This is a genomic window from Magnetospira sp. QH-2, assembly GCF_000968135.1.
Classification (GTDB): Bacteria; Pseudomonadota; Alphaproteobacteria; order Rhodospirillales; family Magnetospiraceae; genus Magnetospira.
Window position 1 is genome coordinate 3,579,502 of sequence record NZ_FO538765.1, and the last position, 56,253, is coordinate 3,635,754.

The 56,253-nt window shown below is 61.0% G+C and carries 56 protein-coding genes and 1 tRNA gene (2 of these 57 cut by a window edge); 30 read left to right on the forward strand and 27 right to left on the reverse strand.

The genetic code is table 11. From position 1 onward, the window contains the following. Both aprB and MGMAQ_RS16755 read right to left on the reverse strand, forming a co-directional pair. On the reverse strand, positions 1–295 hold the 5' portion of the coding sequence (aprB, locus tag MGMAQ_RS16750) for an adenylyl-sulfate reductase subunit beta (protein ID WP_046022452.1). It extends 188 nt beyond the left edge of the window; only the first 295 of its 483 coding nucleotides appear in the window; its start codon is at positions 293–295; its stop codon lies off the left edge, out of view. 43 nt (positions 296–338) lie between these two features. Beyond that, on the reverse strand, positions 339–1,178 hold the full coding sequence (locus tag MGMAQ_RS16755; RefSeq protein WP_046022453.1) for a hypothetical protein: 840 nt from the start codon (positions 1,176–1,178) through the stop codon (positions 339–341). Positions 1,179–1,776: 598 nt separating this feature from the next. On the opposite strand from MGMAQ_RS16755, the gene MGMAQ_RS21220 reads away from it, so the two are divergent. After that, positions 1,777–1,935, forward strand: coding sequence for a hypothetical protein (locus MGMAQ_RS21220; protein ID WP_173427181.1), 159 nt, complete (start codon positions 1,777–1,779; stop codon positions 1,933–1,935). Between the two features lie 393 nt (positions 1,936–2,328). Here MGMAQ_RS21220 and MGMAQ_RS21240 read toward each other — a convergent pair whose 3' ends face one another. The 6 genes from MGMAQ_RS21240 to MGMAQ_RS16790 form a co-directional block, all read right to left on the reverse strand. Next, entirely contained in the window at positions 2,329–3,087 is a 759-nt protein-coding gene (locus MGMAQ_RS21240) for a hypothetical protein (protein WP_052716494.1), read from the reverse strand. Positions 3,088–3,172: 85 nt separating this feature from the next. Continuing rightward, a tRNA-Gln gene (locus tag MGMAQ_RS16770) sits at positions 3,173–3,248 on the reverse strand. 50 nt (positions 3,249–3,298) lie between these two features. Further along, positions 3,299–4,729, reverse strand: coding sequence for a glycosyltransferase family 39 protein (locus tag MGMAQ_RS16775; protein ID WP_046022454.1), 1,431 nt, complete (start codon positions 4,727–4,729; stop codon positions 3,299–3,301). Then, positions 4,726–5,616, reverse strand: coding sequence for a 4-(cytidine 5'-diphospho)-2-C-methyl-D-erythritol kinase (locus MGMAQ_RS16780; RefSeq protein WP_046022455.1), 891 nt, complete (start codon positions 5,614–5,616; stop codon positions 4,726–4,728). Before MGMAQ_RS16780 ends, MGMAQ_RS16775 begins: the two co-directional genes overlap by 4 nt. A 12-nt stretch (positions 5,617–5,628) precedes the next feature. Beyond that, positions 5,629–7,311 carry a tetratricopeptide repeat protein gene (locus MGMAQ_RS16785; RefSeq protein ID WP_158498885.1) on the reverse strand — a complete coding sequence of 561 codons (1,683 nt, stop codon included), beginning with the start codon at positions 7,309–7,311 and terminating at the stop codon, positions 5,629–5,631. A 123-nt stretch (positions 7,312–7,434) separates the two neighbouring features. Continuing rightward, on the reverse strand, positions 7,435–9,072 hold the full coding sequence (locus tag MGMAQ_RS16790; protein WP_046022456.1) for an electron transfer flavoprotein-ubiquinone oxidoreductase: 1,638 nt from the start codon (positions 9,070–9,072) through the stop codon (positions 7,435–7,437). A gap of 178 nt (positions 9,073–9,250) precedes the next feature. Here MGMAQ_RS16790 and MGMAQ_RS16795 point away from each other — a divergent pair, with 178 nt between their 5' ends. The 4 genes from MGMAQ_RS16795 (at position 9,251) to MGMAQ_RS16810 (ending at position 13,127) form a co-directional block, all read left to right on the forward strand. After that, positions 9,251–10,015, forward strand: a complete 765-nt coding sequence (locus tag MGMAQ_RS16795; protein ID WP_252508649.1) for a uracil-DNA glycosylase family protein — start codon at positions 9,251–9,253, stop codon at positions 10,013–10,015. A 119-nt stretch (positions 10,016–10,134) separates the two neighbouring features. After that, positions 10,135–11,949, forward strand: a complete 1,815-nt coding sequence (locus tag MGMAQ_RS16800; RefSeq protein ID WP_158498886.1) for a lytic transglycosylase domain-containing protein — start codon at positions 10,135–10,137, stop codon at positions 11,947–11,949. Further along, positions 11,930–12,463 carry a molybdenum cofactor biosynthesis protein B gene (gene moaB / locus MGMAQ_RS16805; RefSeq protein WP_046022458.1) on the forward strand — a complete coding sequence of 178 codons (534 nt, stop codon included), beginning with the start codon at positions 11,930–11,932 and terminating at the stop codon, positions 12,461–12,463. The genes MGMAQ_RS16800 and moaB overlap by 20 nt, the downstream gene beginning before the upstream one ends. A gap of 4 nt (positions 12,464–12,467) precedes the next feature. Next, positions 12,468–13,127, forward strand: a complete 660-nt coding sequence (locus tag MGMAQ_RS16810) for a DUF2927 domain-containing protein (protein ID WP_046022459.1) — start codon at positions 12,468–12,470, stop codon at positions 13,125–13,127. On the opposite strand, the gene MGMAQ_RS16815 is transcribed toward MGMAQ_RS16810, so the two are convergent. Further along, complete coding sequence (locus MGMAQ_RS16815; RefSeq protein WP_046022460.1) at positions 13,088–13,702, reverse strand: TIGR04282 family arsenosugar biosynthesis glycosyltransferase; 615 nt, start codon at positions 13,700–13,702, stop codon at positions 13,088–13,090. The two genes, MGMAQ_RS16810 and MGMAQ_RS16815, sit on opposite strands and share 40 nt — an antisense overlap. After that, positions 13,695–14,366: a TIGR04283 family arsenosugar biosynthesis glycosyltransferase gene (locus MGMAQ_RS16820; protein WP_046022461.1), complete on the reverse strand. Its 672-nt coding sequence runs from the start codon at positions 14,364–14,366 to the stop codon at positions 13,695–13,697. The genes MGMAQ_RS16815 and MGMAQ_RS16820 overlap by 8 nt, the downstream gene beginning before the upstream one ends. 82 nt (positions 14,367–14,448) lie before the next feature. On the opposite strand from MGMAQ_RS16820, the gene MGMAQ_RS16825 reads away from it, so the two are divergent. Further along, a complete protein-coding gene (locus MGMAQ_RS16825) occupies positions 14,449–15,537 on the forward strand; it encodes a PA0069 family radical SAM protein (RefSeq protein ID WP_046022462.1) in 1,089 nt (362 codons plus the stop codon). On the opposite strand, the gene MGMAQ_RS16830 is transcribed toward MGMAQ_RS16825, so the two are convergent. After that, on the reverse strand, positions 15,529–16,638 hold the full coding sequence (locus MGMAQ_RS16830) for a M48 family metallopeptidase (protein ID WP_046022463.1): 1,110 nt from the start codon (positions 16,636–16,638) through the stop codon (positions 15,529–15,531). The two genes, MGMAQ_RS16825 and MGMAQ_RS16830, sit on opposite strands and share 9 nt — an antisense overlap. A 2-nt stretch (positions 16,639–16,640) precedes the next feature. Further along, positions 16,641–17,861 carry a YjgN family protein gene (locus MGMAQ_RS19900; protein WP_052716497.1) on the reverse strand — a complete coding sequence of 407 codons (1,221 nt, stop codon included), beginning with the start codon at positions 17,859–17,861 and terminating at the stop codon, positions 16,641–16,643. Between the two features lie 120 nt (positions 17,862–17,981). Between MGMAQ_RS19900 and MGMAQ_RS16840 the strand changes: the two genes are divergently transcribed. Both MGMAQ_RS16840 and MGMAQ_RS16845 read left to right on the forward strand, forming a co-directional pair. After that, positions 17,982–18,599 carry a ribonuclease HII gene (locus MGMAQ_RS16840; protein WP_198409133.1) on the forward strand — a complete coding sequence of 206 codons (618 nt, stop codon included), beginning with the start codon at positions 17,982–17,984 and terminating at the stop codon, positions 18,597–18,599. A 130-nt stretch (positions 18,600–18,729) separates the two neighbouring features. Continuing rightward, complete coding sequence (locus tag MGMAQ_RS16845; RefSeq protein WP_046023466.1) at positions 18,730–19,776, forward strand: site-specific DNA-methyltransferase; 1,047 nt, start codon at positions 18,730–18,732, stop codon at positions 19,774–19,776. Positions 19,777–19,791: 15 nt separating this feature from the next. Here the strand turns inward: MGMAQ_RS16845 and MGMAQ_RS16850 are convergent, their stop codons facing one another. The 6 genes from MGMAQ_RS16850 to MGMAQ_RS16875 form a co-directional block, all read right to left on the reverse strand. Next, entirely contained in the window at positions 19,792–20,367 is a 576-nt protein-coding gene (locus tag MGMAQ_RS16850) for a hypothetical protein (protein ID WP_148561003.1), read from the reverse strand. Between the two features lie 64 nt (positions 20,368–20,431). Further along, a complete protein-coding gene (locus tag MGMAQ_RS16855) occupies positions 20,432–22,117 on the reverse strand; it encodes a cadherin-like domain-containing protein (protein ID WP_046022465.1) in 1,686 nt (561 codons plus the stop codon). A gap of 9 nt (positions 22,118–22,126) precedes the next feature. Then, positions 22,127–23,125, reverse strand: coding sequence for a cadherin-like domain-containing protein (locus MGMAQ_RS16860; RefSeq protein WP_046022466.1), 999 nt, complete (start codon positions 23,123–23,125; stop codon positions 22,127–22,129). Positions 23,126–23,298: 173 nt separating this feature from the next. Next, complete coding sequence (locus MGMAQ_RS16865) at positions 23,299–24,183, reverse strand: Hsp33 family molecular chaperone HslO (protein ID WP_046022467.1); 885 nt, start codon at positions 24,181–24,183, stop codon at positions 23,299–23,301. Next, positions 24,180–25,088: an ornithine carbamoyltransferase gene (gene argF / locus MGMAQ_RS16870; protein WP_046022468.1), complete on the reverse strand. Its 909-nt coding sequence runs from the start codon at positions 25,086–25,088 to the stop codon at positions 24,180–24,182. The genes MGMAQ_RS16865 and argF overlap by 4 nt, the downstream gene beginning before the upstream one ends. After that, positions 25,085–26,275 (reverse strand): aspartate aminotransferase family protein, encoded by a 1,191-nt coding sequence (locus tag MGMAQ_RS16875; RefSeq protein WP_046022469.1) that lies wholly within the window; start codon positions 26,273–26,275, stop codon positions 25,085–25,087. Before MGMAQ_RS16875 ends, argF begins: the two co-directional genes overlap by 4 nt. 207 nt (positions 26,276–26,482) lie before the next feature. Between MGMAQ_RS16875 and MGMAQ_RS19905 the strand changes: the two genes are divergently transcribed. Together MGMAQ_RS19905 and MGMAQ_RS16885 are read left to right on the forward strand one after the other, a co-directional pair. Continuing rightward, positions 26,483–28,552: a PAS domain S-box protein gene (locus MGMAQ_RS19905; protein ID WP_052716499.1), complete on the forward strand. Its 2,070-nt coding sequence runs from the start codon at positions 26,483–26,485 to the stop codon at positions 28,550–28,552. Positions 28,553–28,586: 34 nt separating this feature from the next. Beyond that, positions 28,587–28,925, forward strand: a complete 339-nt coding sequence (locus MGMAQ_RS16885) for a hypothetical protein (protein WP_148561004.1) — start codon at positions 28,587–28,589, stop codon at positions 28,923–28,925. A gap of 253 nt (positions 28,926–29,178) precedes the next feature. Here the strand turns inward: MGMAQ_RS16885 and MGMAQ_RS16890 are convergent, their stop codons facing one another. The 3 genes from MGMAQ_RS16890 to MGMAQ_RS16900 form a co-directional block, all read right to left on the reverse strand. Then, entirely contained in the window at positions 29,179–30,210 is a 1,032-nt protein-coding gene (locus MGMAQ_RS16890) for an IS110 family transposase (RefSeq protein WP_046020119.1), read from the reverse strand. 321 nt (positions 30,211–30,531) lie between these two features. After that, the gene (locus MGMAQ_RS16895; RefSeq protein ID WP_052716500.1) at positions 30,532–31,521 is read right to left on the reverse strand and encodes an alpha/beta hydrolase; all 990 of its coding nucleotides are present in this window, start codon (positions 31,519–31,521) and stop codon (positions 30,532–30,534) included. Between the two features lies 1 nt (position 31,522). Continuing rightward, positions 31,523–32,461, reverse strand: coding sequence for an ABC transporter ATP-binding protein (locus MGMAQ_RS16900; protein ID WP_148561005.1), 939 nt, complete (start codon positions 32,459–32,461; stop codon positions 31,523–31,525). 86 nt (positions 32,462–32,547) lie between these two features. On the opposite strand from MGMAQ_RS16900, the gene MGMAQ_RS16905 reads away from it, so the two are divergent. From MGMAQ_RS16905 to MGMAQ_RS19910, 6 genes are all read left to right on the forward strand, one after another. Next, positions 32,548–32,742 (forward strand): zinc-finger domain-containing protein, encoded by a 195-nt coding sequence (locus tag MGMAQ_RS16905; RefSeq protein WP_046022472.1) that lies wholly within the window; start codon positions 32,548–32,550, stop codon positions 32,740–32,742. A gap of 8 nt (positions 32,743–32,750) precedes the next feature. After that, positions 32,751–35,516 (forward strand): DNA polymerase I, encoded by a 2,766-nt coding sequence (gene polA / locus MGMAQ_RS16910; RefSeq protein ID WP_046022473.1) that lies wholly within the window; start codon positions 32,751–32,753, stop codon positions 35,514–35,516. A 19-nt stretch (positions 35,517–35,535) separates the two neighbouring features. Next, positions 35,536–36,000, forward strand: coding sequence for a bacteriohemerythrin (locus tag MGMAQ_RS16915; RefSeq protein ID WP_046022474.1), 465 nt, complete (start codon positions 35,536–35,538; stop codon positions 35,998–36,000). After that, positions 36,001–36,603, forward strand: coding sequence for a cob(I)yrinic acid a,c-diamide adenosyltransferase (gene cobO, locus MGMAQ_RS16920; RefSeq protein WP_046022475.1), 603 nt, complete (start codon positions 36,001–36,003; stop codon positions 36,601–36,603). A 14-nt stretch (positions 36,604–36,617) separates the two neighbouring features. Then, a complete protein-coding gene (locus MGMAQ_RS16925; protein ID WP_046023470.1) occupies positions 36,618–38,072 on the forward strand; it encodes a cobyric acid synthase in 1,455 nt (484 codons plus the stop codon). A gap of 69 nt (positions 38,073–38,141) precedes the next feature. Continuing rightward, positions 38,142–38,837 (forward strand): FecR domain-containing protein, encoded by a 696-nt coding sequence (locus MGMAQ_RS19910; protein ID WP_052716501.1) that lies wholly within the window; start codon positions 38,142–38,144, stop codon positions 38,835–38,837. 48 nt (positions 38,838–38,885) lie between these two features. Here MGMAQ_RS19910 and MGMAQ_RS16935 read toward each other — a convergent pair whose 3' ends face one another. Further along, complete coding sequence (locus tag MGMAQ_RS16935; protein WP_046022476.1) at positions 38,886–39,440, reverse strand: DUF4405 domain-containing protein; 555 nt, start codon at positions 39,438–39,440, stop codon at positions 38,886–38,888. Positions 39,441–39,556: 116 nt separating this feature from the next. Then, positions 39,557–40,063: an invasion associated locus B family protein gene (locus tag MGMAQ_RS16940; RefSeq protein ID WP_046022477.1), complete on the reverse strand. Its 507-nt coding sequence runs from the start codon at positions 40,061–40,063 to the stop codon at positions 39,557–39,559. 334 nt (positions 40,064–40,397) lie between these two features. On the opposite strand from MGMAQ_RS16940, the gene ccmA reads away from it, so the two are divergent. The 13 genes from ccmA (at position 40,398) to MGMAQ_RS21475 (ending at position 51,192) form a co-directional block, all read left to right on the forward strand. Continuing rightward, a complete protein-coding gene (gene ccmA, locus MGMAQ_RS16945; protein ID WP_046022478.1) occupies positions 40,398–41,087 on the forward strand; it encodes a heme ABC exporter ATP-binding protein CcmA in 690 nt (229 codons plus the stop codon). Then, positions 41,084–41,749, forward strand: coding sequence for a heme exporter protein CcmB (gene ccmB / locus MGMAQ_RS16950; protein ID WP_046022479.1), 666 nt, complete (start codon positions 41,084–41,086; stop codon positions 41,747–41,749). The genes ccmA and ccmB overlap by 4 nt, the downstream gene beginning before the upstream one ends. 98 nt (positions 41,750–41,847) lie before the next feature. Then, positions 41,848–42,567 (forward strand): heme ABC transporter permease, encoded by a 720-nt coding sequence (locus tag MGMAQ_RS16955; protein WP_046022480.1) that lies wholly within the window; start codon positions 41,848–41,850, stop codon positions 42,565–42,567. 18 nt (positions 42,568–42,585) lie between these two features. After that, positions 42,586–42,783 (forward strand): heme exporter protein CcmD, encoded by a 198-nt coding sequence (gene ccmD / locus MGMAQ_RS16960; protein ID WP_046022481.1) that lies wholly within the window; start codon positions 42,586–42,588, stop codon positions 42,781–42,783. Beyond that, complete coding sequence (gene ccmE, locus MGMAQ_RS16965; RefSeq protein ID WP_046022482.1) at positions 42,773–43,255, forward strand: cytochrome c maturation protein CcmE; 483 nt, start codon at positions 42,773–42,775, stop codon at positions 43,253–43,255. The genes ccmD and ccmE overlap by 11 nt, the downstream gene beginning before the upstream one ends. Before the next feature lie 40 nt (positions 43,256–43,295). Next, positions 43,296–45,248 (forward strand): heme lyase CcmF/NrfE family subunit, encoded by a 1,953-nt coding sequence (locus MGMAQ_RS16970; protein ID WP_046022483.1) that lies wholly within the window; start codon positions 43,296–43,298, stop codon positions 45,246–45,248. Positions 45,249–45,264: 16 nt separating this feature from the next. Beyond that, positions 45,265–45,801, forward strand: a complete 537-nt coding sequence (locus tag MGMAQ_RS16975; RefSeq protein WP_046022484.1) for a DsbE family thiol:disulfide interchange protein — start codon at positions 45,265–45,267, stop codon at positions 45,799–45,801. After that, positions 45,798–46,286, forward strand: coding sequence for a cytochrome c-type biogenesis protein (locus tag MGMAQ_RS16980; protein ID WP_046022485.1), 489 nt, complete (start codon positions 45,798–45,800; stop codon positions 46,284–46,286). Before MGMAQ_RS16975 ends, MGMAQ_RS16980 begins: the two co-directional genes overlap by 4 nt. Beyond that, a complete protein-coding gene (ccmI, locus tag MGMAQ_RS16985; protein WP_046022486.1) occupies positions 46,283–47,527 on the forward strand; it encodes a c-type cytochrome biogenesis protein CcmI in 1,245 nt (414 codons plus the stop codon). The genes MGMAQ_RS16980 and ccmI overlap by 4 nt, the downstream gene beginning before the upstream one ends. Before the next feature lie 83 nt (positions 47,528–47,610). Further along, on the forward strand, positions 47,611–48,753 hold the full coding sequence (locus tag MGMAQ_RS16990) for a DegT/DnrJ/EryC1/StrS family aminotransferase (protein WP_046022487.1): 1,143 nt from the start codon (positions 47,611–47,613) through the stop codon (positions 48,751–48,753). Beyond that, entirely contained in the window at positions 48,750–49,382 is a 633-nt protein-coding gene (locus tag MGMAQ_RS16995; RefSeq protein WP_046022488.1) for an acetyltransferase, read from the forward strand. The genes MGMAQ_RS16990 and MGMAQ_RS16995 overlap by 4 nt, the downstream gene beginning before the upstream one ends. Next, entirely contained in the window at positions 49,382–50,437 is a 1,056-nt protein-coding gene (locus MGMAQ_RS17000; protein ID WP_046022489.1) for a nucleotidyltransferase family protein, read from the forward strand. The genes MGMAQ_RS16995 and MGMAQ_RS17000 overlap by 1 nt, the downstream gene beginning before the upstream one ends. A 503-nt stretch (positions 50,438–50,940) precedes the next feature. Next, complete coding sequence (locus tag MGMAQ_RS21475) at positions 50,941–51,192, forward strand: transposase (protein WP_256379970.1); 252 nt, start codon at positions 50,941–50,943, stop codon at positions 51,190–51,192. Between the two features lie 215 nt (positions 51,193–51,407). Here MGMAQ_RS21475 and MGMAQ_RS20505 read toward each other — a convergent pair. After that, a protein-coding gene (locus tag MGMAQ_RS20505) for an IS5 family transposase (protein ID WP_148560766.1) occupies positions 51,408–52,168 on the reverse strand; the annotation gives its coding sequence in 2 pieces (ribosomal slippage) (positions 51,408–51,845 and positions 51,848–52,168; 759 coding nt in all). Between the two features lie 161 nt (positions 52,169–52,329). Here MGMAQ_RS20505 and MGMAQ_RS17025 point away from each other — a divergent pair. Further along, positions 52,330–53,361: an IS110 family transposase gene (locus MGMAQ_RS17025; protein WP_046020119.1), complete on the forward strand. Its 1,032-nt coding sequence runs from the start codon at positions 52,330–52,332 to the stop codon at positions 53,359–53,361. 394 nt (positions 53,362–53,755) lie between these two features. Here the strand turns inward: MGMAQ_RS17025 and MGMAQ_RS17030 are convergent, their stop codons facing one another. The 3 genes in view from MGMAQ_RS17030 to MGMAQ_RS17040 are tightly spaced (at most 8 nt apart) and all read right to left on the reverse strand, a layout consistent with a single transcriptional unit that may run on beyond the window. Further along, positions 53,756–54,610: a polysaccharide deacetylase family protein gene (locus MGMAQ_RS17030; protein WP_046022491.1), complete on the reverse strand. Its 855-nt coding sequence runs from the start codon at positions 54,608–54,610 to the stop codon at positions 53,756–53,758. Continuing rightward, positions 54,607–55,635: a GNAT family N-acetyltransferase gene (locus tag MGMAQ_RS17035; protein WP_046022492.1), complete on the reverse strand. Its 1,029-nt coding sequence runs from the start codon at positions 55,633–55,635 to the stop codon at positions 54,607–54,609. The genes MGMAQ_RS17030 and MGMAQ_RS17035 overlap by 4 nt, the downstream gene beginning before the upstream one ends. A gap of 8 nt (positions 55,636–55,643) precedes the next feature. Then, positions 55,644–56,253: the 3' end of a heme biosynthesis protein HemY gene (locus MGMAQ_RS17040; protein ID WP_052716503.1), read on the reverse strand. 740 nt of this gene lie beyond the right edge of the window; 610 of the gene's 1,350 nt are visible here — the last part of the coding sequence; its start codon lies beyond the right edge, outside the window; it ends in the stop codon at positions 55,644–55,646.

Consider the following 56,253-nt stretch of genomic DNA (forward strand, 5'->3'; position numbering starts at 1 on the left):
GCAGGTTGAGGTCTTTCTTGCCGTTGCGGAATTTGATCCGCCAGGCAATGACACCTTTTTCCTCGTCCCGCACAGCGCGAACGCTGTGACCGAGCGGCGCAAAGTCCGCATAGCCGCGCACGTCGATGGCGTTTTGCGGGCAAGCCTTCACACAGGAATAGCATTCCCAGCACATGTTCGGCTCGATGTTATAGGCACGACGATAGGTCTTATCGATGTGCATGATGTCGGACGGGCAGATATCAACGCAGTGACCGCAGCCGTCGCATCGTGTCATATAGACAAAGGTAGGCATAATTCGTTTCCTTCCCTGTTAGAAAGAATCTTTCAGGTTTGATCTAGTAGTGCTTAGGCTGCTCGCGCTTGATGCCGAGACCCATGTACGACGGCTTGGCGCCCATGTATTCCGGGATATCGGGAAAACGCTTCTGCAAGGCAGGATCGCTCAGATCACCCAGCTCGGGCAGGTTCTCCATGGAACCATCGGCCTTGATGACACGCTTGTTGAAAGCAGCCGCGGGCTTGAAGAACATATGAGCGAACTTCGACCACAACACGCCAGCAAACAAAACCGTCGCGGAGATGACAAACAGACCCAGGAACAGGGTGTTCCAAGGGGCAGAGCCCATGGTCAGGGACCAGACCAGACCGAAGGTGGTGGTGCCCAACAGCGACAGAATGAACATGTCGGCCTTGGCGATACGGTACCAGGGGTTGCCTTCCGCGGAGACATCAACGCGGATGAAGAACCAGAACCAGTAGCCGCCGAACATCACCATGGCGCAGCCGAGATGCCAAAGCATGGAGACGATGGCCGGAGCCTCGGGAGTCGGAAACGCGAACACCAAGGCAACGGTCGTCAAGACGAACAGGATGAAGCCGTACATGGTGAACAGGTGCGAGATCCGACGCTTCGGATTGCAGAATTCGCCAGAGGTCGCCACATCGACAACCGCCGTATTAATGGCGATACCGATTTTGTCCCCGCCGCTCAGCTCACGGGTACGTGAGGCTTCGGCGGCCTTGGCTTTGGCGAAAAAGTACTTGGCGCTTTTTTTGTGGATCATGTCAAAAATGGTGCCGCCAACGACCAGAATGAACATCAAAATGACATACCCCTGGATAACGTCGAGCGGGACGATCGTCGCAAGATCAGCGAATGGATTACTGGCGAACATCGATTCCTCCGTGCCGCAGTCGTTAGTTATTGATACACCTGTTGCCAGGTCACGATCTATTAGCAGAACATTATATAAAGGAAACTTGTTTTTACAATCACATTGATTCAGTGGGACAAAATTAGATTCAGATAGTCATCTAATGAAATATATTCAATATGTTATACAATAAAATACAATAATTTTAATATGCATCATCGCTGATCTGCGGTGGGATGCCCATTTTGGCCGAACGCGCTTCAGGCTGCTTCGGGGTATCGCGACCCTTCGAATCTCGACCCATAGGGCGCATCAGGTTTGCCCGGGTTCAGCATCCCCTCTCTTGCCATTCCCGCATCAGTTTTTAACCGGAAATCCAATGCCCTTCCGACACCGCTCATGGGGAGCGGCGCCATGGCCGCACAGCGGATTCGCCGGAGATCACGATCTCCATTGTTGGGTCCCTCAGATAGGGATTGAAAAAAAGCGGCTTCCCACCGGCGGGACCATCGTATATATTTGGTTCTTGAAATATGAGGAAAACCTTATGTCGGGTGAGGCGTTGAGCGGTTTCGCGCGTCTATCTCGGCCTGTAACCAAGCAACGAATGGGTTGAATTATGGGAAACGTTAACGCCAAAGATCCAGTTCCTGATGGGCACACCAAGTACTACACCACCAAGCAGCAACCGGTGAACGAGAAGGGTTTCGTTGGCTACAAGACCGAATGGGTCGAGTGGCAGAAGGAAGTCCCTTATGAGACTCCGAAAAAGCCGTAAGCTTTTTGGACGGGCGTACCGCGCCCGATAAGGAACGAAAGAGGGGAGGCGCGGGACGCCTCCCTTTCTTTTTGTTCAACAGTCTGCTGAAAAAGTCCTATTTCGAGCCTGTGGCGACACATGCTTCGACAAACTCAGCATGAGGGCCTTTGAATTTTAACATGTGAGCCTCACCCTGAGCTTGTCGAAGGGCGAGGCGGGCCGATCCTTTTGCCTAAGGGGACGACCCTTGACCGTAGCCCCGCTACGCTCTGCGCGCCACGCCTGCCCCTAAGGCAAAACGATTCGGTCACAATGGGTCATATGAAACGCGAAAGCCTTTAAGGCGATCGTTGCCGCGAATCGCGAAGGAAAGCGGGCGATTCGGCTCGATTCGCGCCATGGATTGGCCACTCAGGAGGGATCGGCCAGGCTTTTCAGGAAATCGACCCGTTTCCCGGCATCGGTAACCATGTTTTCCTCGACGGGCATGCCTCCGAGGTACCATTCGTGCTCGCCATCATCATATTCGATGGCGGGACCGTCGATCCGGTGCAGCAGACCGTCCACCCACCATTGCTGCATGACGAGGGGATCGATGACTGCCGGGCCGTCCGCGCGATGGCGTACGCCTCTTACCCACCATTGTTGCACGCCGTCGGACCGGACGACCGCCGGGCCATCTTCCCGGTGGGCGACTCCCTGTTGATACCATTCCTGGGTGCCGTCCGATTCGATGATGGCGGGCCCGTCCTCCCGGTGCAGTTGGCCATTTCGCCACCACTCCTTGGTGCCGTCCCAATGTTCGACCGCAGGGCCACCTTCGCGGTGCTGTTCCCCTTGGAAAAACCAGACTCGGGTCCCATCGGGCCGTTCGACGGCGGGGCCGTCTTCCCGGTGCAACTTGCCCAAGAGGTACCACTCGATCGTCCCGTCGTCCTTTTCGGTTTTTTCGGGTGTTTGGGTCAGTTGTCCGTCCCGCCACCACTCCTTGGTGCCATCCGCATGTTCCACGGCAGGACCGTCTTCGCGGTGCTGTTTTCCATGCAGAAACCAGACCCGGGTTCCATCAGGCTTTTCGACAGCGGGGCCGTCCTCACGATGCAGCATCCCATCAAGGAGCCACTCGACCGTTCCGTCCGCTTTTTCGATTCTTTCTGGTGTATTCGGCATCAATGACATCCATTCCACAAAGCATTGCCACAGCACAACAAGGCTTATTCACGTTCAACAAGAACAATGGATAAAGGTAAAAAAATGGCTGGGGCGCCAGGATTCGAACCTGGGAGTACTGATACCAAAAACCAGCGCCTTAACCGCTTGGCCACGCCCCACCAGTAGGATGGCCGCAACATAGTGCCTCATTTCGTCGGGGGCAAGAGCCTCAGTGGTCTTTTGACAGGTCTTTGCGCAGGTACAACAGATGCGCCTTCAGTCCCTCGACCTTGGTGTAGTGTTCCTTGAGATAAGCCTTCACGGCCTTGCCCATGTAAAAGCGGCGGTAGCTGACCTGTTCCGGACGATAGGTCCGGATCCATTCCGCCACTTGTTCCGGGGTCAGCAGACCACCGCGCACCCGCTTGAGGGAATAGACCGCCAAGGGCGGAATCACCGGCAATTGGGCATAGTAGCCATCTATGGGCCGGTCGGTGACCAGCCAGCGGGTCTCCCCGGTGCGGGCTTTCAACGCCTGAACCGCCAACTGCTCTCTTTCCGTCGGGGACCGGTGAAACAGAGCCGCTGTCTTGGTTGTCTGCTGCACGGCCAGCCAGCCTCCGCCGACGACGAGCAAGACTCCCAGGCCAATCGCCGCGCCGCGCCAAAGCATCGATGGAAGCCGAAATCCCTCCACCAGTCGCCCCGCGGCGCATCCGGCCAGCCAGGCCAGGGGAATCTGGATCAGCAGCAGTTGGTGAATCCATAGGGGCGTATGGCGGTACAGCGCCACCGAGGCTCCCACCGCCCCAATCACCGGAATCCAGCGGCTCGCCTTGTGCCAGGGCCAGGCCAACAGCACACCCAGCCCCCCCATGACAAGATACTGCGGCTGATCGAGCAACAAGGACCAAAGACGGTCGGCGCCCCGGTCATAGGGGAAACCCTTGTCCAGGCCTGCCTGTAGGTGAGGCGTGATAAGTTGGTCGATAAATTCGGGCCCCGCCAGCAATGCCAGGCCACCGAAGGTTCCAGCCAAGGCCAACCCAAAGGTGCCTCCGACCGTTCGCCATGTCACCGCGAACCGCCTCCCATCAATCCAAAGCGCCAACAGCAACCCGGGCAGGAGAAGGACCGTGAACATCTTGGTCTGCAACGCCAAGGCCATCAGCAGGCCGGACAGGGCATAGCGCGGCAAGCGCCCCCTGGCCCCCAGCATCTGATCCAGGGCCAGCAGGGCCAGAGCCAAGGCGGGCAAGCCGATCATCACCGATACGCTGAGACGCTGATACAGCGTGCCGGAAACCAGGATGGCGACCGCCACCCAGGCCGCCATGGCCCCTTCCTCGCGCCGGACCATGCGGAACAGGGCCCAGATCAGCAACGAGGAGAAGAATAAAATGGTCCCGCGCGCGGCGGCGATGTCATTGCCGAATATCCGATGGACCCCCGCCAGAATATAGGTGAGCAAGGGCGGCTGGTCGCTCCAGATCTCGCTGAACATTTCATGTCCATCGGCCACCAGCATGGCTTTCATCAGGTTCAGCCCCTCGTCGGTATCCATCTCGAACACCCCCCACCAGGGACCGAGCAGACAGAGCCCGACCGCGAACAGCAGTCCGGGCAACCAAGCCTGCAAAGGCGAGGAAAGGGTCGTCACGTGAGATCACCGTCAAAGGTCTCGCCGGGCTCCAAAAGCCGGGCGGCGGCCACCCACCAATCGGGACGATGAACCCTGGCGGCCAAGGCGGCGGCCTGGGCCTCGTCCGCCGTGCCGTAAAGGCCAAAGCAAGTGGCGCCGCTGCCGGACATGCGGGCCATCAAACAGCAGGCGTTGCGGCTCAGGCACTCAAGGATTTCGCCAATCACCGGCGCCAGGGTCATGGCCGGAGTTTCCAAGTCATTGCCGCAAACTTGCAGATGGTCCGCCAATTCCGCCCCATCGTGAAAGATTTCCGGCAGGGAAGAGGGAGTGGAAAACGGGGCTGCGCGCGCCTTGAACACCGCCGGAGTGGAAAGCGCCAGGCCCGGATTGACCAAAACCACCCATACCCGGGGCAGCGGTGGGGCGGGGCTCAGGATCTCGCCGATGCCGCTCATCACCATGGGCTGACCGGATAAACAGACGGGTACGTCAGCCCCCAACTCCAAGGCCAACTCCGCCCAGTCCGGCTCGCTCAGATCCACCGACCAGAGGTCTCGCAGCACGCGCAGGGTCGCCGCCGCGTCCGCCGAACCGCCGCCGATTCCCGACGCCACGGGCAGGACTTTATGCAGGGTCAGAGCCACATCGGGTGCGCGGCCAAGGCGTTCGGCCAACCGTAGGGCGGCGCGGGTGACCAGATTGTCGTCCTCCGCGTTCAAGGCGGCGGCACCGGGACCGGTCAGGGTCAGTGTAAGGCCGTCCCCGGGCCGGGCACTGATCCGATCACCGACCGCGGCAAAAGCCACCAGACTATGCAGCAGATGGTAGCCGTCATCGCGCTTGCCGGTGACTTGAAGAGTCAGGTTGAGCTTGGCCGGGGCGCCGGCGTGGACAGAGGGCATGGCGGTTTCTCGTCAGATGTCGTCGTCCGCGTTCAGGCCGCTTTTCAACTTCCTCTCGATCCGATCCAGAACCTTCTGTTCAGGCTCCAGTCCCCGGGCCCGACGCCATTGGAATCGGGCTTCCTTTTTGCGCCCGACCTGCCAGTAGGCATCGCCCAGGTGGTCATTGATCACGGGGTCTTGAGGGCGCAGTTCCACCGCCCGTTCGAGATTTTTGACGGCCCCCTCGTAATCCTTGAAGCGATAGAGAACCCAACCCAGACTATCCACGATATAGCCATCGGTGGGCTGCGCCTCGACGGCCTTTTCGATCATGCCCCGGGCCCGGTCCAGATTCCGTTCCCGTTCAACCCAGGAGTAGCCCAGATAGTTGAGCACATAGGGTTGATCCGGACGCAACTCCAAGGCTTTGAGAAAGTCCTTCTCGGCGCGATCCCATTGTTGGGACTGCTCCAGGGCAATGCCCCGCGTATAGAAGAAGGACCAATGGTCCTGGTGAACGGTGCCGATGCGCTTCAAGGCGTCGTCATAGGCCTCCACCGCTTCGGCATAGCGGTCGCGTCCGCGCAGCACATCGCCGAGGCTGATCAGTGGATCGGCTTCGTCGGGATAGTCCCGGGCCATGGCACGCAGTTCCATCACGGCATCGTCGGTGCGGTCCAGCCGATCCAGGTTGGAGGCCACCGCCATGCGTGCCGACCAGGCGGCATGGGACAAGGGGTTAATCTGGCGATAGATCTCATTGGCGGCGGCCAGGCGGTCATCGGATTCCAACAAGTCGGCAACAATGATCTGAGCCAGGGGGAAATCGGGCTTCAGGCGCAAAGCCAAGCGGACCAGCAGCATGGCCGTATCGCGGGCATTGCGCTGGCGCAGGGAATTGCCCACGTCGAACAGCGCCTCGGCCACGCCGTGCGCCGGGCCCGGGTGGGCATCGCTCAAAGCCTTGCCCCCGTCCACCCGGGCCAGGGCGGTTTCGAACAGGCGGCTGCCGGGATGCTTTTCCAGATAGGTCTGATAGAGGGTCCGCGCTTCGTCCACCTTGCCTTGGCGTTCCAAAAAGGCCCCATAGAGCTGTCGCATGCGTGAGGAGGTGTTTTCACCATCACCCATGGCCAACAAATAGGTGCTCTCCGCCGCGTCCAGGTCACCTAAATGGGCCTGAAGCAGAGCCTTGTGCAGATGGGCCAGCGTCTTGAATCCGTTGCTCTTGGCCAGCTGGTCCAATTCTTCGGTGGCCGCATCGCCTTTGTCGGCGCCCGCCAGGGCCCAGGCCTTGATCATCGGCAGCAAAAAGGCGTTCACCCCCTTGTCGGTCACCGTTTCGGCACGGGCCACGGCCTCGGCAAAACCGCCTTGATGGATGTCTTCGATGACCAGGACCAGTTCGGCCAGGGGGGAGGCCTTTTTCGCCTCGACCATTTCCTTGGCCAGCGGAAGGGAATCATCGAATTCGCCCTCCACCGATTTCAGCACGAAGGTTCGATTGCGCAACGAGGCGGAATCCGGTTCCTCGGCCAGCACCGCCTCGAAGAAGCGCGAAGCCATGTCCGGTCGGCGCGCGGATTGGGCATGGCGGGCGGACAGATAGTTGCCATACAAGGAAGAACCGGGGCCGATGGCCTCTATTTCCGAATTGGCGGTTCCCGAGGCACAGGCCGTTATCAACAGGGCCAGGCCGGCGATCGGCGACAACCGGGCAGTGTCGGAGAGGGAGAAAACGAAACGATTAGACACACGGGTCCCTTTCGGTCAGCCGAACATGAAGATGGGGGGCATCATAGCCCGGCCTTCAAGGCGTACCAAGGGGTGAGTGCGCTACATGTTGGGATAATTGGGCCCGCCGCCACCCTCGGGGGCCACCCAGGTGATGTTGCCGGAAGGATCCTTGATATCGCAGGTCTTGCAGTGCACGCAGTTCTGGGCGTTGATCTGCAAACGCTGACCGCCGCCCTCTTCGTCGTCGAGGAACTCATAGACCCCGGCCGGACAGAACCGTACCTCCGGCCCGGCATAGGTGGCCATGTTGACCGCCAGCGGTATCGCTTCGTCGGCCAACCGCAGGTGGCAGGGTTGGTCTTCCTCGTGGTTGGTGCTGGAAAAGGCCACGTTGGTCAGCTTGTCGAAAGTCAGCTTTCCGTCCGGCTTGGGATAGGCGATGGGCTTCTGACCGGCGGCGGGCTTCAGCGCCTCGCGGTCGGAATGGTGGTTGAAGGTCCAAGAGGCCTTGCCCTTGAAGACATAAGTATCGGTCGCCGAATAGGCGATGCCGCCCCACAGGCCCCACTTGGCGAAGGATGGGCGTATATTGCGGGCCCGGTAGAGTTCGTCCCAGACCCAAGAGGCTTTCACCGCGTCGGCATAGGTGGTCAATTCTTTCGGCCCGTCCTCCCCGTCCAGGGCGGCAAAGGCGCTTTCGGCGGCCAGCATGCCGGTCTTCATGGCTGTGTGGGTGCCCTTGATTTTCGGCACGTTGAGAAACCCGGCGTCGCAGCCGATCAGCACGCCGCCGGGGAAGGTCAGCTTGGGGATCGACTGGAACCCGCCCTCGTTGAGGGCCCGGGCGCCATAGGCGATGCGCCGCCCGCCCTCGAACAACGGAGCGATGGCCGGGTGGGTCTTGAACCGTTGGAATTCATCGTAAGGAGACAGGTACGGGTTGGGATAGTCCAGCCCGATCACAAAGCCCACCGCCACCTGGTTATCGTCCAGGTGATACAGGAACGAACCGCCGTAGGTTTTGGTATCCAAGGGCCAGCCCACCGTATGCAGCACCGTGCCGGGCTTGTGGTCCTTGCTGTCGACTTCCCATAACTCCTTGATGCCCAGCCCGTAGGTCTGAACGTCACAGTCGGCGCGCAGGTCGAACTTATCCATCAACTGTCGGCCCAGGTGCCCCCGGCAGCCTTCGGCGAAGAAGGTGTACTTTGCTTTGAGGTCCACGCCCGGCTCGAAGTTCGGACCCTCGGAGCCGTCGCGCAGACGGCCCATGTCGCCGGTCCCCACGCCTATCACGGCACCATCGTCATCGACCAAGACCTCGGCGGCGGCGAATCCGGGGAAGATTTCCACTCCCAGGGCCTCGGCCTGTTCGCCCAGCCAGCGGCAAAGGTTGCCCAGACTGACAATGTAGTTGCCTTCATTGTGCATTTGCGGCGGCGTGACCAATTTGGTGGCCGCACCGGAGCTCAGGTACATGAACTTGTCGTCGGTGACCAAGGTCGTCATCGGCGCGCCCATTTCTTTCCAATCGGGCAACAGCTCGTCCAGGGACCGCGTCTCGATGACTGCGCCGGAAAGGATATGGGCCCCCACCTCGGAGCCTTTTTCCACCACGCAGACGGTCTGTTCGCGTCCGGCCTCGCTGGCCAACTGCATGAGGCGGATCGCCGCCGCCAGACCCGCAGGTCCGGCGCCCACGATCACCACGTCGAATTCCATGCTTTCCCGTTCCATCGCCCGGCTCCGCGTTTCTTGGGGTGTCAAATTTGTTGCAGTGCAATATAGCACGAAGATTCCCCAGGGCCACCCCTCTTGTGCCCCCTCTTGTACCCCCTCTTGTACCAGGGGCCCGTCGTGCTACGATCCGGCCATGGTGACCGGGGAAACTCCACAAGTCCAGGCAGCCGCGCTCATGCGTTGGTATTTGGCCATGGGTGTCGATGAAACGGTGAGCGACCTGCCGCTGGACCGTTTTGCCGCGCCGCCGCCTGTCGAGGCTCCGAACACCGTGTCGGCGCCATCCGCGCCGACGGCCGAATCTCCTCCGGCTCAAATCCGCAACGGCGAATCGGTCAAGGCGGCGGTGGAAGTGGCCCGGGCCGCCAAAACCGTCGATGAGCTCCGCGCCGCTCTGGATTCTTTCGAAGGCTGTGCCCTGCGCAAGACGGCCACCAACACGGTATTCTTTGACGGGGATCCGGCCAATGCCCGGGTGATGCTGGTGGGCGAGGCACCGGGGGCGGAAGAGGACCGGCGCGGTTTGCCCTTCGTCGGCCCTAGCGGCCAACTGCTGGACAAGATGCTCGGCGCCATCGGATTGGATCGTGCCGACGTGGTGATCTCCAACACCGTATTCTGGCGCCCGCCCGGCAATCGCAGCCCCAACACCACGGAAATCGGCGCATGTCTGCCGTTTTTGGAGCGCCTGATCGAGATGGTCGACCCCAAAATCCTGGTCGCTCTGGGTGGTCCGGCGGCCAAGACCCTGCTGGCCAAGACCCAAGGAATCACCCGCCTGCGCGGCAAGTGGGACAGCTATTCGACCCCTGGCCTGGCTCGCCCGGTGGAAGCCGTCGCGCTCTATCATCCGGCCTATCTGTTGCGGTCGCCGGGCGCCAAGCGGGATGCCTGGAAGGACCTGCTGTCCATCCGTGATCACCTGCATCAGGGCGATTGATTAATCCTTTCGCCGGGGCTATACGGTCGGAATCAACAGTGGAAATGCGGATTTATGTTGTCATATTTCCGCCTGTTCAGGTATAAGCTGTTGGAGATCAAATGGTTGGGGGCAACTCCTTGACGCGTACACGAGTTTTCAAGCGCCTGGGTATTTTCCTGCTTGGGGGGATGTTGGTGACCTCCGGTCCCGCCGCCTGGGCCGGACCGTCCGTGGCGACTTTACCTGATGACCTACCGAACACGGACTCTCGGTCCCTGGCGCCCGTCCTTTCCGAAGGCGACGTGGCTCTGTATCAAGAAATCTTCAAGCTCCAAAAAGCCGCCAAATGGCGCGCCGCAGACAAGCGGATCAAGGCCTTGGACAATCCGGTCTTGATGGGCCATGTGCAGGCCCAACGCTATATGCATCCCACCGGCTGGCGCTCCAAATACAAGGAGCTCAAGGACTGGATGGGGCAATATGCCGATTTGCCGCAGGCCAAGCGCATTTACAGTCTGGCCGTCAAACGGCGGCCGAAAAACTGGAAGTGGCCCGCCAAGCCAGTGGGAACGGGGGGCCTGGACGGGGTCCGCATCACCCGCAGCGACGCCAGCAAGCCGCTGCCCTATCGCGCTCTGTCCAAGGACAAGCGCAAGCGGGCCAAACAGATCCTGCGCACCATCAAGAATCGCTTGCGGCATGGCTGGACCAAATCGGCCAAGCGCATGCTACAGACCAAAGAGACCAAGGCGCTTCTCTCCCATTCCCAATATGATTCTTTGCGTGCCGCCCTCGGCATGGCCTATTTGGGCGATGGCCGGGATCAGTGGGCCCTTGATTGGGCGGGTAAAGCGGCCAAGCGGTCCGGCAAACGGGTGCCCAGCGCCCACTGGATCGCCGGACTGGCTGCCTGGCACTTAGGCCAACGGGAACGGGCCGCCGAGCATTTCCAGGCCATCGTCGGATCACGCTATGCCGCCGACGACCTGCAATCCGCCGCTGCCTTTTGGTCGGCGCGCGCCGCTTTGATCGGCGGCGAGCCGGAAAAGGTGATCGGACTGCTCAAGCAGGCCGCCGTCCATCCGCGCAGCTTTTATGGTCTGTTGGCCTTGGAACTATTGGGCGAGGACCTGCCCTTCCAGTGGGGGGGCGACGTGGCCGCCGTCGGTGGCAACCTGACCAATCATGATGCCGGTCGGCGTGTTCTGGCCCTGGTCCAGGTGGGCCGCATGGATGAGGCGGAACAAGAAGTACGTCTGTTGGCCCGGCGCGGCGGACCCGACGCGGCACGGAATGCCCTGGCCTTGGCGGATCGGGCCGGACTGGCCGAAGCGGCACTTCGATTGGGTCGTCATCTTTACGGCCATGATGCGCCCGAGACTTTTGCCTTCCCGCTACCGGCGCTGAATCCCAAGGGCGGGTTCTCCGTTGATCGCGCCTTGCTGTTTGCGCTGATGAAACAGGAATCGGCTTTCAATGCCGATGCCCGCAGCCATATGGGCGCCCGCGGGCTGCTGCAATTGATGCCGCGCACTGCCAGCTTTGTCGCCGGGGACCGCAAGCTGCATGGCGCCAAACGCAAGACTCTGCATGACCCGGACGTCAATCTGAAGCTTGGTCAGAAATATATCCGCATGCTGCTGGAAGAACCGGCGGTCAACGGCGACGTGATGCGCCTGATTGCCGCCTGGAACGGCGGGCCGGGCAATCTGAATAAATGGCTGCGGGCCAATCGCCACGACGGTGACCCGTTGCTGTTCATGGAAAGCATCCCCCTGCGCGAGACCCGCGCCTTTGTCGAGCGGGTGCTGACCAACCTGTGGATCTACCGTCATCGGCTGGGTCAGCCTCTGCCGTCGCTCACCGCCATTGCCGCCGGGCAATGGCCCAGCTACATTGCCTTGGACTCCAATCCAACGGTGGTGGCAAAAAATGGCGAAAATCGAAGGTGACCGTGACTTCATAGCGGTCAACATCGGGATCCTGACGGTCTCCGACTCCCGAACCCTGGAAAACGATACCTCCGGACAGGTGCTGGTCGACCGGGCCGAAGCCGCCGGGCACAAGGTCATCGAACGGACCATCGTCAAGGATGACGTGCCTGCTCTGACACAGATTCTGGAGCGCTGGATATCCAATCCTCTGATCGACGTGGTGATCACCACCGGCGGCACCGGCCTGACCGGTCGCGACGTGACCCCGGAGGCTTTCGCCCAAGTCTGTGAAAAGGAAATCCCCGGCTTCGGTGAACTGTTCCGCTGGATCAGCTTCCAGAAGATCAAGACCTCCACCGTGCAGTCCCGGGCCACGGCGGGAATCGCCAACGGTACCTACCTGTTCGCCCTGCCAGGCTCCAACGGTGCCTGCAAAGACGGCTGGGACGAGATCCTGGTGCATCAACTAGATGCCCGGCATCGCCCGTGCAATTTCGTCGAACTGATGCCCCGCTTGAAAGAGCATCTCTAAAACCGTGCGCTGGTTTCCGCTTGCCCTGCTATTGCTGACTGGCTGTCGAGCCGAAGATGTTCCGCTGACCCTGACCCCTTCGGAGCGGCAACTGGTCGCCCAATTCGACCGGGCAGCCTTTTCCAGTGAATTCATGGGGGGGCAGCGGGCCGGGCGGCTATTGCGCTGGGAGGGCCCCATCATCCCGGACTATGAAGGCGGTATGCCACCGCGGTTGTGGGACAAAGCCGAACAACTGATCTTCGACTTCGCCGCCCTGGCCGATCGTCCGGTCTCCTTCAGCGGCACGCCCAACTTCATCTTGATCCTGACCAATACCGGCAGTGTGCGCCGCGCCGCCGGACGGTCCGCTCCCTGTTATACGGAAGTGACCCATGACGACGACGGAGTGATCCAGCGGGCCGAAATCCACCTCGCTCCGGTCTCGCCGGAACAGATCGACCATTGCTTGGCCGAGGAGATCTTTCAGGCCTTCGGATTACTGGATGATTCGGACCTGATTCCGGGATCGTTGCTGCACGAATCCAGTGCCCGCCCCGATGCCGCCTGGCAGGACAAGATGTTGTTGCGCGCACTCTATGATCCCTTGCTGCGCCCGGGTATGACCCGCGCCGAGGCGGCCCCTCATCTGTCGGAGATCCTGCGCGATTTGAGCCAGCAATAGTAGGCGGCCCCCTCATCCACATCCGACAGGGGCGCTAACAGGGCGACCTTCAGGCCCGCCAGATTTTTCAAGGTATCGGCCAGGGCATGGGGGCTCGACCAACGCACATGGTCATAGAGGCAGCCTGGGGTGCGCGGAGAGCGCCGAATGCCCACCAGCCAGAATCCGCCATCGGTGGCCGGGCCGAAGACCGCGTCATGATCCCCCAGCAGCCGAAAGGCCTCCGCCACCTGTTTTGCGCCCAGGTCGGGAATATCGGTTCCCACCAGCACCAGGGGGCCTGGCGGCAGCTCATAAAGGGGCTTGGCCATGCGGCGCCCCAGGTCGCCCCTGCCCTGGCCGATGATGCGCCAACCCCGAGGCCAATAGACCGCACCCCTCTCTCGATCCGGCGTGACCGCCAACCAGCTCGTCCAGCGCCGGTCACTACCCAGGCGGTGGGTTGTGGTGGCAACACATTGTCGATAGAAAGCCCAGGCGGTCACCGGCCCCACATCCCGCGCCAGACGCGATTTGACCCGGCCCAGGCGCGGCGCCTTGGCAAAGACCACCAGATGATTTCTTGCCCTAGCCATAGTATTTGACCAATTGTTCCGGTTCCATGCCGAGGAGGTATAACGCCAGCAGGGATAGATTGCGCAACGGCCGCAGAACGTAGCCATCGCGCCGGTATCGATCCGCCGAGGTAACCGCGTCGGCCTGTAGTTCTTGTAGCCGCACCAACCCGATGCGCTTGAGGATATCCACATCCTCCATCAAGGGTATCCGGGCATAGCCGCCGATCTTGTCGTAATAGGACCGGGAAACCAGCAACCCCTGATCCCCGTAGGGCAGATTGAAGGTCTCACAGCGCCAGGCGACCATCTTTTCCATCCGCCGGGCCGCCCCATTGTCGTCATCGAGCTTGAATCGGAAATAGCCCGCCCGTTCCCGGTTCAAGGGATCGGCGATGAAATCCGTCACCGCCTGCTTCCATTCCGGGGCCAGCACCGTGTCGCCATGCAGAAACAACAGCCATTGCCCATGGGCCTGCCGCGCACCCTCGGCCAGTTGCGGGCCCCGCCCCACCGGCCCCTTGATCACCAGGGCGCCCAGGCGTTTGGCCAATACCGGCGTGCCATCCACCGAGCCGCCATCGGCAACGATGATCTCTGCCTCCATGGGCGGTTCGCTCAGGGCCTTCAGGCAGTCCGGCAACCGCGCGGCGGCGTTCAAGGTGGGAATGACGATCGATAGCATGGCCAATCCATAGCATTGGATGGACAGGCTGGGGAGGAAAATATATTCTATGTTTGTTCTGTTTCGATGAGGGAGTGCCCGGATGGTCCAAGAGTCCGCGCCATACAGGCCCCGCAAGGGCCGGGGGGCCGTCGACAATCCGGATGTGCGCTATGATCCCCACAGCCGATCACCGATTGATGACGGCTGGGACACCATCGAGCAGGACCTCCCGCCTCTGCGCACCACCGTCGAGACCGATACCAGCCGCTCGATCATCACCCGCAACACGTCACCGGATATCCCTTTCGACCGGTCCATCAATCCCTATCGGGGCTGCGAGCACGGCTGCATATACTGTTATGCAAGACCCAGCCATGCCTGGCTTGGCCTGTCACCGGGGCTGGATTTCGAGACCCGGCTGTTTGCCAAGCCCGACGCCCCGGCCTTGCTGGAAAAAGAACTGCGCAAGAAAAACTACCGTTGCGCGCCGGTGGCCCTGGGCACCAATACCGATCCCTATCAGCCGGTGGAGCGGACGCTGAAAATCACCCGGAGCATTTTGGAAGTATTGGTTCAATACAAGCATCCTTTCACCATCGTCACCAAATCAGGCCTCATTGCCCGGGATCTGGACTTGATCGGCCCCATGGCCCAGGCGGGCATGGCCCGGGCCTGTTTGTCGGTGACAACCCTGGACGAGGATCTGGCCCGCGCGCTGGAACCCCGCGCCGCCCGCCCGGCCAAGCGGCTGGCCACCATCACCGCCCTGGCCGAGGCCGGAGTCCCCACCGGTGTGATGGCGGCGCCGATGATTCCGGGGCTTACCGATCACGAACTGGAAGCCATCCTCACCGCCGGTCAAAAAGCCGGGGCCGTTCACGGATCCTATTTGATGATCAAGTTACCGCAAGAACTCGAAGGCCTGTTCTCCGACTGGCTGCGGGCGCACCGCCCGGCGCGGGCCGAGCGGGTGCTGTCGTTGATTCGGCAATGTCGCGGCGGCCAACTGAGTGATGAACGCTTCCACAGCCGCATGAGCGGGACCGGCCCGGTCGCCCGGTTGTTGTCGCAACGGCTGAAGGTGATCAGCCGCAAGCTGGGATTGGACGATTCCATGACTCCCCCGACATTGGATTGCAGCCGCTTCGCGCCACCGCCCCGGGCGGGGGATCAACTGGCGCTATTCTGAGCGCCCGCCACAGATTCCGTTGACCTTGGCCCATTCCAAATCGGTCATGGCGATGCCGTCGGGCCCCTGAATCTCTCGAATGGCGGTGGCGCGATTTTCGGACAGGGGGTGGCTGGAGACCCAGGCAAGGGTTTCTTCCAGGCTCCCCTGATCCTCGGCCAAGCGGTCGAAGAAGCGGGCAAAGGGTTTGGGATCCCAGCCCGCCGTGGTCATGATGGCGACGGCCAGATCGTCGGCCTCGCGCTCCTTGTCACGGGAATAGACCCCATTGATCACCGATTCCCCCAACAGGGCCAGGGCCGCGCCGCCGGTTACGTCGCCGATCAATAGCGAAATCAGCACCGAGGTTCCGGCCGCCTGTACCGCCATTTCGGTGGGGTGCCGCTTGGCCAAATGCCCCATTTCGTGGGCCAGTACGCCGACCAACTCATTGGGGTGCTCGACCTCTTCGATCAAGCCCCGAAATAGCAGCATGCGCCCCCCGGGCAGGGCGAGCGCATTGACCAGATCCGTGTCTATCACCGTCAGGCTGGGCGGATGCTCCAGGCCCATGCGGGAATCCGTGGCCAAACGTTGGTTGATCCGGGCCAGAATAAGGGCGCCATCCTTTCCGGCGCAGACCATCCGGTCCGGGTCCTTGCCATCCAGCCGGGCGATGGTTGTGATAAGAAACTCCTCGGTGGCCTGCCCCAGATCCCGCTCCCAGTCTCCGGGCAGGGACAGGGCCACCACCCGGGCCAGCCAGGGCAGTACCACGAAGAACAGCAGCAACACCGACAGGGTCGCTCCACCGCCCCAAAGCAGCATGGGTCGGCCATGGCTTTGCCAGGTTACATCGCTCTTGGTCAGATTGGGGCACCAAGGGGCAATGACGTTGAAATCCGCCTGAAAAAGCATGAGCCGGGCATCCCCAGATCGCCCCAGACCCAATCGCCCGGGGCGTTCCCCGTCCGGTCGATCCAATAGACGCACCTCGGCCAGCGGCCAGCGGGCAAGGATGGTCTCGCTGTCGTCGCGAAGGACCAGGTCCGCCGCCTCGCGGGCTACCGAAACGGAATGGCGGCGGGAACTCAGGCCGTCGTGAAAAGTACCCTGGGCCAAGGTCAGAACGCCCCCACATCCAACCCGTCGGCCAGCCCCTCGCCATGGGATGGCCGTTCGGCGGTGGATTGGGCCACGGCCGTTAGCGGTTCCAGGCCGGTGGTCTGGAAGGTCTCGCAGAAATGCTTCAGCAGCGGATAGATCAGCAGCAGGGTGACCAGGACTCCCTGCAACAGCGTGAACAGCAAGAACCCCAGGATGGCCAGCCCGATGGCGCTTTCCGTCCCGCCGCTGGCCATGCTCAGAAAAGGTAGCATGACCAGAACGAAGAGCGCGCCCAGGATTACCAGGGTGGCCCCCAGGGCGATCACAACCACGCGTCCGAAGCGGATATCGGCGCTGAAACGGGTCCCGCCGAAAGACAGGGCCTGGCTGAACAACTGGACCTCCCGCACCCGGTACCAATAGTAGGGAATGACCGACAGGGCGAAGACGACAAAGGCAAAGGCGATAATGGGGCCGGAGATTTCACCTTCCATGGTGGACCCGGAATCCATCAACTCGGCAATAAACAGGGTGCCACTGCCGATGGCCACCGTCGCCACCCCGAAGCAGCCCAGGTAAGCCAGCCAGGGCAACAGCAGGGAACGCGCCAGATCCGGCGCGGGAATGAACGAGAAGGCGCCATCGCCGAAGCGGGCGTTGTCCGCTCTATATCGAGTCAGCGCAACCCGCATCCAGGGATAGGTGATACCGAGGGTGAGGGCGGTCCACAGACTCCATTTCATGGCCAGCATCACATAGCCCATGGTCTTGCCGTCGAGGCCGAAGCGCACGCCGCGCCAAGCCGTGCGGGACAGGCGATAGCGGGTCAAACGATAGACGGCCATCTGGATCAACAGATAATAAACCAGAAATTGGGAAATCGTGACGGCCATGTAGGCCGGTGAGTCCGGGGACCCGGCGAATTGCGCCAGCGCACCGAAAATCAAGCCGACAGGAAACAGAATCACCAAGGCGAACAGGAAGCCTTTGAACAACTCACCGCCGGTGCCCAGGTACTCCAGGTGATCATTGCCGACCCGCAGATGATTCCAGAAATAACGCCGCACATGGGTCTTGGCCCAGAAGCGGTAGATCCCCAGGGTGAGAACGGTCAGGATCGTGTTCTTGATCAGCAACCCGATCAGTGGCCCCCGGCGCCCGGTGAAGCCCAGCCAATCCTTCTTCGGCGGCGAACTTTCCGCCGGGCCTTCGGTCGTGCTCGGTACAGAACCTTCCATGGCTTTTCCCCTTTGCCCGGCATTGACCGGAGCCTACATTGAATCCGGCATTGGCGGAAATACTAATGAAAGGCGATAAGTATTACAATATGCAGCCATATGATTTAGATGGGTCACCCCATGCCTGACCTGAGCTGGGAACGAGACTTGGCAACGCGCTTCGGCACCCCGGTGGCGGGCATCGACGAGGTGGGGCGCGGCCCCTGGGCCGGGCCGGTGACCGCCTGTGCGGTGATCCTCGATTTCGACTGTCTGCCCAAGGGCCTGGATGATTCCAAGAAACTAACCGCCCGGCGGCGCGAGGCCCTGTTCGAGCCGATCATGACAACCGCCCGGGTGGGCTTGGGTGAAGCCAGCGTGGCGGAGATCGACCAACTCAACATCCTTCAGGCGACCTTTCTGGCCATGCACCGGGCCATCGCCGCCTTGCCAATGGTTCCGGCGGCGGCGCTGATCGACGGCAACAAGGTTCCGCCGGAGCTGCCTTGCCCGGCGGAAGCCGTGGTCAAGGGTGACAGCCGATCCCTGAGCATCGCCGCCGCCTCCATCATCGCCAAGGTGACCCGCGACCGGTTGATGAGCCAACTGGATGAGCAGTTCCCCGGCTATGCCTGGGCCGACAACGCCGGGTATGGCACCAAGGCCCATCAAGACGGTCTGGCGCGGCTCGGAGTCACGCCCCATCATCGGCGCTCATTTGCCCCCATACGCAAGATGTTGAGTCCCCGGGAGTCCTGAGATTCCACATGTAGGCGCAAACATTTATTAACATGTCTTTGATTCAATTAGGGTCTTCACGTCGACTCCTTGGGGGACCCAAACCGTGGCCACGAGCAAGAAACCGAGCCTGCAAACCGACCGGATCATCATGGGCGACAGCATCGCCGCGCTGGAATCCCTGCCTGATGAATGCGTCGATATGGTCTTCGCCGATCCACCCTATAACCTGCAGCTCGATGGCGAACTGTTGCGCCCCAACAATTCGGTGGTCGATGGCGTGGATGACGCCTGGGACAAATTCGATACCTTTGGTGCTTATGACGGCTTTACCCGTCGGTGGCTGTCCGAGGCCCGCCGGGTATTGAAACCCAACGGGACCTTGTGGGTGATCGGTTCCTATCACAACATCTATCGCGTCGGCTCGATCTTGCAGGATCTGGAATACTGGATGCTCAACGATATCGTCTGGCGCAAGGCCAACCCCATGCCCAACTTCCGTGGACGGCGATTCACCAATGCTCACGAAACCATGCTCTGGGTGGCCAAGTCCAAGGATTCCAAGTACCGCTTCAACTACGAGTCCATGAAGGCGCTGAATGAAGATCTCCAGATGCGCTCGGACTGGTACCTGCCTATCTGCACTGGCGGCGAGCGAGTGAAAGACGAAAACGGCGACAAGGCCCATCCGACCCAGAAGCCCGAATCCCTGCTCCACCGGGTGATCATGGCCTCCACCGAGGTGGGCGACCTGGTGCTTGATCCGTTTTTCGGCTCCGGGACCACCGGTGCCGTGGCCAAGCGTCTCTGCCGTCGGTATCTGGGTATCGAGCGTGATCCAAAATATATCGATGTGGCCCGCAAGCGCATTGCGCAGGTGGTGCCCGCCCCCGATCCGCAATTGGTCAATTCCCCGTCCAAGCGCGAACAGCCGCGCATTCCCTTCGGCTGGCTGGTGGAGCGGGGGCTGCTGGAGCCGGGCACCGTGCTCTATGGCCCCAAGAAGCGCCATTCTGCCCGGGTGCGCGCCGACGGAACCATCATCACCGCCGACTTCAAGGGCTCCATCCACAAGGTCGGCGCCCATGTGCAAAAGGCGCCGAGCTGCAATGGCTGGCAGTTCTGGAATATGGACGTGGAAGGGACCTTGATCCCCATCGACATGCTGCGTCAGCAGCTGCGCGCGGAGTTGCACTGATACCCGTTCGGTGGATCAGTATTTCAACCAGGTGGGCATGTGCAGGCGCATGCGACGTTCCATTTCGTCGTCGAAGTCCTGCATCAATTCGTCGGTGATTTCGAACCAGACACGATCCCGCTCGGCCAAGGTGATGCCTTCGGGGGTGGTCACCGACCGGCTGGCCCGGGTGGATGCCGTGGCCAAAACATTGCCCCGGGTGTCGCGGATTTCCAGTGTCGCGGCCACCCGCACATGATAGCGATCAGATTGTTCATTCTTGAACAGACCACTGACCCCCCGATCGGTTTTCAGCCCTTCCTTGCGGGCCGAGGCATCCTCGATCATCAGCACGGCAATACCGTTGGCGCCCCGCGCCCGTAGGCGGTCCGAGGCCCAGGAACGCATGGCGGTGAGCGGCGGAACCGGGAACTCATGGTCCACATTGGGGTCCTGCATGGGCGGGAAGTAGCGAGACTCGACCCGTACGCCGGTGACATCCAGGTTCAAAGGGCCCTGCTGCGTGAAGCTGAGGGAAAGGGAGGGCCGCTCGGGCGCCGCCGTGTCGCAGGCCGCCAGGGTGACCAGGAAAACGGCCAAAGCCGCTTTCACGATGGAAAGTCCATGGATCATCCGGTCATGGTGCCACGACCGGCAGCCGCCTACAAGACCGTCATCAGCCCCATTCGATACCCTCAATGTCGTTGAAGGTCAGAACCTCGCCGGTATCCAAATCGGTGACGGTGCCATTGGCACTGTCGGTAAAGCTGTGCAAATCCTGATCCGAATTGTTGGGATCGATGGTGAAAGTTTCGCCATCGTCGGTTTCCACTTGCCAGCCCAAATCGTCGGCACCCTTGGATGACGAATCCAAGTGAACCATATCCGTCCAATCGCTGCCGCCATATACCGAGTCGTTGCCACCACCGGCGCCCCAGACAAACAGATCGTCGCCGTCGCCACCGTACAGCCGGTCATTGCCGGCGCCACCGGTCAGAACATCGTCGCCGTCATTGCCGTACAGCCGGTCATTGCCGGTCCCGCCAATGATGGTGTCGGCATCCGCCGAGCCCTTGATGGTGTCGTGCCCGGCCCCGCCGTCAATGGCCTCGACGCTTTCCAGTGTCGTGTTGGTGAAGTCCAGGGTATTGTTGCCCGACGACCCGGAAATGGTGTCGTTACCGGCCCCCGCGTCGATGGTCTCCACCGTGCGATAGTCGGCGAAATGGTCGGTGGTGATGGTGTCATCGCCATCGGTCGCCACCACCGTATCCTCACCGGCGCCGCCCGAGAAACGGTCCCAGCCGTCGTTGGAGTCGACCATGAACACATCGTCGCCGTCATTGCCGTACAGCCGGTCATTGCCGGTCCCGCCAATGATGGTGTCGGCATCCGCCGAGCCCTTGATGGTGTCGTGCCCGGCCCCGCCGTCAATGGCCTCGACGCTTTCCAGCGTCGTGTTGGTGAAGTCCAAGGTGTTGTTGCCCGAAGACCCGGAAATGGTGTCGTTACCGGCCCCCGCGTCGATGGTCTCAACCGTGCGATAGTCGGCGAAATGGTCGGTGGTGATGGTGTCATCGCCATCGGTCGCCACCACCGTATCCTCACCGGCGCCGCCCGAGAAACGGTCCCAGCCGTCGTTGGAGTCGACCATGAACACATCGTCGCCGTCATTGCCGTACAGCCGGTCATTGCCGGTCCCGCCAATGATGGTGTCATTCAGGCTGCCGCCCTGGACCGTGTCATGACCGGCCTGGGCATCATAGATCTTGTCGGCGCCATAGTCCGAGTCGGCGGTTGCCAGGTTGACGTTGTTGTTGCCATTGGTAAACAAAGAGGAATCGACCACCGGAGCTTCCGCCACATCGACCACGGTCACATTGAGATCAGATGTACTGCTGCCGCCCTGGCCATCCACGACCGTATAAGAGAAACTCAGATCGCCATTCCAATCGGCATCGGGGGTGAAGGTCCAACTGCCGTCGCCGTTGTCCACCAAGGTGCCGTTGGATACCCCGTCGATACTGGAAACCGTCAGGGCGTCGCCGTCCGCATCGGCGGATCCCGCCAGCAATTGGGTCTCGGTGATGGTCAGGGTGCCATCTTCGTTCATGGTGAAGGACTGATCGGTGGTGGTCGGGCCGTCATTGACCGAGGCCACGGAAATATCCAGGTCCGCGGTGCTTGATCCGCCTTCGCCATCCACGACCGTATAAGAGAAACTCAGATCGCCATTCCAATCGGCATCGGGGGTGAAGGTCCAACTGCCGTCGCCGTTGTCCACCAAGGTGCCGTTGGATACCCCGTCAATGGAAGTCACGGCCAGGATATCGCCATCCGCATCGGCGGATCCGGCGAGCAAATGATCCTGTTAAAGGGTCAGGGTACCATCTTCGTTCATGGTGAAGGACCCTTTAGGGGTGGTCGGGCCGTCATTGACCGAGGCCACGGAAATATCCAGGTCCGCGGTGCTTGATCCGCCTTCGCCGTCCACGACCGTGTAGGAGAAGCTCAGATCGCCATTCCAATCGGCATCGGGAGTAAAGGTCCAACTGCTGTCGCCGTTGTCCACCAAGGTACCGTTGGATACCCCGTCGATACTGGAAACCGTCAGGGTATCGCCGTCCGCATCGGCGGATCCCGCCAGTAATTGGGTCTCGGTGATGGTCAGCGTGCCATCTTCGTTCATGGTGAAGGACTGGTCGGTGGTGGTCGGACCGGAATTGACGGTGATTGCCTCAATCAGGTCTTCATCGGTACCGGTCAGGGCCAGGGTCACGGTGGCGGTGTCACCTTCTTCGTTCTCGACGATGACGACAAATTCGTCGTTCACCGGATCCACGATCCCATCGTCCACCGGCGCGAATTCATAGCCGCCGTCTTGGAAGACCACCAACTGGCCGCTATCGGTTTGAACCTGGACGAATTCCCGGCCTTGGTCGTCTGTCTGGACCTGTTCCGAATCGCCGAAGGAAACGCGGTTGCCTCGAAAGCTGACTTCCCGAACAAACAATCCGCTGGTATCACGGCCTTCATCCGCCAACTTGGACAGCAGATTGCCATGGACGGACGAACTGCCGATGCTTGCATCGGTGGCTTCGATGGCCTCGGCGGCACCAGATTGGGCGCCCCCTTGTTCGATGGCCTCTTGGGTTTGGCGCTGAGTGGATTGGACATTGCCCATGGCAACCAAGTCTTCGCCGCTTTCATCGCCGGGGCCACGAACCAGATCCTGCTCCTCGACGTCATCAAGGCCCGGGCCGGAGTCTTCATCCATGAACGCCAGATCCTGATCATCACCTTCGGGACCGTTACGCGGGGCGTCGTCGTCCTGTTCGGGATTGAGATCATCATTCATTTGTTCGGCCATCAATCGTCTCCGTCCATAGGTATCATAAGGCGCAATTCCGCCTCGCTCATGGCTCCACTATGCTATCAAAAAGGATAGGACGACTGTGATGGATATCACAATAATTCCGATATCGTAACGTTTTCGGCGGATTTTCTGATGAAAGACCGCTTTGGATCGATGGAGCCTGAAGGTTATTCTGGCTCGAGGAGCGATTTAAGCGGCGTGCCGTCCATGACATAGGTAGTTTGGCAAAACTCGCAGGTGACCTCGATTCGGTCATCGACCACCATGTCGGCCACCTGATCGACCGGAAAGGCCTTGAGCGTCGCCTCGACCTTTTCGTATGAGCAACGGCAGTTGAACCGCAGAGGCCGGGGGTCATAAACCCGCACGCCATCCTCGTGGAACAGCCGCAACAAGAGCTGCTGCGCCGGAAGAGATTCATCGGTCAATTCCATGGCCTTGGCGCTGGAGGCCAGGATCACTCCCCGGCGCCAGTTTTCTTCGGCGTCATCCGGATCTTCGCCCGCCGCATCCGGCAACCGCTGGACCATCAATCCCCCCGCGCGTTCCCCGTTGCAGGCCAAAAGAATCGCCGTTTCCAACTGTTCCGAGGTGCGGAAATAGGCCTGGGCACATTCCCCCAGGGTGGCGCCTTCCAGTTCGGTGATGCCCTGGTAGCGTTCCGTGTCGGCGCCCTGGTCGACGGTAAAGGCCATCTGTCCGGCGCCCAGCAGGTGCGGCACATCCGCGCCGTCGAGGCCATCGATCCGGTCCCGCTCGAACCGGGCATAGCCGCGCATGTCGCCGTCCGACGACACGTCCAAGACCAGCATGGAAACCGGTCCATCGCCTTTGATTTGCAAGGTGAATAGGCCATCGTACTTGAGTGACGAGGCCAGCACGGCGGCCAGAGCGGCGGCCTGGCCCAACAGGCGGGCAACCACCGGCGGGTAGTCCTGCCCCGACAGCAGATCAACCAGGGCCGGGCCCAGGCGCACGAGACGGCCCCGCAGACCGCAGGGTTCCACCTGGAATGGCTGGATCAGGTCATCGTCCATCATCGGAGCGGTCATCGGTCCAGACACCAGGCCAGAACGCCCTTTTGCGCATGCAGGCGGTTTTCCGCTTCATCCCAGACCACCGACCAGGGGCCATCGATGACGCCCTCGGTCACTTCCTCCCCCCGGTGGGCGGGCAGACAGTGCAGGAACAAGGCGTCGGCCTTGGCCTTGGTCATCAGATCCTCGTTTACCTGGAACGGTACGAGCATTTCGTGACGAGCCTCGGCATCCGCGTCGCCCATGGAGACCCAGGTATCGGTGACCACGCAATCGGCGCCCGAAACGGCCGTTCTCGGATCATCGGTGACGACAATCTCGGCTCCTTCCTTACGTGCCCAGTCCACCACATCGGCGTTGGGCGGCAATTGCTTCGGACAGGCCAGGCGCAGGGTGAAATTGAATCGGGCCGCCGCCTGAATGAATGAACTGGCCACATTGTTGCCATCGCCGCACCAGGCCAGAACCTGTCCTTCAATCCCGCCGCGATGTTCCTCAATGGTCATGATATCGGCCATCAACTGGCAAGGGTGCGAGGCATCGGTCAGGCCATTGATTACCGGCACGGTGGCATGGCTGGACAATTCAATCAGCTTGGCCGGATCGTCGGTGCGAATCATGATGGCGTCCACATAACGCGACAGCACCCGCGCCGTATCGGCGACGGTTTCACCGCGCCCCAGTTGGGTGGTGGAATCATCCATGATCACCGTGTTGCCGCCCAATTGATGGGCCGCCACCTCGAAGGACACCCGGGTCCGGGTGGAAGGCTTCTCGAAGATCATCGCCAGAGTGCGGCCCTCCAACGGCAGGTCCACCCGCGAACCGGTCTTATAGGCCCGACCCGTATCAAGGATGGCGCGCAGCGTGTCGCTATCCAACTGGTCCAGGTCCAGAAAATGCTTCGGTGCCGTGGTCATGACTGTTGCTCCTCTTCGATCTCGCGACAGACCGTCGCCAGCAGGGATAGGGCGTCGTCAATTTCCGCCGCGCCGACAATCAGCGGCGGCAGCAATCGGGCCACGTTCTCTCCGGCGGGAACCAGCAACAGTCCCCGGGCCCGGGCCCTAGTAATAAAGTCTGTATTGGTCACATGGTCGTTGCATCGCAGACCGCGCATCAGGCCCATGCCCCGGCTCTCTATCAGTATGGTCGGATAACGGGCGACCAGTCTGTCCAAACCCTGACCCAATCGCGCGCCCATGGCTTCCACGTTGGCCAAAAAGCCTTCCTCAGTCATCACGTCGAGCACGGCGTTCGCCACGGCCATGGCCAGCGGGTTGCCGCCATAGGTGCTGCCGTGACTGCCGGGGGTCATGCCCTTGGCCGCTTTTTCGGTGGCCAGACAGGCGCCGACCGGAAAACCGCCGCCCAGCCCCTTTGCCACGGCCATGATATCGGGTTCGATGCCGGCCCATTCGTGGGCGAACAGCTTGCCGGTGCGTCCGGCGCCGCTTTGGACTTCGTCGAATACCAAAAGCAGGCCGAATTCATCCGCCGCGGCGCGCAGGCCACGCAGGAATTCCGTGGTGGCGGTATTGATTCCACCCTCGCCTTGGATCGGTTCCACCAGGATGGCCGCGGTTTTTTGACCAATGGCGGCGCGCAGCTCATTCAGGTTGCCGAATCGCACATGGTCGAATCCATCCATATCCGGGCCGAAACCATCGAGCATCTTCCTTTGCCCCCCGGCGGCGATGGTGGCCAGGGTGCGGCCATGGAAGGCATTGGTGCAGCAGATCACCCGATGTTTTTCCGGATGGCCATCGGCATGGTGGTACTTGCGCACCATCTTGATGGCACATTCCACGGCCTCGGCCCCGGAATTGGTGAAAAAGGCCGTATCGGCAAAGGTCAGATCCACCAGCCGTTCGGCCAGGGTTTCCTGGCCCGCGACCCGATAAAGATTGGAGCAATGCCATAGCTTGCCCGCCTGCTCGGTCAGCGCAGCGACCATACGGGGGTGCGCGTGACCCAGCGCGTTCACCGCCACGCCAGCGGCAAAATCCAGATACCGCTTTCCCTCCGTATCAAAAAGAAAGCAGCCTTCACCGCGCTCGAACGCCATGTCGATGCGGGCGTAGGTGGGCATAACCGCCGTAATCATCACTCTCGTCTCCCGAACTGGCCGCAAACTGGGCCAAGGTCCGATTCGAAAAAACGCGGAGTATCCTTTTCACAAGCGCATCTGTCAATCACGATGATTGTCAATTTAAAATGAATCAGAAAAAACAGTCTCTCGGCTGGTTCGGATATTTGGGCTATACTGGCCGATCAATCGGGGGCTTGAAATTCCCGTGGGGAGCAATTCGCCATGGACGGCATGGATATTATTGCACTTCTTTCATTGCCGATTGCCGTGATCATGGCCGGTCTATGGCTGGTGGCACGGCAACGGTTACGGGCCCATGCCGCCGAAAACAAGGAGACGGCCCGGCAAATCCGCTCCATGGTGGCCGCCACGTCCGAAGGGTTCTGGGTTATTGACCCGGTGACCAAGGTATCCCTGGATGTCAATGACGCCCTATGCGTCATGCTCGGCTATGGGCGCGAGGAGATTTTGGGGAAAACACCCCTGGCCTTTGCCGATGAAGCCAACGCCGCCATATTTAAAGAGCAAACGGGCAAGATCGGCACAACCGATCACCGGACCTATGAGATCACTCTGACCCGCAAGGATGGCTCGGCCTTGCCTTGTATGTTCAACGCCACCACGCTGCGCGCGGAAGAAACGCGCGAGGCGGTGGCGGCATTCGCCTTTGTTACCGATCTCACTCAGATCAAGGCATCAGAAGCGGAACTGCGCGATATCCACGCTACTTTGGAAAAACGCATCGAAGAACGCACGGCCCGACTGCGAGAAAGCGAACTACGCTTCCGCAGGCTCTATGAACAAGCCCCGCTCCCCTATCAATCCCTCAATGCCGAAGGGCGGATCATCGAGGTCAACGATGCTTGGCTGAAATTGATGGGTTATGGCCGTTTGGATGTTATCGGCCGTCCTATTTCCCAGTTTCTGGCCCCGGGACAGGAAACCCTGCTGGAAGACCGGCTGCCCAGATTCCTGAAAGAAGGCGATATCCACGATGCGGAATTCCGGATGCAGAATAAGACAGGCGATACGCGCATCGTCAGTGTCGAGGGCCAGATCGGCTACGAAGAATCAGGAGATGTCCGTCAGACCCATTGCATCCTCACCGACATTACCAGCAAGATCGAGGCCGAACGGGAACTGCGCCGCAGCGAGGAAAAATATCGGCGCCTGGTAGAGGAAATCCAAAGCGAATACTTTTTATACTCCCATACCGTTGATGGGGTGTTCGACTATGTCAGTCCCTCGGTGACGGCAATTCTCGGATACCGGCAAAATGAATTCATGACCCATTACGGGGAATACCTGACCGACTGCGCACTCAACGACCAGGTCATGGCCCATACGGAAGCCGCCATTCGCGGTGAGAAACAGCCCCCTTACGAGGTGGAGATCACCCATAAGGACGGCTCTGTGCGACGATTGGAAGTGGCCGAAAGCCCGGTGACCGACGAGTCCGGACGGGTGGTCGCGGTGGAAGGCATTGCCCATGACGTGACACAAAACAAGGAAGCCGAAGCCCGTATGCTGCGCACGGTGGAAGAGCTGACCCAGTCCAACATCGAACTGGAGCGATTTGCCTACGTGGCCTCCCACGACCTTCAGGAACCGTTGCGTACCATCATCAGCTTCTCTCAATTGCTCAGCCAAAAGCATGCCTCTGCCCTTGACGATGAGGCCAAGGAGTACCTGGAATTCGTTGCCGAGGGGGCCACCCGCATGAGCGGCCTGGTCAACGGCTTGCTGGAATACTCCCGGGTGACCGCCCGTGCCGAGCCCTTCGGGCCGGTCAAGGTGGGCAAGGTCTTGGATGCCGTGCAACGGAACCTCAATGAAAGCATTGTCGAATCAGGGGTGGTCATGGAAACCGATGATCTGCCCGAGATCCGCGCCGATGGCATGCAGATTGGCATGCTATTTCAAAACCTGATCAGCAATGCCATAAAATACCGACACCCCGACAGACCGCTGGTTATTCGGCTGCAAGCGGAGCGGCGATCATCGGCCTGGCGCTTTAGCGTTGCCGACAATGGCACCGGGATCGCGCCCCGCTACCATGCGCGTGTCTTCGAGATCTTCCGTCGCCTGCATAGCCCGTCGAGCCACCCCGGCACCGGAATCGGCCTCGCCCTATGCAAGCGCATTGTCGAGCGTCATGGCGGACGGATATGGGTGGATTCCGAAGAAGACGAAGGTGCTTGCTTCCGCTTCGACCTGCCCTTCGAACCCCAGGAAACCCCGGAAAGCGACGAGAGCGGATCCCGGTTGCCCCCCGACCCATCCATTGAGTAGTCTGGGGGCCGGATCGAACCTCGGAGGATACCCCGTGACCGCCAGACTCTTGATGGCCCTAACGCTGTTTGCCTGTTTTGCCACCCCCGCCCGGGCCGTCTGCCCGGAAGACCTGCGGATTTTCGGCGAGGAAGTTTACCGGATGGGCGTTGACCTGGGTCGCATGGCCCAGACCGGTCTGGTGGATGACGAAGAGAACGAGAAATGGCTGGCCTTTCTGTCCAAAACCAACGGCGAAAACCGCCTGATCCTGGAACAGACCCCCAACGAGGCCTGCATCGACCGGGGCCGCGAGGCCTGGCATTCCCTGGACCCGTTCCGCGAGTTTGTCGCTGACCGGCGCAAAAGCATCCGCCCCGGGCAGATGCGTTAGCAGGCTGCTTCTGTAATCGAGTCATTTGAGTCAAGCTGATTTCCAAGCCGTCGGTTTGAACCTGGGTTATGTGGCGCCCTTTGCTTCTGTCCGCGGTCGACGTCGTCGCCGCATGATGGGGATCAAGGGGGATCGGGTGCAGCAATCTGAAAAGCGTGGTCTTACGCCACTGCAGCCTGCGCGCTGTCATCCGAGCCCCGCGCGTCGCCACGCGTCCTGGCCGCCCTTCAGGCGATCTCGGTTTTCGTTGTGTTTAGATGGCGGTCTCCTCCTTGCGGTACTGGAAGTCCGTGCCGTCGATCCACATGCGATGCATGATTACGGCGAGACGCCGGGCAACGGCTACCTTGGCGCGTTTCATCCCGCGCCTTTTGGCGACCGCGAGCCCCCAGTGTTTGAGCCAGGACCAACGGCGGGTTCGAGTGAGAAGTGCATTGGCGGCCTCGAACAAAAGCCAACGAACCATGGCATCTCCGCACTTGCTGATGGGGCCGCTTCGGTCCTGCTCTCCCGAGGCGTATCTGCGTGGGACAAGCCCGAAGTGGGCGCCGACCATGACCGACTTTTGAAACCGTTCCGGCACGTCGAGTCCTGTCCTGAAAGCGAGGGCGGTAACCGGGCCGACGCCGGGAACGGTCATCAGGCGCCGGCAAACGCTATCATCGCGCGCAGCGGCATGAACCTGCCGGTCGAGCTTGTCGAGTTGTTCGAGCAAGGCTTGGCGCGCAAGCAAGAGCGGCTCGGCGGCTGCGCTGAGGTGCGGGTTATCAGCCGTCAATTCCCGAACCCGCGCCGCGAAAAGGCGTCCGCGCGCCATACCGACCTTGAGGCCGAAAGCTTTCAATGTTCCTCGTACCGTATTGGACAACTGACGGACCTGATGAACCAGGGTCTCCCGATGGGTCAGCACCATCCGGAGCTCCTGACTGCGCGCGGTCTTGACGTGGGTCGCGCGGTACAAACCGGTCCGCATCGCCTGGCTGATCAAGCGGGCGTCGCGACGGTCCGTCTTGACTGGGCTGGCGCTGGCAAAGGCCTTCATTTGCCGGGTCTCGATACAAATCACAGGGAGGCCCCGACTGGACAGTCCTGCGTACAGCCAAGGCGCCAGAGGGCCAGCTTCCAACCCAATTCGCGCAAAGCCACGCCCGCTTTCCTCGAGCCAAGTGGCGACCGCCTCGGGTGTGCTTGACACCTTGCCTTCGCGAATGACGGTTCCCTTTGCATCAATCTCACAGATCGAAATGCTTGCCATCGATACGTCCATTCCAACAAAATACTCCATAGCTGGTCTCCTCTGTTCCATGTCCAGGAATTGACCCGGATACTTGATCAAGACCGAGTGTGGAGACCAGCTGACTGTCTAGGCAATCCCTGACTGCTCGATTACCGCCATCTGAAAAAGTCCGATTTCGAGCATGTGGCGACACATGCTTCGACAAGCTCAGCATGAGGGCCTTTGAACTTTCAACTTGTTAGCCTCACCCTGAGCTTGTCGAAGGGCGAGGCGGGCCGTCGGATAACACTTTTTCAGCAGCCTGTTGGATCGGGTCGCGTTGGATCGGATGGGATCCCGCACGAAAAACGGGATTGGGTTCAATCGGTATCAATAAGGTCGCCTCAGCCGCAACCGAGCCCGCATGTCCGCCGCCGAGGGCAGGGGCTGGGTGGCATCCTCGATCCAAGCGGCGATATCCGCATGGACCAGATCGGCATTCAGATCCCGTAGCAGCATGTGCCAGCCCCCATCATATAAAGCCAGGGTCTGTCGCAAGCGGGCGTCGTCCGGGAGTGTTGCCACCAGACGGTCGAACGGTTTGCCGGGAATGATTTCGTCCTTGGAACCATAAAGAATTAGCGCCTTGCGATCGAACCGGGGCACCGCTTCCAGGGCTGAATCCATCAGGTTGGCCAGGCCCCAAATAGTGCCGATGCGGGTATCCTTGATAATCAGCGGATCCCGGCCCAGAGCCCGCAGCATCTCGATATTGTCCGAGGGCTTGATATTCAGGCCCCGCCCGCTGACCGGCAACCAGGGCAGGCTGTGCGCCCCCAGCCACAGGGCCCAGCGTTGATAGAACGGCCAGGTCTTTCGCGCCCAGACCGCCGGGGCCGACAGGATGACCCCATCGACCGCCGGAGCATTCGGGGCGCTCAGGGTGACCAGGGCGACCGCCCCGCCCATGCTTTCGCCGAGCACGAACAGCGGCAGCTCCGGATAGGTCTGCCGGGCCGCTGCGATGGCCTCGCGCATGTCGCGTGTATAGCCCGCGACCCCGGCCCAATAACCCACATCTTCATTGGCGCCGAAACCGCGTTGATCGTAGGCCATGGACAGGATGCCCTGATCCGCCAGGGCCTCGGCGGTGGTATGGAAAAAACTGGAATAGTCGTTGAAACCGTGCAGGGCTAAAACCAGCGCCTTGGGTTGGCCCGCCGGTTCCCATCGCCGCAGCGGCAGAGCGGTGCCATCAGAGGCCAGGAAGGCCGTTGCGGTCAGTCGGGGGGAAATGTCGGGATCGCCCGGTGGCAGAGTTCCAGGGGCGCAGGCAACGAGCAAGGCCAGAAGCAGGCCGAGCGGAAAGGCCCGGATCATCTCAGTCTTTCCCGGTCAGCCGCAGGAAGATATCTTCCAGGTCCGCCTCGTGGGTGGATAGATCCACCACCGTCAGCCCGCCATCGCGCAAGGCTTCAAGAATCTGCCCGCCGTTGACCGTGCTGGGCGGATAGGAAAATACCAGGGTGCGAGGGTCGGTCTGCTCCACATGGAAGGGCGACAGGCTTTCCGGCAGCGCAGCGAGATCAGTATCCAGGGTTACGGTCAGCTGCTTGGCATCCATGCGTTTGAGCAGATCCTCGGTGGTCTCGCAAGCGATCAGCTTGCCCTGATCGATCACCGCGATGCGGTCGCAGAGGTTTTCCGCTTCTTCCAGATAATGGGTGGTGAGCAAGATGGTGGTGCCGCCGTCGTTGAGTTCCTGGACCATGGCCCAGAGCTGTTGGCGCAGTTGCACATCCACCCCGGCAGTGGGTTCGTCCAGCACCAGGATCGGCGGGTTATGGACCATAGCCTTGGCCACCAAAAGCCGTCGGCGCATGCCGCCGGACAGGGTACGGGCATAGGCATCGGCCTTGTCGGCCAGCCCCACGGCATCAAGGATCTCCATGGTACGGCGTTCCTTCTTCGGCACACCATAGAGTCCGGCATAGAGATCCAGCAATTCGCGCGGACTGAAGAACGGGTCGATGTTGAGTTCCTGCGGCACGATGCCAATGGCCTGCCGCGCGGCCCGCATCTCGCGTTCGATGTCGCGGCCCCAGATGCGCGCCTCGCCTGAGGTCCGCATGACCAGTCCGGCCAGAATATTGATCAGCGTCGATTTGCCGGCGCCATTGGGTCCCAACAGACCGAAAAATGACCCCCGGGGGATATCCAGACTCACATGATCCAAGGCAGGCTTGGGTGCTTTGCCCCGGCCGCCATAGGTCTTGCACAGATCGATGCATTGGATCGCGTTGTCGGGTGAATCGCTCATGGAGTCGGAACCGGTTGATTGTCGGGCGGCAATCGGTATCATCCGCCCATTGAATGGGTCAATGACCGCGTTGAAGGGACTCCGCCATGAATACCACATACGACACCCGCGAACATGTCATCGAAGTGGATAGCCCAACCTTTTCCTGTGACGGCGGCGGTGACGACGCCCTGGGCCACCCGGCGGTCTTTTTGCATACCGATGCCAACGGCCATGCGGTCTGTCCTTATTGTTCGCAAATATTCCAGCTGAAGGCCGGGGCCAAGTCGGGCGGGCACTGATCCCCCCCATGACCGAAACCGCCCCCAAACACGTCTTCCTGGTCGATGGATCGGGCTTCATCTTCCGCGCCTTCCATGGCCTGCCGATGATGACCCGCCCGGACGGCACGCCGGTCAACGCCGTCTATGGCTTCACCACCATGCTGATGAAGCTGCTCGACGAGACCGACGCGGACCATATCGCCATCATCTTCGACAAGGCGCGCAAGACCTTTCGCAGCGATATCTATCCCGAATACAAGGCCCACCGCCCGCCGCCGCCGGAAGAACTGATCCCGCAGTTCGATATCATCCGCCAGGCGGTCGAAGCCTTTAATCTGCCCGCCATCGACCACGACGGCTTCGAGGCCGATGACATCATCGCCACCTATGCCCGACTCGCCGTGGCCGAGGGCGCCAATGTGACCATCGTGTCCTCGGACAAGGATCTGATGCAGTTGGTGGGCGACCGGGTGACCATGCTCGATGCCATGAAAAACCGGGTTATCGGCCCGGAACAGGTGAAAGAGAAATTCGGCGTCGGCCCGGACAAGGTCATCGAGGTTCAAGCCCTGGCCGGAGATTCGGCGGACAATGTCCCCGGAGTCGAGGGCATCGGCGTGAAAACGGCGGCTCAGTTGCTGGGCGAGTATGGCGATTTGGAAACCCTGCTGTCGCGGGCGGGCGAAATCAAACAGCCCAAGCGCCGCGAGCGCCTGACCACCCAGGCCGACCGGGCGCGGATCTCGCTGCAATTGGTCACCCTGCGTGACGATGTGCCGGTGCAACACCCCTTGAGCGATTTTGCCGTCAAGCGGCCCGATCCGCAGCGCCTGCTGAACTTCGTCAAGGAGCAAAGCTTCAAGTCGCTGATCGCCAAGGTCGAGGGGCGGCTGACCGAAAATGGCGACCTGCAACGCGACGCCGCCGCCGAGGCGGCCCAAGCCGGGCGCGACTATGAACTGGTGCAGGATCTGGATCACCTGAAGGACTGGGTGGCCGAGGCGATGCGCGTGGGTCATTTGGCGGTGGATACGGAAACCACCGGTCTGGATTCCATGCAGGCCGATCTGGTCGGCGTCTGCTTGTCCACCGAGCCGGGCCGGGCCTGTTATGTCCCACTGGCCCATCGCACGGCGGGGAATCAAAGCGACCTGTTCGGCGATGGCGCCGAGGCCAAACCGCTGCCCGACCAGATCCCCATGGATCAGGCCCTGGCGCTGCTCAAGCCGCTGCTGGAAGATCCGGCGGTGCTGAAGATCGGCCAGAACCTCAAATACGACATGCAGATCTTGCGGCGCTACGGCATCGAATTGGGGCCCATGGACGACACCATGTTGCTGTCCTATGTGCTCGAAGGCGGCGCCCATGGTCATGGCATGGACGAACTGGCACAGCTGCATCTGGGGATGCAGACCATCAAGTTCAGCGATGTGGCTGGAAGCGGCAAGAAACAGATCACTTTCGACCTGGTGCCCATGGACGAGGCCCTGGACTACGCCGCCGAGGATGCGGACGTAACCCTGCGGCTGCATCGAATCCTGAAACCGCGCCTGGTCGAGGAAAAACTCTGCACGGTCTATGAGACCCTGGAACGGCCCCTGGTACCAGTGCTGCGGACCATGGAGGCCGAAGGCATCAAGGTGGATGCCCCGTTTTTGAAGGAGCTTTCCACCGATTTCACCGCCCGCCTGGGCGATCTGGAACAGGAAATCCATAAACTGGCCGGGCGGGAATTCAACGTGGGCTCCCCCAAGCAATTGGGCGAGATCCTATTTGATGAAATGAGCCTGCCCGGTGGCAAGAAGGGTAAGACCGGGGCCTATGCCACCGGCGCCTCGGTGCTGGAGGATCTGGCCGCCGCCGGGCACGACCTGCCCGCCCGGGTGCTGGACTGGCGGCAACTGGCCAAGCTCAAGAGTACCTATACGGATGCCCTGTTGGAACAGATCAATCCCCAAACGGGGCGGGTCCATACCAGCTATATGCAGACCGGTGCCGCCACCGGGCGGCTGTCGTCGACCGATCCCAATTTGCAGAACATTCCCATCCGCACCGAGGAGGGCCGCAAGCTGCGAAAGGCCTTCATCGCCGAGCCCGGGAACGTTTTGCTGTCCGCCGACTATTCTCAAATTGAATTGCGGCTGTTGGCCCATGTGGCCGATATCGGGGTGCTGAAGGAAGCCTTCCACGAAGGCACGGACATTCATGCCCTGACCGCCTCGCAGGTGTTCGGAGTGCCGGTGGAGGGCATGGACCCCATGGTCCGGCGCAATGCCAAGGCAATCAATTTCGGCATCATCTATGGTATCTCGGCGTTCGGACTGGCCCGGCAGCTGGGGATCTCCAACGGCGAGGCCAAGGACTATATCGACGCCTATTTCGCCCAGTACCCGGGCATCCGGGCTTATATGGACGAAACCAAGCAGTTTGCCGCCTCCCATGGCTATGTGACCACCTTGTTCGGGCGCCGGGTGCATGTGCGCGGTATCAACGAGAAGAATCCCAACGCCCGGGGCTTTGCCGAGCGCGCCGCCATCAACGCACCAATCCAGGGCGGCGCCGCCGATATCATCAAGCGGGCCATGATCCGCGTACCGGGGGCCTTGGCGGAAGCCGATCTGGGTGCCAAAATGCTGTTGCAGGTTCACGACGAACTGGTATTCGAGGTGCCAGAAGGGGAATCCGATGCCACCAAGGCAGTGGTCTGCCGTGTGATGGAAGACGCGGCGGACCTGAGCGTGCCGCTGGAAGTGGATGCGGGCATCGGGCCCACATGGGCCGAAGCCCATTAAGGGGGGAGACAAGAATAGGATGAATGCCGAAACCCAGCATATTCATTGGACGGCGTCCCTGTCCACCGAGTTACAATCGGTGGACGAGCAGCATCAAAAGATCATCGAGTCGGCCAATACGGCGCTCGATGCCCTTCAAGGGGATGACGGTCTGGCCGCCGCCATTCCCCATATCGAAACGCTGATCGCCGAGACCCGGGCCCACTTTGCCCACGAAGAACAGCTGATGCGCAACATTGCCTTCCCGGCCTATCCGGAGCACAAGGTCCAGCACGACAGACTGCTGGAGGAAATCACCGATTACATGCTTGAACTGGACCTGGAGCAGTCGGCGGAAGAGCTCCAGGTGTTGATCAATTTCTTGAAGTTCTGGGTGGTGCGCCACATGTCTCAGTCGGATACGCAGATACGGGATTTCATCTTGCGCCCGGAGCATGATCTGCAAACCAACGCTTGGAAAAACCACATCCCCGAGGCGCCTTGAATGACCGAGCCCAATAGCCTGCACGCCGACCGTATGGCCAAGAAAAAGGCCAACCGCGAAAAGATGATGGCTAAAAAGACTGGTGAAAAGGGCCTGCTGATTGTCCATACGGGACCCGGCAAAGGCAAATCCTCGGCAGCCTTCGGCATGGTGCTGCGTTGCGTCGGCCATGGCATGAAGGCGGGCGTTATCCAGTTCATCAAGGGGGCCTGGGACACCGCCGAACGACGGGTGTTCGAAAGCTTCGGCGAACAGGTGGTCTTCAAGGCCATGGGCGAGGGCTTTACCTGGGAGACTCAGGACCGGGAACGTGATCTGGCCGCCGCCGCGCGGGCCTGGGACGCGGCCAAGGAGATGGTCGCCGACCCGGATACCCGCATGGTGGTGCTGGACGAATTGAACGTCGCCTTGAAATATGAACTGGTCGATCTGGACGAAGTCATCGAGGCCTTGTCAAACCGGCCCGAGGGTTGCCATGTGGTGGTCACCGGGCGCGGTGCCCCCGAGGCGCTGATCGAGGCCGCCGATCTGGTCACCGAGATGAAATTGGTAAAACACCCGTTCAAAAAAGGCATCAAGGCCCAGCCCGGCGTGGAGTTCTGAGCTTGCGGGCGCTGATGCTGCAAGGGACCGGCTCCGACGTGGGTAAGTCCTTGCTGACTGCCGGACTCTGCCGGGCCTATGGGCGGCGCGGTCTCACCGTTCGCCCCTTCAAACCCCAGAATATGTCCAACAACGCCGCCGTCACCCCGGATGGTGGCGAGATCGGTCGTGCCCAGGCCTTGCAGGCGCGAGCCTGCGGCGTGGCCCCGGATATCCGCATGAACCCGGTGCTATTGAAACCGCAGACCGATGTGGGCGCACAGGTGGTGGTCATGGGCGCGGTCCAGGGCAACGCCACGGCGCGGGACTACCATGCCCTGAAACCCAGCCTGCTGCCCCGGGTGCTCGATGCTTTTCGGGATCTATCCGCCGAGGCCGATCTGGTATTGGTCGAGGGGGCCGGGAGCGCCGCCGAGGTCAATCTACGCGAGGCCGATATCGCCAACATGGGCTTTGCCACCGCCGCCCATGTGCCGGTGATCCTGGTGGCCGATATCGACCGGGGCGGCGTGATTGCCTCGGTGGTCGGCACCCATGCCTTGCTACCCGAGGCGGAGCGGCAATTGCTCAAGGGCTATGTGATCAACCGCTTTCGCGGCGACGTGAGTCTGTTCACTCCGGCGATCGACATCATCAAACGGCATACGGGTCTGGACTGCCTGGGCGTTGTGCCTTTTTTCGAGCCCGCCGGGCGATTACCCAAAGAAGACGCCATGGCCCTCGACCGGGCGCCCCGCAAGCAAGGCGGCGGAGATATCCGCATCGCCGTGCCGCGCTTGTCGCGCATCGCCAATTTCGACGACCTGGACCCGCTGATGGCCGAGCCGGACGTGGCCCTCACCATCGTCGAGCCCGGGTGCGCCCTGCCCGGCGATGCGGATTTGGTGATCCTGCCCGGCACCAAGGCAACCATCGCTGACCTGCAATTCCTGCGCGATCAGGGCTGGAACATCGACATCGCCGCCCATGTGCGGCGCGGCGGCAAGGTGCTGGGCATCTGCGGCGGCTATCAGATGCTTGGCCGGCGCATCACCGACCCGGAAGGCCGCGAGGGGGATCTGCGCGCGATTGATGGCCTGGGTCTGTTGGATGTGGAAACGGAAATGGGCGGCGACAAGGCGCTGGTGACCGTCTCGGGAGCCACGCCCGAAGGGGTGGCGGTCTTGGGATATGAGATGCATCTGGGCCGGACCCAAGGCAGTGATTGCACCCGGCCATTGGCCATCCTCGACCGCAATCGCCCGGATGGCGCGAGGTCCGCCAACGGGCGGGTCATGGGCGGCTATCTGCACGGCCTGTTCAATGGTGACGATTTTCGCCACGCTTTTCTTGATGCCTTGCGACCGGGTCGGACATCGGATCTGGCCTTCGAGGCGTCTATCGATTCCACCCTCGATGCCCTGGCCGACCACCTGGAAGAGCATATGGATCTGGACCGGCTCCTTCATACCCCGGTCAAGGCAACGTGAATTCTTTTACCAAATTCCAGGTCTATAGTGTTAACCAGGAAAGAGTCTCACGGATGATTGGATGACCCAATGAGCGAAATGGCCCCTGCCTCTCGAAAGCGCCTCCCCTTGATATTGATAGCCCTGCTGGTGCTGGTCATGGCCCAGTTGCAGGGGGATCACACCCGGGCCATGGGGGTGGATCGAACCGCCATCGGCTTGGTGGAAGAGGCCACCGATGCCTGGATCGTGGTCCCTGGCGGTCAGAAGAAACCCCTGACGCCGGACATGCCGCTGTATCTCAGCGACCGAATTCAGACCGGCAGCAAGGGTCGGGTGGCTTTGCGGTTCACCGACGACACCTTTTTCTCCCTCGGCTCCAAAGCCGATATCCTGGTGGATGAGTTCATCTACGAGCCTGGCATGAAAGGCAGCCGGTTCAGTGTCCGGATCGCCCAGGGTGCCTTTCGATTCCTGTCCGGCCAGATCGCCCACCTGGATGCCGAGAACTTCAAGGTCAGTACACCGGTGGCCACCATCGGCATTCGCGGTACCCATGGGCTCGCGGTGGTCGAGAAGGATAGTACCGGCTGTATCGTGCTGCTTCGCGACCCCCGACCGGGCAAGGAAAAGACCGCCATGACCGTGCAATCGGGCGGCCAAATGGTGGTGATCGATCGCCATGGCTGGGGCAGCGAAGTCAAGGGCATGGGCATGGCCCCCACCAAACCCCACGCCTGGTCTCCGGAACGGGTGGCCGAGATGCGCAAGCTGGCGGGGGACTGATTCCCTTTTCTGCCTTAGAGTCGGATCCGATTGGACCCGACAGGCGCTTTAGGATCTGCCATCCAAGACCAAACGGAGCAGTGCCCGCGACTCCCGGTTTTTATTCTTTGAGACGGTCTCAATGGATTGGTCAAGCGAGATACCGGTAATCCCCGCCGCCTCGAAGCGGGCGGCGAGGCTTTCCGGATTCTCGCCCGTTACCTGGGCCAAAGCGGCGATCGGGGCCTGGGTGGAGAGGTGGGCAAATTCCTTCAGCGGATTACCGGTATCAGGCCCCAAAGCGGTGGTGGCGACCCAAACCATGGCCAGGGTGGCGGTCCCGGCCAGAATCACCTGAGTGCGGGATTTTTTTAGCAGCTTGGTGAACATGTTGGCATGGCGCAGCACATGAAATCCTGCCGCGACGACAAAAGCCAGACCGAGCCATTCATGCAGCCCCATGAGATAGGCGTTGCCCAAATGAAAAAAAATCAAGCTGCCTGTGAGACCGACCACGGCAAAGGTCGCCGTGGTGAAGATCGTGGCGTATTTTTGCAGTAGCGTTCCAAATTTCGATGCTTGCGGGCGGGTGGAAATGGTCGGCAGGGTCGAGGCAATAGACATGGTGCAAACTCATGGATCCGAAAGCCCGACTCTCGGGTCGGGAACGGATGGGATCCTAAGGCGCCCCTGTATCAGCCCGATTTCAAAAAGATCAAAAAATGTAACGCTGTGTAACGCTATAGCCCGCAGGCTTTTTTGGTCGCGTTATGGGCGGCGGTGAACCCGCTGAGGGAATAGGTATCGACGGTCTTGGTGCCGCGCGAGGAGACACCCCGTACGACCATCTCGCTGCCCGCCCGCATGGCCTTGACGATCGCCCGGTCTGTTTTGACATCGCGAGCCCAGGCGGAATCGTCCGCGGTAAACAAGGTAAAGGTATCGCCGCCAATGGTGACCGTGACCTCGCTCCGGGTCTTGTAGGTATAGCCGGCAACAATTTGCACCACGTCGAACTGGTCTTCGCCCGGTTGTTGGGCCACCCAGGCATGCACATCGCCGCGCTTTTTGTATTGACCAGTGGATTTGCTCGGAACCGCGCCCATGTAGCAGGTTTTATCCTTGCCCTTGCCGCTGGCGAAAGCGCTCCAGGATTTGAAGGTCTCGATCAGATCATCAACGGTGGCCCGGGCCGACAGGGGTGTCAGGCTCAGGAGAACGACGAAGGCGATGGCGAATCTCGTCATGGGGGCCTCGGTTGTTCCTCGCGGGATGGGGATCTGATTATTGCCGATTTCGCTGACCTGACAAGGGTTAATCGCCTTTTAGAGAACAGCCTTGTTGTTGCCCTTATCCGTCCTCATTTCCGCCACATTCCACTGCTTGAATAGATAACTGAGAGAGCCTCCTCCCATCCTACCTCTGGGAGAGTCCCTTCCTCTCACGCCCCCACTCCGGTGCAATGCCGGGAATACCGGCGACCGAGGTCCCCCCCACCTCGGTCGCCTTTCTTTACCTTTTTCGGTTGGGGGAAGTGATTGCCTTTGCTATACGAACGGGCAAGCTTTTCCTGGAGACCGAATGTCCCTTTTTTCCGGCACCGACCTGACCTGTATCCGCGGCGAAAATCTCGTCTTCGCCAAGCTGGCGTTCGCCGTTGAGTCCGGGGGCGGACTTTTACTGATCGGCCCCAACGGATCGGGCAAGTCCAGCCTGCTCCGCGTATTGGCTGGATTGCTCAAACCGGCTGCCGGATTGCTGGCCTGGGACGGCGAGGCCGTCACCGATGAGCCGGACGAGCATCATGGCCGCCTGCATTACGTGGGCCACCATGACTGCATCAAGCCGGTGCTTACCGTGCACGAAAACATTGCCTTCTGGGCCTCGTTGCGCAACGCGCCGGGGGATGTGGAAACACGCATCGAGATGGCTTTCGACATGTTCGATATCGGCCATCTGCGCGATATACCCGGGCGATATTTGTCGGCGGGGCAGAAACGCCGCGCCAATCTGGCCCGCATCATCGCCGCTCCGGCGCCCGTGTGGCTGCTGGACGAACCGACCACCGCCTTGGACAAGGCCTCCATCACCAAACTGGAACAAGCCATTGCCAGCCACCGGGCCGGCGGCGGCATCGTCATCGTGTCCACCCACCAAGACATCGGCCTGGAGGATGCAACCATCCTCGACATGGCGCGATTTTCGGCCCGATTGGCCCCCGGCTGGCATCTGGATCTCGACGATCACGACTCAATGGGGGCCATGGCATGACCGGGTTTTGGACCATCGTCCGCCGCGATTTGCGCCTGGCCCTGCGGCAGGGCTCCGACAGCATGATGGTGGTCATGTTTTTCGTGCTGACCTGCATCCTGTTTCCTTTCGGCGTCGGGCCGGAACAGAATATCCTGGCCCGGATCGCGCCAGGGGTGATCTGGGTGGCCGCGCTGCTGGCCTCCATGCTGTCGCTGGAGCGCTTGTTCCTCACCGACTACGAGGACGGATCCCTGGAACTGTTGGCGACCTCGCCGCTGCCGTTGGAATTCATCGCCCTGGCCAAGATCATCGCCCATTGGCTGACCACCGGTTTGCCGCTCCTGATCGCCACGCCGTTGTTGGCCATTTTGCTCAATCTGCACGAAGACGGGTTTTGGGTGCTGGTGGGGGCCCTGGCGCTAGGCACGCCCACCCTGAGCCTCATCGGCGCCATCGGCGCGGCGCTGATTCTCGGCGCGCGACGGGGCGGGGTTTTGTTGTCGCTGCTGGTGCTGCCGCTTTATATTCCGATCTTGATTTTCGGAGTCAGCGCGGTGGATGCGGTGGTCGGTGGTTTTCCGGCCAAGACCCAACTGCTGGTGCTGGCCGGGATGCTGGTGGTCTCGCTGCCTTTGGCGCCTCTGGCGGCCTCGGCGGCCTTGCGGCAAGCATTGGAGTAAAATCACGATAAGGCAGCCGGTCGTCTAAGACTGGCACTAAAGAGCCAAAACGGTTATGACTCGGAGCCCGCGTCCAAGAGCGCGAACAGGAAGGACCAATGTACAAGTACGCCAATCCCAACCAGTTCATGAAATTGTCCAAGGTGTTACTGCCCTGGACCGCCGGGCTGGCCGCGATTCTCACCATTGCCGGTGTCTGGTTTGCGCTGTTCGATTCCCCGCCTGATTATCAGCAGGGCGAGACCGTGCGGATCATGTATATCCATGTTCCCGCCGCCTGGATGTCCCTGTTCTGCTACATCGCCATGGCCGTTTCGGCCGGTGTCGGGGTCATCTGGAAGCATCCGGTGGGCGACGTGGCGGCCAAGGGGACAGCGCCCATTGGCGCCGCCTTTACCCTAATCACCCTGATCACCGGCTCTTTTTGGGGCAAGCCCATGTGGGGTGCCTGGTGGGTATGGGACGCGCGATTGACCGCCGAATTGGTGCTGTTGTTCCTGTATCTGGGCTACATGGCCTTGATCCATGCCTTTGATGACCCGACCCGGGGCATGAAGGCGGGCGCGGTGTTGGCCCTGGTGGGCATTATCAACGTGCCGATCATCAAGTTCTCGGTGGATTGGTGGAATACCCTGCATCAGCCCGCCAGCGTGGTGAAGATGGACGGTCCGGCCATCGACTCACAGATGCTGATTCCGCTGTTCCTCATGGCATTGGCCTTCAAGGCTTACTATGTCTATGTACTGCTGATCAGGATGCGGGCCGAAATCAATGCCAGCAAGGTGCGGGCCCTGCGCCTGCGTCAGGTTCACGGATAAGGACCGGAGACAATCATCATGCAGTCGATCATGGAATGGGCGGAAATGGGCGGTTACGCGTCTTTCATTTGGCCCTGTTATATCCTGGCTACCGTGGTGTTGGTGGCCGTTCTCATTCAAAGCCTCAAGGCCGCGCGGGATCAGGAAACGACCCTGGATTCCCTGAAACAGGCCGTTCGAGGACAGCCGCAAGGAGAGACCGAGCGTGAAGCGTAAGCATAAGCGATTAACGTTTGTTCTGATCGGCCTGGCCGCCATTGGCGTGGCCGTGGGCCTGATGCTTTCCGCCTTCGAGGACGGCATCGTCTATTTCTATTCCCCAACCCAGATGACCGAAAAGGAGCTGCCCTCCGACCGGCGTCTGCGGCTTGGCGGTCTGGTCGAGGAAGAAAGCGTGAAGCGTACCGATGGCTCCACCGAGGTCGCCTTCAAGGTGACCGATCTGAGCTATTCCATTCCGGTGGTTTATGATGGCATCCTGCCCGACCTGTTCCGCGAGGGACAAGGGGTGGTGGCCGAGGGCTACCTGATCAACGGCCAGTTCAAGGCCGAAGAAGTGCTGGCCAAGCACGACGAGAACTATATGCCACCAGAAGTGGCCGAGGCTCTGAAAGAGTCCGGCAAGTGGGACAAGGTCAAGGGCGCCATGAAGCACGAGGGCCCCCCTGCGGTACCCGCCAATCAGTAAACGCCGGTCGTCACACCCATAGCCAAGGGGGCCTTTGCCCATGTTCACCGAAATCGGCCATTTCGCTCTGATCCTCGCCCTCTGTGTCGCAGTGGTGCAAGGCACCCTGCCACTGATCGGCGCGCAACGGAACAATGCCACCTGGATGGCCCTGGCCAGTCCGGCGGCGCTGGCGCAACTGTTGTTGATCGCCATTTCTTTCGCTGCTTTGACCCATGCCTTTGTCACCTCGGATTTTTCGGTCCTCAACGTGGCCAAGAACTCCCACTCGGACAAGCCGATGCTCTACAAGGTCAGTGGCGTTTGGGGCAATCATGAAGGCTCCATGCTGTTGTGGGTCTTCATCCTGGCTATTTATGGCGGCGCGGTGGCTGCCTTTGGCCGCAACCTGCCGCCGGGTCTGAAGGCCCGGGCTCTGGCGATTCAGGCCATGGTCTCGGTTGGTTTTCTGGCCTTTATCCTGTTCACCTCCAATCCCTTCGAGCGCTTGGTCCCGCCGCCGTTTGACGGCCAGGGTCTCAATCCGCTGTTGCAGGACCCGGGGTTGGCCTTCCATCCGCCCTTCCTCTATTTGGGCTACGTGGGCTTCTCCATGGCCTTCTCGTTTGCCATCGCGGCCTTGATCGAAGGCCGGGTGGATGCGGCCTGGGCCCGTTGGGTGCGGCCCTGGACCCTGGTGGCCTGGATCACCCTGACCATCGGCATCGGCCTGGGTTCCTGGTGGGCCTACTATGAGCTCGGCTGGGGGGGCTGGTGGTTTTGGGATCCGGTGGAAAATGCGTCCTTCATGCCTTGGCTGGCCGGAACCGCCCTGCTGCATTCCTCCATGGTGGTGGAAAAGCGCGACGGGCTGAAGGCCTGGACCATCTTCCTGGCCATCATCACCTTTGGGCTCAGCTTGCTGGGCACCTTCCTGGTGCGCTCGGGCGTGCTGTCGTCGGTGCATGCTTTTGCCAGCGACCCGGAACGCGGCGTGTTCATTCTCGGCTTGTTGCTGATTACCGTCGCGGGGTCCTTGACCCTGTTCGCCTGGCGGGGCCCCTCCATGAAGGCGGGCGGCCTGTTTCAGCCCATCTCCCGCGAAGGCAGCCTGTTGCTCAACAACCTGTTGATGAGCGTCGCCGCCGGGGCGGTGCTGCTCGGCACCCTGTTCCCGCTGATGGCCCAAGTGTTCGACTACAAGGTTTCTGTCGGCGCGCCATTCTTCAATGCGGTGTTTATTCCCCTGATGGTGCCCATGGTGGTGGCCATGGGTATCGGGCCGTTACTGTCGTGGAAACGCGGCGACCTGATGCCTGCCATGAGACGCCTGTGGGTGGCCCTTGCGGTCACGATCATCGTCGCCGGGATCACCGGTGTGATGGTGGGCGATGACACCGTCATGTCCATGCTCGGTCTGGGTATGGCCACTTGGCTGGCGGTGGGCACACTCGTCGAATTCAGCAACCGTACCGGTCTGCGGGTGAAGAAGATGATCCATATGCCGCGTTCGGCTTGGGGCATGACCGTGACCCACTTCGGGCTGGCCATCACCATTGCCGGAATGACCGGCGCCGGGCTGTGGAAAGTGGAAAGTATCCAGGCCATGCAGCCGGGCGACAAAGCCTTGGTTGGCGGCTACGAGTTCACCTTGGAGGGCGCTCGCACCGTGCCGGGTCCCAACTACACGGCGACACAGGGAACCTTCACCGTGCGCAAAGACGGCGAGACCGTTGTCGTTCTTTATCCGGAAAAGCGCGTCTATCCGGTGCAAGGGCGCCCGACCAGCGAGGCCGACATTCATACCATGTTCATGGGCGATCTTTACGCCGTCATCGGCGACCCGCAAGGCGCGGGCTATGTGACCCGCCTGTATTGGAACCCGTTGGTGCCTTGGATGTGGGTAGGCGGCTTGGTGATGGTGCTGGGGGGCATCCTCAGCCTGACCGATCGTCGATTCCGCATTGGCGCCCCGACCCGTAGCCGCGTTCGCGCGGCCGCGGCGGCGGAATAAGGGAGGATCACGGATCATGAAAGGTTGGATCTACGCGGTACCGCTGGTGGTGGTCCTGGGCATGACCTTGCTGTTCTGGTCACAGCTCGGCAAGGACCCCAACCGCATTGAATCGGTGCTGATCAACAAAGAAGTGCCGCCCTTCGATCTGCCACCGCTTGAGGGCAGGGAGCGGGGCTTCTCGTCCAAGGACCTGCTGGGTCAGGTGTCATTGGTCAATATTTTCGGCTCCTGGTGTGTTGCCTGTCAGGCCGAGCACCGCTATCTGGTGCGCATTCAGCAAACCGCCGACGTGCCCATCTATGGCATCGACTGGCGGGAAAAAGACCGCACCGCCGGGCCCCGCTGGCTGGCCAAATGGGGTGATCCCTACACCCTGGTCGGCGATGACCCGGATTCCAAGGCCTCCATCGCCTTTGGCGTCACCGGTGCGCCGGAAAGCTTCATCGTCGATAAGAAGGGTGTCATCCGCTACAAGCAGATCGGCCCCATCGACGGCCAAGTCTGGCGTAAAACCCTCAAGCCGATGATCGACGAGTTGAAAAAGCAATGATCCGTATTTTTATTCTATGCCTTCTGGCTGTGAGCTTTGCCACGCCCGCGTTGGCGGTCAATCCCGATGAGATGCTCAAGGACCCCGCCGCCGAAGCACGGGCCAAGGAGATCGGCTCCGAATTACGCTGCCTGGTCTGCCAGAACGAATCCATCGAGGCCTCCAATGCCGAACTGGCCGGGGACCTGCGGGTCTTGGTGCGCGAGCGGGTCTCCGCCGGGGACAGCAACGATCAAGTTATCGACTATGTGGTCTCTCGCTATGGCGACTATGTATTGCTTAACCCGCCCATGAAGTTCGAAACCCTGCTGCTCTGGGGCGGACCGTTCCTGTTCCTGGCGCTGGGTATTCTGGGCGTCTGGTCGTTCTATCGGCGCAAGGATGACGTGCCGGTGACCACCGGACAGCCGACCACGAGAAACAGTGGCCTGAGCGAGGCGGAACAACAACGCCTACAGGCGCTTTTGGAGGATAACGACAAGTGACTGGGGTGTGGATTGCAGCGGCGGTCATGACCGCCGCCTCCTTGGGGATGCTGCTATGGCCGCTGATCCGTAAAAGGGCCGAGACCAACGCACAGCGGGCCGACTATGACTTGAACGTGTTCAAGGATCAGCTGGCCGAAGTGGACCGGGACGAGGATCGCGGTCTGTTGAGCGCTGACCAGGCCACCGCCGTGCGCACCGAAATTCAGCGCCGCATACTTGACGTGGCTGATCGCGCCAAGACGGATATTGACTCAGGCGCGCAGAAAACGGGCGGTGTCGGCCCCGTGGCCATTGTTATCGGCGGGTTTATGCCGCTCGTGGCGGTGTTGCTTTATTTCGATATGGGATCGCCCACACTGCGCGGCTTCCCAGCCGCCGAACGGCAAGGCCAAACCCAATCCGCCGCTGCCGATCAGGCCCGCATGGGCCACCGGGAGCAAGGCCAGGCCGGTGACATGGCGACCATGCTGGCCCGGCTGGCCGAACGGCTGAAAGCCAATCCGGAAGATCCGGGCGGCTGGACGCTTCTGGGCCGCTCCTACCTGTCCGAGGACAGGTACCAAGAGGCCGCCAACGCCTATCGCGAGGCCCACAACCGCCTCGAAGGTCCGGCCAAGGATGAAGTGGGCATCGATCTGGCCGAAGCCCTGACCATGGTCAATGACGGTCAGATTTCCATGCAGGCCTCCATGCTGTTCAAGAAAGGCCTGGCCGCCAGGCCCTATCATCCCAAGCCGCGATTCTACCTGGCCAACATGCGGGCGCAGATGGGCGACGTGAAGGGCGCTTTGCAGGACTTCGTCGATATGAAAGCCTTGGGCCCGCCCGATGCCGGATGGATACCCATCGTCGAGAAAATGATTGCCGAGACCGCCGCTGATGTGGATGTCGACCCCAGCGTTGTCACGCCGACACCGGAAATTCTCCAGCTCGCCAAGGCCCGCGAGTCCGAGCAACAGGCCGCCGCTCCGACGCCGACGCCGACCCCGGCTCCGGCACCCACGGCCTCAGCGCCGCGCGGTCCCACCCGCGAGCAGATGCAACAGGCCGCCGACATGACGCCGGAAGAACGCATGGACATGATTCGGTCCATGATCGCCGGTCTGGCCCAGCGACTAGAGGAAAACCCCGATGATCTGGGCGGCTGGACCCGGTTGGCACGGGCCTATCGGGTGCTCGGCGAAACGGCCAAGGCGGAAGAGGCGGAAGCAAAAATCAAGGCCTTGCAGGGGAACTGACAAGTTATCTTGTTGCACTGCACGCGTTAGGCTCCGATAATCGGGCGAACCTGGGACTTCGACCCCGTCAACGGGAGCCTTCCGTGATTCCGCTCGCCATACCCAATCTGACCGGCAATGAGGCGCAGTACCTCCAAGACTGCATCGAAAGCGGCTTCGTCTCGTCGGTGGGACCCTTTGTCACCCGGTTGGAAAAGCTCGCCGCCGTTGCCGCCGGAGCCCCCCACGCCACAGCCACTTCTTCGGGGACCGCCGGCCTGCATGTGGCCTTGGTGGCCGTCGGGGTGAAGCCCGGGGACTTGGTGATCCTGCCCAGCTATACCTTCATCGCCAGCGCCAATGCCATCCACCAATGCGGGGCCACGCCCTGGCTGATGGACAATGCCGCTGATCGGCTGACAATGGACCCCGACCTGGTGGCGAGCGAGCTGGCCACGCACTGCACGAGGAAGGGTGAAGAGCTGATCCACAAACCCTCCGGGCGCCGGGTGTCGGCCTTGATGCCGGTGCATGCCATCGGCCAACCGGCGGACATGGATCCGCTGGTGGATCTGGCCCGGGACCATGGCCTGAAGGTGGTCGCCGACGCCGCCGCGGCTTTGGGCTCATTGTACAAGGACCGCTTCGTCGGCGAATTCGGCGCTGATCTGAGTGTGCTGTCATTCAATGGCAACAAGACCTTTACCTCGGGCGGCGGCGGCATGATTCTGGGTGACGATGCGGACCTGATCGCCCGGGTGAAGCATCTCTCGACCACGGCCCGCAACGGCCCCGGCTATGACCATGACATGCCTGGTTTCAATTACCGCATGACCAATATTCAAGCGGCGGTGGGCTGTGCCCAGTTGGAGCGGCTGGGGGAATTCGTCGCCGCCAAACGTCACATTCAAGCCGCCTACAATGCCGCCTTGACGGAGACCGGGCTGAGCTTGTTGCCGACCCCCGAGGGCATCGAGAGCGCCTGTTGGATGGCCGCTTTGTTGCTCGACCCGCACCGCCATCCCGATGGTGACACGGTGCGCGCCCAATTGGCCGAACGGGGGGTGGAAAGCCGCCCCTTCTGGCGTCCCATGCATCATCAGGCCCCCTATGCCGACGCACCGCGCAGCCCCATGACGGTCTGCGATGCTCTATGGCCCCGGGTTTTGAGCCTGCCCTGTTCGACGGATCTTTCAGAGGACTCACAACAAGCGGTCATAACCGCACTCAAGGAGATATTGGCATGAATAAGTATGTTGTGGTGGTCGGTGCCGGTGGCCATGCGAAGGTGGTCGTGGATACCCTGCGGCTTTTGGGCGACCGGGTGGTGGCATTGTTGGACAGCAATCAGGACCTGCGCGGCTCGTTCCTAATGGGGCACCGCATTATTGGCGGTGATGAGATGCTCGACGATATCACCAGCGCCGGTGTCTTGACCTCGGTCGGCGTCAGTTCCATCGCCATCCGCCGCAAGCTTTTCGAAATGACCCGCGCCAAGGGTTTTCGAAATCTTTCCCTGATCCACCCCACGGCCATCCTGTCGCGTACGGCGGAGCTTTCCGAAGGCTGCCAGGTCATGGCTCGGGCCGTGGTGCAGACCGGATCGCGGGTCGGCCTGAATGCCATCGTCAATACCGGTGCCGTGGTTGATCACGACACGGTGGTCTGCGACCATGCTCACATCGGACCGGGCGCGGTGCTGGCCCATCGGGTGTCCATCGGGGCGGGCACGTTGATCGGCGCTGGGGCCACGGTCCTGCCGGACGTTCGCGTGGGCGATGATTGCCGGGTCGGGGCCGGCGCGACGGTGGTTGCCGACGTGGCCAATGGAACCACCGTGGTCGGCAATCCGGCGGTGGCCGTGGAAGGACAGTAATGACCGACAAGCACTGGAAAAACACTCTGGTACTGGAGACCGCCACCCTGGGTGACGCGATCCGGATGCTGGAGACCAGTGCCCTTCAGATCTGCCTGATTGTTGACAAGGATGATCGGCTGACGGGGACCGTCACCGACGGGGATATCCGCCGGGGGATTTTGCGTGGCTTCGGATTGGACAGACCGATCATGGATGTGGCCTGTCGCGACCCGCTGACATGGCGTCCCGACGGTGACCCGGTGGAACTGTTGCAAGTCATGTCCGAGCGCAGTGTCCGCCAAGTCCCCCTGGTGGATGGTCATGGGCTGGTGGTCGGCCTGACCATGCGCGAAGACCTGTTGTCCCCCCATCCATTGCCCAATTGGGTGGTGCTCATGGCGGGTGGCCTGGGCATGCGGCTTCGCCCGATGACCGAGTTCACCCCCAAACCCTTGCTCAAGGTCGGCACGAAACCGCTCTTGGAATCGATCATCGAAGCCTTTGCCCAACAAAGATTCGAGAACTTCTTTTTATCGGTGAACTATCTGGCCGATAAGATCCGCGACCATTGTGGCGACGGCAGTCGATGGGATGTGTCCATCCGATACCTGGAGGAACAGGAAAAACTCGGGACCGCTGGCGCTCTCGGCCTGTTGCCCGAAACTCCGACTCACCCGGTCATCGTCATGAACGGCGACGTGCTGACCAAGGTGAATTTCCGCAGTTTGTTGGAATACCACCAAGAACAAAAGGCCATGGTGACGGTTTGCGTGCGGGAATATGATGTCCAAGTGCCCTTTGGCGTGGTCAAGCTGGATGATCAGCGGATTGCCAGCATCGTCGAGAAACCGGTGCATTCGTTTTTCGTCAACGGCGGCATCTATGTGTTGGAGCCGGACCTGATTGCCCGGGTCGAACCGGGCCAACCTTTGGACATGCCGACCTTGATCGATGACGCCATCGGCCGGGGTGAGACGGTAGCCGCCTTTCCGGTACGGGAATATTGGCTGGACGTGGGCCGGGTGGATGACTTCTTGCGTGCGGAAACCGAGTACCGCAACGAATTCCCTTAGAGGCGGATTTAAAAGTATCCTTCAGATATCAAGGCAGTAGATTTTTGATCTGGCCAGGAGAGGCCGACGACACGGGGCGGCGCCCCGTTAGGAGGTCTTGACGCCGCCAGAGCGGAAATATACGCCCTTGAGATCAAAGGAATACTTTTGAATCCGCCTCTTAAAGGCTTGTCATATGAAGAAAGTGTCCAAGGGCTGTAAGCTCAAGGATGCCAGGGGGGCTTGGCCAAGCCCCCCTGGCGGAACGGGACGGATCGTAAAAAGGCAGGCTATATGAGAGCCGAGCTAAAGTTTGATCGCCCGTTTCTTTTCCATTGGCCTGAACGGATACCTGGGGATCGCGCCCCGCATGACAAGCACAGGACCATGGTCAAGATGAACCAGTATACACCAACCGTCGTCGGAATCGACGTCTCCAAGGCATCCCTCGATGCCTATCTCCACCCCCAGAGCAATGGACGGAAATTCGGCAATGACCGCCAAGGCTGGGCCGCATTGCACAGCTGGATCGCCGATGCGGCTCCTTCAAGGGCAGGCGACATATCCGCGGTGGCCGCGCTCATGTCAGACAGGCCGTCTACATGGCGACCCTCGTCGCCATGCGACACAATCCCCATATGAAGCAGAAGTACGACGCCTTGATCACCGCAGGAAAACCGCCCAAGGTCGCGCTCACCGCCATCATCCGAAAGCTCGGGATCCTTGCCAACGCCCTCTTGCGCGACAATCGTAAATGGGCCGAAATCAGTCCTTGATCAAGATGGATACTTTAGCAGACTGCTGAAAAAGTGTTGTCCTACGGCCCGCCTCGCCCTTCGTCCCTCGACAAGCTCGGGATGAGGAAGCTCAGGGTGAGGCTATTCAAAGGCCCTCATGCTGAGCTTGTCGAAGCATGTGTCGCCACAGGCTCGAAATCGGACTTTTTCAGATGGCGGTAATCGAGCAGTCAGGGATTGCCTAGGCTCAGGACTCATAACCAGAAGATGACGGTTGCGGCGATGCAGATTGCGCTCATGAAGGTATGGGCGCAACGGTCGTAGCGGGTGGCGATACGCCGCCAGTCCTTGAGCCGACCGAACATGCGCTCGATCAAGTTTCGCTGCTTGTAGAGGGCTTTATCGTAAAGGATTTCCTCTTTGCGGTTCGAGCGACCTGGAATGCAGGGCTCGATGCCGAGATCAAGCAGGGCCTGGCGGAAACGGTCGCTGTCGTATCCCCTGTCGGCGATCAGGTCGTCGGCATCAGGGAATGCAGGGAGCATGGTGTCGGCGCCGCGATAGTCGCTGACTTGTCCTTCGGTCAGCAGCAGGATCAGGGGCTTTCCATCGGCATCGCAGGCGGCATGCAGTTTCGAATTCAGGCCGCCCTTGGTGCGCCCGATACGGCGGGGAACAGCCCCTTTTTGAGCAGGCTCGCCGCCGTCCTGTGGGCCTTGAGATGGGTGGCGTCGATCATCACCGTATGGGTGGCCGTGCTTTCGGCGGCCAGGGTGGCGAAGATCCGGTCGAACACTCCGGCCTCGCTCCAACGGACGAAGCGGTTGTACAGGGTCTTGTGCGGTCCATAGGCGACGGGCGCGTCACGCCACATCAAGCCGTGGCGAAGAACATGGATGATGCCGCTGATCACCCGCCGGTCATCGACGCGCGGGACGCCTCTTGTTTTGTTCGGCAGCAACGGTTGAAGGCGTTCGAATTGTTTGTCGGACAACCAGAAATGATGGCTCTGCATCGGCTTTCCCCTCCCTAAAATTCCAGGGAAGGGAATCATGTCCACCGACTATTGGGAATCCCTTTTATGGGTCCTGAGCCTAAACAGTCAGCTGGTCTCCACACTCGGTCTTGATCAAGTATCCGGGTCAATTCCTGGACATGGAACAGAGGAGACCAGCTATGGAGTATTTTGTTGGAATGGACGTATCGATGGCAAGCATTTCGATCTGTGAGATTGATGCAAAGGGAACCGTCATTCGCGAAGGCAAGGTGTCAAGCACACCCGAGGCGGTCGCCACTTGGCTCGAGGAAAGCGGGCGTGGCTTTGCGCGAATTGGGTTGGAAGCTGGCCCTCTGGCGCCTTGGCTGTACGCAGGACTGTCCAGTCGGGGCCTCCCTGTGATTTGTATCGAGACCCGGCAAATGAAGGCCTTTGCCAGCGCCAGCCCAGTCAAGACGGACCGTCGCGACGCCCGCTTGATCAGCCAGGCGATGCGGACCGGTTTGTACCGCGCGACCCACGTCAAGACCGCGCGCAGTCAGGAGCTCCGGATGGTGCTGACCCATCGGGAGACCCTGGTTCATCAGGTCCGTCAGTTGTCCAATACGGTACGAGGAACATTGAAAGCTTTCGGCCTCAAGGTCGGTATGGCGCGCGGACGCCTTTTCGCGGCGCGGGTTCGGGAATTGACGGCTGATAACCCGCACCTCAGCGCAGCCGCCGAGCCGCTCTTGCTTGCGCGCCAAGCCTTGCTCGAACAACTCGACAAGCTCGACCGGCAGGTTCATGCCGCTGCGCGCGATGATAGCGTTTGCCGACGCCTGATGACCGTTCCCGGCGTCGGCCCGGTTACCGCCCTCGCTTTCAGGACAGGACTCGACGTGCCGGAACGGTTTCAAAAGTCGGTCATGGTCGGCGCCCACTTCGGGCTTGTCCCACGCAGATACGCCTCGGGAGAGCAGGACCGAAGCGGCCCCATCAGCAAGTGCGGAGATGCCATGGTTCGTTGGCTTTTGTTCGAGGCCGCCAATGCACTTCTCACTCGAACCCGCCGTTGGTCCTGGCTCAAACACTGGGGGCTCGCGGTCGCCAAAAGGCGCGGGATGAAACGCGCCAAGGTAGCCGTTGCCCGGCGTCTCGCCGTAATCATGCATCGCATGTGGATCGACGGCACGGACTTCCAGTACCGCAAGGAGGAGACCGCCATCTAAACACAACGAAAACCGAGACCGCCTGAAGGGCGGCCAGGACGCGTGGCGACGCGCGGGGCTCGGATGACAGCGCGCAGGCTGCAGTGGCGTAAGACCACGCTTTTCAGATTGCTGCACCCGATCCCCCTTGATCCCCATCATGCGGCGACGACGTCGACCGCGGACAGAAGCAAAGGGCGCCACATACCCCAGGTTCAAACCGACGGCTTGGAAATCAGCTTGACTCAAAAGACTCGATTACAGAAGCAGCCTGTTAGACCCATGGAAATGCAGCGACCGTGACCGCCCTATTCATTCGGAGGGGCGCGGAACGGATTTTCCATTGTGTGCCATGGAATCGAAGGCCCTCTCGATGCCCAACCCGAATAAGGGATGGAACCTCGATGGCGTCTCTCTATTTAGCAAGAGCATCCAGCCGGTCGCGGGCCTCGCGGTAGCGGAAGTCCAGCCCGCCTTCCATGCTCAGGTCCTGCCAGGCCCGGGTATCTCCCGGGTCCACCTGATCGGCCCGCAGACCGTGAGGGTGGGTATGGATGTTGTTGCAACCACGGACGCCACTGCGGCAATACTTGAAGTGCGCCCCAATGACCCCGAGTGCCTCCGACGAGATGTTCTGGATTCCACCAAAGGCATAAGCATACCACTCCACAGGCCGCCCCAGGCGCTCTGACAGAATCTGTCCCGACCCGGCAATTTCACTTACGAGATCCGTGCCGCTCAAATCGCTCAAATTATGGTGAGTTTGGCCATGAGCGCCGATCACATGTCCCTGGCCCGAAAGTTGTTGTAACTCTTGCCAATTCATAAGCCGTTGATCTGACGATAGGTCTTCGGCCTGTCTTTGGCCCCGAAATACCTTGGTGGCGATAGCCTCGCGTTGTGCCTGCCCGTCCAATTCGATCAATTTTGGACAGATAAAGAAGATCGCGCGGATACCCAAGGGATTCAAGATCTCCTCGGCAACACGATAATTGGAGGCAAAACCGTCGTCGAAAGTGATCAGGAAAGGGGGTGTTTTTTCGTCATGCTCCGGGAGTTGTCCCGACAACCGCCTTTCCGCCTCCACGGGACCAATCACCCCATGCGTCTGTTTCACCTTGCGCACCAGGGCGGCAAAATCGCCTTGGTGCGCGGTCGGAATGTCGTGCAACAACAAAATACGGAAGGCCCCCTGGGGCGGGCGTGGACGTAACAACGCCGTACCCCGCCATGCGGCCAGCCAGGCCGGGGCAATTCTGGCGCGGATCATGATCCGGCCCCCTCTTGCGCCCGGGCCTTATTGACTTTCCGGCGGACCAGACGCCCCGTCAGCGCGCCAATCAGGCCGTCTGGCAGGGCCTCGATCTCCGGTGCAAGGCGATATGGTAAGCCCCCAAGCCCCTGTTTAAACCGAAGAATTCCTGGTGGCGTCAGATTCTCATCCATGCCGCCAAGGTCGAGGGATTGGGCACCGGCCTCCCGGGCTAAGAGGGTGGCGGACCAAAGCAGTAGTTGCCCGGCGTTGCCGTTTCGCCCGGCATCGGTCTGATTTCCGGCCATGTATTCCCAGTTGTTGCCATAACGCGCCATCAAGGCCGACCCCATGAGCTCTCCATCCCTTCGGGCGATCAGCGCCACCGGCTTTTGATCTGTTTGTTCCAAAAGGCGCCAGGCATCGAGAAAACCAGGTGTTACCGTGGTTCCAAAACCCCGCTCGCCCAGAAAAGCCGCGTGGGCATCGCGGAAAATGCCATAGGACTCATCGTCGCTGCCATGACTCACCGTCAGCCCCATCTTCACGGCCTTGTTAAGACCGTTGCGCCATTTCTGTTTCAAATTCTTACGCAAGACCGGTTCATCGGGGGACAAATCCAGCCGCGCCGAGGCCCAACCAGGGCAACGGGTCGGCTCAAAACCCACGGGAATGGATGGCAAGCTTTCTTGGACAGGGGCGAGACGCAAATACAAGCCCCGTTCAATGGCAAACTCCCGGCGGAGTGCCTGCAGCAACGGACCGGGATCCCGCCCCCCACACAACGGCCCGCGATTGAGCCAGGCCAATCCACCGGACAGACCGCCAGACAAGGGGCGAACCAATACCTGCGCCATTCCCAGATCGCTGCCCTCGGATGATCGGATAAGCCCGCGCACTACCTGCCATGGGCCAGTCGCCGCCTTGGCCTCGCCATAGGCCCACGTCTGTAGGAGATTATGGTCTGCCTGGCCACTGGCCCGGTGATCCCAGTCCTCCCGGCTCCCATCGAAAGGAACGAATCCTGCAACCGTTTCGGCCATCCGCCGGTTCAGGCCTCGGGCGCGGGCAGCGCCTCCAGAGGGGCTTCGTGATGAGTCAGGGCGGCCTTGGCGCGGGGCGGTGCCTGCCAACGCAGGCTATCGAACCCACCGCATTTGCCGCAGGTTGCCGTCCAGGCCGATTGCACATTGCCGCAGGTCTGACAGACCCAGGCCGGGTCGCGCTCGCTGGTGGCGGCCAGGGACAGCCAGGCACGCACCTTGGGCATGTCGCCATGCTGCGATTCTTCCAACTCGGCCATCAATCGGCAGACCCGCGCCGGGGGGTCTTCCGCGGCCACCGGGTCCAGGTAGCGTCGCGCCTCGCCCCACAACTGGGCCTCCAAGGCCGCTTCCGCCACGGCAATGGCACTTTCCATATGGGTCGGATTGTGCAGGGCCAAACCTTGCAGGCTTTTCATCTTGGCCAGGGCATCGGGGGGGCTTTTGGCCACAACGTAGAGCTCGACCAGTTCCGGATGGGGCATCTTGCTCCAGATTCGCTCGATCAGGCCCACCGCCTTGCGGGTCTTGCCATCCTTGACCAGCAGACGGGCATGACGGATGGCTGCCGGACATAGGTCGGTTTCCAAGTCACAGGCCTGCTTGAGAGCCTTCAGG

What these genes read in the sequence shown, in the direction of transcription:
- MGMAQ_RS16755 (WP_046022453.1), bottom strand. Translation starts at nt 1,178, where the DNA reads ATGTTCGCCAGTAATCCATTCGCTGATCTTGCGACGATCGTCCCGCTC.
- MGMAQ_RS21220 (WP_173427181.1), top strand. Translation starts at nt 1,777, where the DNA reads ATGGGAAACGTTAACGCCAAAGATCCAGTTCCTGATGGGCACACCAAG.
- MGMAQ_RS21240 (WP_052716494.1), bottom strand. Translation starts at nt 3,087, where the DNA reads ATGCCGAATACACCAGAAAGAATCGAAAAAGCGGACGGAACGGTCGAG.
- MGMAQ_RS16780 (WP_046022455.1), bottom strand. Translation starts at nt 5,616, where the DNA reads ATGCCCTCTGTCCACGCCGGCGCCCCGGCCAAGCTCAACCTGACTCTT.
- MGMAQ_RS16790 (WP_046022456.1), bottom strand. Translation starts at nt 9,072, where the DNA reads ATGGAACGGGAAAGCATGGAATTCGACGTGGTGATCGTGGGCGCCGGA.
- MGMAQ_RS16795 (WP_252508649.1), top strand. Translation starts at nt 9,251, where the DNA reads ATGCGTTGGTATTTGGCCATGGGTGTCGATGAAACGGTGAGCGACCTG.
- moaB (WP_046022458.1), top strand. Translation starts at nt 11,930, where the DNA reads ATGGCGAAAATCGAAGGTGACCGTGACTTCATAGCGGTCAACATCGGG.
- MGMAQ_RS16815 (WP_046022460.1), bottom strand. Translation starts at nt 13,702, where the DNA reads ATGGCTAGGGCAAGAAATCATCTGGTGGTCTTTGCCAAGGCGCCGCGC.
- MGMAQ_RS16820 (WP_046022461.1), bottom strand. Translation starts at nt 14,366, where the DNA reads ATGCTATCGATCGTCATTCCCACCTTGAACGCCGCCGCGCGGTTGCCG.
- MGMAQ_RS16825 (WP_046022462.1), top strand. Translation starts at nt 14,449, where the DNA reads ATGGTCCAAGAGTCCGCGCCATACAGGCCCCGCAAGGGCCGGGGGGCC.
- MGMAQ_RS19900 (WP_052716497.1), bottom strand. Translation starts at nt 17,861, where the DNA reads ATGGAAGGTTCTGTACCGAGCACGACCGAAGGCCCGGCGGAAAGTTCG.
- MGMAQ_RS16840 (WP_198409133.1), top strand. Translation starts at nt 17,982, where the DNA reads ATGCCTGACCTGAGCTGGGAACGAGACTTGGCAACGCGCTTCGGCACC.
- MGMAQ_RS16845 (WP_046023466.1), top strand. Translation starts at nt 18,730, where the DNA reads ATGGGCGACAGCATCGCCGCGCTGGAATCCCTGCCTGATGAATGCGTC.
- MGMAQ_RS16860 (WP_046022466.1), bottom strand. Translation starts at nt 23,125, where the DNA reads ATGGCCGAACAAATGAATGATGATCTCAATCCCGAACAGGACGACGAC.
- MGMAQ_RS16865 (WP_046022467.1), bottom strand. Translation starts at nt 24,183, where the DNA reads ATGACCGCTCCGATGATGGACGATGACCTGATCCAGCCATTCCAGGTG.
- argF (WP_046022468.1), bottom strand. Translation starts at nt 25,088, where the DNA reads ATGACCACGGCACCGAAGCATTTTCTGGACCTGGACCAGTTGGATAGC.
- MGMAQ_RS16875 (WP_046022469.1), bottom strand. Translation starts at nt 26,275, where the DNA reads ATGATTACGGCGGTTATGCCCACCTACGCCCGCATCGACATGGCGTTC.
- MGMAQ_RS19905 (WP_052716499.1), top strand. Translation starts at nt 26,483, where the DNA reads ATGGACGGCATGGATATTATTGCACTTCTTTCATTGCCGATTGCCGTG.
- MGMAQ_RS16890 (WP_046020119.1), bottom strand. Translation starts at nt 30,210, where the DNA reads ATGGAGTATTTTGTTGGAATGGACGTATCGATGGCAAGCATTTCGATC.
- MGMAQ_RS16895 (WP_052716500.1), bottom strand. Translation starts at nt 31,521, where the DNA reads ATGATCCGGGCCTTTCCGCTCGGCCTGCTTCTGGCCTTGCTCGTTGCC.
- MGMAQ_RS16900 (WP_148561005.1), bottom strand. Translation starts at nt 32,461, where the DNA reads ATGAGCGATTCACCCGACAACGCGATCCAATGCATCGATCTGTGCAAG.
- MGMAQ_RS16905 (WP_046022472.1), top strand. Translation starts at nt 32,548, where the DNA reads ATGAATACCACATACGACACCCGCGAACATGTCATCGAAGTGGATAGC.
- polA (WP_046022473.1), top strand. Translation starts at nt 32,751, where the DNA reads ATGACCGAAACCGCCCCCAAACACGTCTTCCTGGTCGATGGATCGGGC.
- MGMAQ_RS16915 (WP_046022474.1), top strand. Translation starts at nt 35,536, where the DNA reads ATGAATGCCGAAACCCAGCATATTCATTGGACGGCGTCCCTGTCCACC.
- cobO (WP_046022475.1), top strand. Translation starts at nt 36,001, where the DNA reads ATGACCGAGCCCAATAGCCTGCACGCCGACCGTATGGCCAAGAAAAAG.
- MGMAQ_RS16925 (WP_046023470.1), top strand. Translation starts at nt 36,618, where the DNA reads ATGCTGCAAGGGACCGGCTCCGACGTGGGTAAGTCCTTGCTGACTGCC.
- MGMAQ_RS19910 (WP_052716501.1), top strand. Translation starts at nt 38,142, where the DNA reads ATGAGCGAAATGGCCCCTGCCTCTCGAAAGCGCCTCCCCTTGATATTG.
- MGMAQ_RS16935 (WP_046022476.1), bottom strand. Translation starts at nt 39,440, where the DNA reads ATGTCTATTGCCTCGACCCTGCCGACCATTTCCACCCGCCCGCAAGCA.
- MGMAQ_RS16940 (WP_046022477.1), bottom strand. Translation starts at nt 40,063, where the DNA reads ATGACGAGATTCGCCATCGCCTTCGTCGTTCTCCTGAGCCTGACACCC.
- ccmA (WP_046022478.1), top strand. Translation starts at nt 40,398, where the DNA reads ATGTCCCTTTTTTCCGGCACCGACCTGACCTGTATCCGCGGCGAAAAT.
- ccmB (WP_046022479.1), top strand. Translation starts at nt 41,084, where the DNA reads ATGACCGGGTTTTGGACCATCGTCCGCCGCGATTTGCGCCTGGCCCTG.
- MGMAQ_RS16955 (WP_046022480.1), top strand. Translation starts at nt 41,848, where the DNA reads ATGTACAAGTACGCCAATCCCAACCAGTTCATGAAATTGTCCAAGGTG.
- ccmD (WP_046022481.1), top strand. Translation starts at nt 42,586, where the DNA reads ATGCAGTCGATCATGGAATGGGCGGAAATGGGCGGTTACGCGTCTTTC.
- MGMAQ_RS16970 (WP_046022483.1), top strand. Translation starts at nt 43,296, where the DNA reads ATGTTCACCGAAATCGGCCATTTCGCTCTGATCCTCGCCCTCTGTGTC.
- MGMAQ_RS16975 (WP_046022484.1), top strand. Translation starts at nt 45,265, where the DNA reads ATGAAAGGTTGGATCTACGCGGTACCGCTGGTGGTGGTCCTGGGCATG.
- MGMAQ_RS16980 (WP_046022485.1), top strand. Translation starts at nt 45,798, where the DNA reads ATGATCCGTATTTTTATTCTATGCCTTCTGGCTGTGAGCTTTGCCACG.
- MGMAQ_RS16995 (WP_046022488.1), top strand. Translation starts at nt 48,750, where the DNA reads ATGAATAAGTATGTTGTGGTGGTCGGTGCCGGTGGCCATGCGAAGGTG.
- MGMAQ_RS17000 (WP_046022489.1), top strand. Translation starts at nt 49,382, where the DNA reads ATGACCGACAAGCACTGGAAAAACACTCTGGTACTGGAGACCGCCACC.
- MGMAQ_RS17025 (WP_046020119.1), top strand. Translation starts at nt 52,330, where the DNA reads ATGGAGTATTTTGTTGGAATGGACGTATCGATGGCAAGCATTTCGATC.
- MGMAQ_RS17030 (WP_046022491.1), bottom strand. Translation starts at nt 54,610, where the DNA reads ATGATCCGCGCCAGAATTGCCCCGGCCTGGCTGGCCGCATGGCGGGGT.
- MGMAQ_RS17035 (WP_046022492.1), bottom strand. Translation starts at nt 55,635, where the DNA reads ATGGCCGAAACGGTTGCAGGATTCGTTCCTTTCGATGGGAGCCGGGAG.